55 protein-coding genes and 1 tRNA gene (1 of these 56 running past the window's edge) are annotated in these 57671 nt (G+C 29.4%); 8 read left to right on the forward strand and 48 right to left on the reverse strand.

Features of this window, described 5'->3' with window-relative positions:
- Nucleotides 1–226 precede the first annotated feature (226 nt).
- The 13 genes from QMG30_RS18590 to QMG30_RS18650 all read right to left on the reverse strand — a co-directional run bounded on the left by QMG30_RS18590 (nucleotide 227) and on the right by QMG30_RS18650 (nucleotide 15502).
- Nucleotides 227–1459 carry an ABC transporter substrate-binding protein gene (locus QMG30_RS18590; RefSeq protein WP_281818004.1) on the reverse strand — a complete coding sequence of 411 codons (1233 nt, stop codon included), beginning with the start codon at nucleotides 1457–1459 and terminating at the stop codon, nucleotides 227–229.
- Between the two features lie 280 nt (nucleotides 1460–1739).
- On the reverse strand, nucleotides 1740–2582 hold the full coding sequence (locus QMG30_RS18595; protein ID WP_281818005.1) for a carbohydrate ABC transporter permease: 843 nt from the start codon (nucleotides 2580–2582) through the stop codon (nucleotides 1740–1742).
- On the reverse strand, nucleotides 2582–3448 hold the full coding sequence (locus QMG30_RS18600) for a carbohydrate ABC transporter permease (protein ID WP_281818007.1): 867 nt from the start codon (nucleotides 3446–3448) through the stop codon (nucleotides 2582–2584). The genes QMG30_RS18595 and QMG30_RS18600 overlap by 1 nt, the downstream gene beginning before the upstream one ends.
- 27 nt (nucleotides 3449–3475) lie before the next feature.
- A complete protein-coding gene (locus QMG30_RS18605) occupies nucleotides 3476–4861 on the reverse strand; it encodes an ABC transporter substrate-binding protein (RefSeq protein WP_281818009.1) in 1386 nt (461 codons plus the stop codon).
- Between the two features lie 104 nt (nucleotides 4862–4965).
- Nucleotides 4966–5763 carry a sugar phosphate isomerase/epimerase family protein gene (locus tag QMG30_RS18610; RefSeq protein ID WP_281818011.1) on the reverse strand — a complete coding sequence of 266 codons (798 nt, stop codon included), beginning with the start codon at nucleotides 5761–5763 and terminating at the stop codon, nucleotides 4966–4968.
- A gap of 87 nt (nucleotides 5764–5850) precedes the next feature.
- Nucleotides 5851–6846, reverse strand: a complete 996-nt coding sequence (locus QMG30_RS18615; RefSeq protein WP_281818013.1) for a LacI family DNA-binding transcriptional regulator — start codon at nucleotides 6844–6846, stop codon at nucleotides 5851–5853.
- Nucleotides 6847–7039: 193 nt separating this feature from the next.
- Nucleotides 7040–7891, reverse strand: a complete 852-nt coding sequence (locus QMG30_RS18620; RefSeq protein WP_281818015.1) for a YitT family protein — start codon at nucleotides 7889–7891, stop codon at nucleotides 7040–7042.
- 376 nt (nucleotides 7892–8267) lie between these two features.
- Nucleotides 8268–8843, reverse strand: coding sequence for a hypothetical protein (locus QMG30_RS18625; protein ID WP_281818017.1), 576 nt, complete (start codon nucleotides 8841–8843; stop codon nucleotides 8268–8270).
- Nucleotides 8844–9036: 193 nt separating this feature from the next.
- A complete protein-coding gene (locus tag QMG30_RS18630) occupies nucleotides 9037–9843 on the reverse strand; it encodes a sugar phosphate isomerase/epimerase family protein (protein WP_281818019.1) in 807 nt (268 codons plus the stop codon).
- A 39-nt stretch (nucleotides 9844–9882) separates the two neighbouring features.
- Complete coding sequence (locus QMG30_RS18635; protein WP_281818021.1) at nucleotides 9883–12918, reverse strand: efflux RND transporter permease subunit; 3036 nt, start codon at nucleotides 12916–12918, stop codon at nucleotides 9883–9885.
- A 5-nt stretch (nucleotides 12919–12923) separates the two neighbouring features.
- Nucleotides 12924–13787, reverse strand: coding sequence for an efflux RND transporter periplasmic adaptor subunit (locus QMG30_RS18640; protein ID WP_281818023.1), 864 nt, complete (start codon nucleotides 13785–13787; stop codon nucleotides 12924–12926).
- Between the two features lie 233 nt (nucleotides 13788–14020).
- Nucleotides 14021–14650: a TetR/AcrR family transcriptional regulator gene (locus QMG30_RS18645; RefSeq protein WP_281818025.1), complete on the reverse strand. Its 630-nt coding sequence runs from the start codon at nucleotides 14648–14650 to the stop codon at nucleotides 14021–14023.
- A 117-nt stretch (nucleotides 14651–14767) separates the two neighbouring features.
- Nucleotides 14768–15502 (reverse strand): flavodoxin family protein, encoded by a 735-nt coding sequence (locus QMG30_RS18650; RefSeq protein WP_281818028.1) that lies wholly within the window; start codon nucleotides 15500–15502, stop codon nucleotides 14768–14770.
- A 273-nt stretch (nucleotides 15503–15775) separates the two neighbouring features.
- On the opposite strand from QMG30_RS18650, the gene QMG30_RS18655 reads away from it, so the two are divergent.
- Nucleotides 15776–15916, forward strand: a complete 141-nt coding sequence (locus QMG30_RS18655; RefSeq protein ID WP_281818029.1) for a hypothetical protein — start codon at nucleotides 15776–15778, stop codon at nucleotides 15914–15916.
- 147 nt (nucleotides 15917–16063) lie between these two features.
- On the opposite strand, the gene QMG30_RS18660 is transcribed toward QMG30_RS18655, so the two are convergent.
- From QMG30_RS18660 to sigI, 10 genes are all read right to left on the reverse strand, one after another.
- Complete coding sequence (locus tag QMG30_RS18660) at nucleotides 16064–16702, reverse strand: chloramphenicol acetyltransferase (RefSeq protein WP_281818031.1); 639 nt, start codon at nucleotides 16700–16702, stop codon at nucleotides 16064–16066.
- Between the two features lie 143 nt (nucleotides 16703–16845).
- Entirely contained in the window at nucleotides 16846–17325 is a 480-nt protein-coding gene (locus QMG30_RS18665) for an LURP-one-related/scramblase family protein (protein WP_281818033.1), read from the reverse strand.
- Between the two features lie 179 nt (nucleotides 17326–17504).
- The gene (locus tag QMG30_RS18670; RefSeq protein WP_281818035.1) at nucleotides 17505–17885 is read right to left on the reverse strand and encodes a CoA-binding protein; all 381 of its coding nucleotides are present in this window, start codon (nucleotides 17883–17885) and stop codon (nucleotides 17505–17507) included.
- A gap of 18 nt (nucleotides 17886–17903) precedes the next feature.
- Entirely contained in the window at nucleotides 17904–18698 is a 795-nt protein-coding gene (locus QMG30_RS18675; protein ID WP_281818036.1) for an ABC transporter permease subunit, read from the reverse strand.
- A 33-nt stretch (nucleotides 18699–18731) separates the two neighbouring features.
- A complete protein-coding gene (locus QMG30_RS18680; protein ID WP_281818038.1) occupies nucleotides 18732–19529 on the reverse strand; it encodes an ABC transporter permease subunit in 798 nt (265 codons plus the stop codon).
- A 4-nt stretch (nucleotides 19530–19533) separates the two neighbouring features.
- Nucleotides 19534–20418 (reverse strand): ABC transporter ATP-binding protein, encoded by an 885-nt coding sequence (locus QMG30_RS18685; RefSeq protein WP_281818040.1) that lies wholly within the window; start codon nucleotides 20416–20418, stop codon nucleotides 19534–19536.
- An 84-nt stretch (nucleotides 20419–20502) separates the two neighbouring features.
- Nucleotides 20503–21297, reverse strand: a complete 795-nt coding sequence (locus QMG30_RS18690; RefSeq protein ID WP_281818041.1) for an ABC transporter permease — start codon at nucleotides 21295–21297, stop codon at nucleotides 20503–20505.
- Between the two features lie 278 nt (nucleotides 21298–21575).
- The gene (locus QMG30_RS18695) at nucleotides 21576–23264 is read right to left on the reverse strand and encodes an S-layer homology domain-containing protein (protein WP_281818042.1); all 1689 of its coding nucleotides are present in this window, start codon (nucleotides 23262–23264) and stop codon (nucleotides 21576–21578) included.
- A gap of 194 nt (nucleotides 23265–23458) precedes the next feature.
- The gene (locus QMG30_RS18700; protein WP_281818045.1) at nucleotides 23459–24469 is read right to left on the reverse strand and encodes an anti-sigma factor domain-containing protein; all 1011 of its coding nucleotides are present in this window, start codon (nucleotides 24467–24469) and stop codon (nucleotides 23459–23461) included.
- Nucleotides 24470–24480: 11 nt separating this feature from the next.
- The gene (sigI, locus tag QMG30_RS18705; RefSeq protein ID WP_281818047.1) at nucleotides 24481–25167 is read right to left on the reverse strand and encodes an RNA polymerase sigma-I factor; all 687 of its coding nucleotides are present in this window, start codon (nucleotides 25165–25167) and stop codon (nucleotides 24481–24483) included.
- Nucleotides 25168–25390: 223 nt separating this feature from the next.
- Between sigI and QMG30_RS18710 the strand changes: the two genes are divergently transcribed.
- The gene (locus QMG30_RS18710; RefSeq protein WP_281818050.1) at nucleotides 25391–26137 is read left to right on the forward strand and encodes a DUF2087 domain-containing protein; all 747 of its coding nucleotides are present in this window, start codon (nucleotides 25391–25393) and stop codon (nucleotides 26135–26137) included.
- Nucleotides 26138–26149: 12 nt separating this feature from the next.
- Nucleotides 26150–26821: a Crp/Fnr family transcriptional regulator gene (locus QMG30_RS18715; protein WP_281818052.1), complete on the forward strand. Its 672-nt coding sequence runs from the start codon at nucleotides 26150–26152 to the stop codon at nucleotides 26819–26821.
- 13 nt (nucleotides 26822–26834) lie between these two features.
- Here QMG30_RS18715 and QMG30_RS18720 read toward each other — a convergent pair whose 3' ends face one another.
- The 6 genes from QMG30_RS18720 to QMG30_RS18745 all read right to left on the reverse strand — a co-directional run bounded on the left by QMG30_RS18720 (nucleotide 26835) and on the right by QMG30_RS18745 (nucleotide 34659).
- Complete coding sequence (locus QMG30_RS18720) at nucleotides 26835–29159, reverse strand: tetratricopeptide repeat protein (protein ID WP_281818053.1); 2325 nt, start codon at nucleotides 29157–29159, stop codon at nucleotides 26835–26837.
- A 27-nt stretch (nucleotides 29160–29186) separates the two neighbouring features.
- On the reverse strand, nucleotides 29187–29495 hold the full coding sequence (locus tag QMG30_RS18725) for a hypothetical protein (protein ID WP_281818055.1): 309 nt from the start codon (nucleotides 29493–29495) through the stop codon (nucleotides 29187–29189).
- Nucleotides 29488–30021: an RNA polymerase sigma factor gene (locus tag QMG30_RS18730; RefSeq protein ID WP_281818058.1), complete on the reverse strand. Its 534-nt coding sequence runs from the start codon at nucleotides 30019–30021 to the stop codon at nucleotides 29488–29490. The genes QMG30_RS18725 and QMG30_RS18730 overlap by 8 nt, the downstream gene beginning before the upstream one ends.
- 141 nt (nucleotides 30022–30162) lie before the next feature.
- On the reverse strand, nucleotides 30163–32505 hold the full coding sequence (locus QMG30_RS18735) for a transglutaminase-like domain-containing protein (protein ID WP_281818060.1): 2343 nt from the start codon (nucleotides 32503–32505) through the stop codon (nucleotides 30163–30165).
- Nucleotides 32506–32519: 14 nt separating this feature from the next.
- Nucleotides 32520–33716: a DUF58 domain-containing protein gene (locus QMG30_RS18740; RefSeq protein ID WP_281818062.1), complete on the reverse strand. Its 1197-nt coding sequence runs from the start codon at nucleotides 33714–33716 to the stop codon at nucleotides 32520–32522.
- A complete protein-coding gene (locus QMG30_RS18745; RefSeq protein ID WP_281818065.1) occupies nucleotides 33703–34659 on the reverse strand; it encodes an AAA family ATPase in 957 nt (318 codons plus the stop codon). The genes QMG30_RS18740 and QMG30_RS18745 overlap by 14 nt, the downstream gene beginning before the upstream one ends.
- 858 nt (nucleotides 34660–35517) lie before the next feature.
- Between QMG30_RS18745 and QMG30_RS18750 the strand changes: the two genes are divergently transcribed.
- Entirely contained in the window at nucleotides 35518–36459 is a 942-nt protein-coding gene (locus QMG30_RS18750; protein ID WP_281818068.1) for a hypothetical protein, read from the forward strand.
- Between the two features lie 168 nt (nucleotides 36460–36627).
- Here QMG30_RS18750 and QMG30_RS18755 read toward each other — a convergent pair whose 3' ends face one another.
- The 19 genes from QMG30_RS18755 to QMG30_RS18845 all read right to left on the reverse strand — a co-directional run bounded on the left by QMG30_RS18755 (nucleotide 36628) and on the right by QMG30_RS18845 (nucleotide 54761).
- Nucleotides 36628–38181, reverse strand: coding sequence for an extracellular solute-binding protein (locus QMG30_RS18755; protein ID WP_281818071.1), 1554 nt, complete (start codon nucleotides 38179–38181; stop codon nucleotides 36628–36630).
- A 286-nt stretch (nucleotides 38182–38467) separates the two neighbouring features.
- Complete coding sequence (locus QMG30_RS18760; RefSeq protein ID WP_281818073.1) at nucleotides 38468–39763, reverse strand: S41 family peptidase; 1296 nt, start codon at nucleotides 39761–39763, stop codon at nucleotides 38468–38470.
- An 18-nt stretch (nucleotides 39764–39781) separates the two neighbouring features.
- A complete protein-coding gene (locus tag QMG30_RS18765) occupies nucleotides 39782–40609 on the reverse strand; it encodes a hypothetical protein (protein WP_281818074.1) in 828 nt (275 codons plus the stop codon).
- Entirely contained in the window at nucleotides 40602–40955 is a 354-nt protein-coding gene (locus QMG30_RS18770; RefSeq protein WP_330680787.1) for a PadR family transcriptional regulator, read from the reverse strand. The genes QMG30_RS18765 and QMG30_RS18770 overlap by 8 nt, the downstream gene beginning before the upstream one ends.
- A 212-nt stretch (nucleotides 40956–41167) precedes the next feature.
- The gene (locus QMG30_RS18775; RefSeq protein ID WP_281818079.1) at nucleotides 41168–41908 is read right to left on the reverse strand and encodes a hypothetical protein; all 741 of its coding nucleotides are present in this window, start codon (nucleotides 41906–41908) and stop codon (nucleotides 41168–41170) included.
- Nucleotides 41909–42120: 212 nt separating this feature from the next.
- A complete protein-coding gene (locus QMG30_RS18780; protein WP_281818081.1) occupies nucleotides 42121–42645 on the reverse strand; it encodes a peptidylprolyl isomerase in 525 nt (174 codons plus the stop codon).
- An 83-nt stretch (nucleotides 42646–42728) separates the two neighbouring features.
- On the reverse strand, nucleotides 42729–43682 hold the full coding sequence (gene arcC, locus QMG30_RS18785) for a carbamate kinase (protein ID WP_281818083.1): 954 nt from the start codon (nucleotides 43680–43682) through the stop codon (nucleotides 42729–42731).
- 21 nt (nucleotides 43683–43703) lie between these two features.
- Nucleotides 43704–44039, reverse strand: coding sequence for a sulfurtransferase-like selenium metabolism protein YedF (gene yedF, locus QMG30_RS18790; protein WP_281818085.1), 336 nt, complete (start codon nucleotides 44037–44039; stop codon nucleotides 43704–43706).
- Nucleotides 44040–44358: 319 nt separating this feature from the next.
- Complete coding sequence (locus QMG30_RS18795) at nucleotides 44359–45378, reverse strand: electron transfer flavoprotein subunit alpha/FixB family protein (protein WP_281818088.1); 1020 nt, start codon at nucleotides 45376–45378, stop codon at nucleotides 44359–44361.
- A gap of 23 nt (nucleotides 45379–45401) precedes the next feature.
- On the reverse strand, nucleotides 45402–46187 hold the full coding sequence (locus QMG30_RS18800) for an electron transfer flavoprotein subunit beta/FixA family protein (RefSeq protein WP_281818091.1): 786 nt from the start codon (nucleotides 46185–46187) through the stop codon (nucleotides 45402–45404).
- Between the two features lie 12 nt (nucleotides 46188–46199).
- Nucleotides 46200–47339, reverse strand: coding sequence for an acyl-CoA dehydrogenase (locus tag QMG30_RS18805; protein ID WP_281818093.1), 1140 nt, complete (start codon nucleotides 47337–47339; stop codon nucleotides 46200–46202).
- A 48-nt stretch (nucleotides 47340–47387) separates the two neighbouring features.
- Nucleotides 47388–47804 (reverse strand): MaoC family dehydratase, encoded by a 417-nt coding sequence (locus QMG30_RS18810; protein WP_281818094.1) that lies wholly within the window; start codon nucleotides 47802–47804, stop codon nucleotides 47388–47390.
- A 400-nt stretch (nucleotides 47805–48204) separates the two neighbouring features.
- The gene (selB, locus tag QMG30_RS18815) at nucleotides 48205–50103 is read right to left on the reverse strand and encodes a selenocysteine-specific translation elongation factor (protein ID WP_281818095.1); all 1899 of its coding nucleotides are present in this window, start codon (nucleotides 50101–50103) and stop codon (nucleotides 48205–48207) included.
- Nucleotides 50104–50234: 131 nt separating this feature from the next.
- A complete protein-coding gene (locus QMG30_RS18820) occupies nucleotides 50235–50840 on the reverse strand; it encodes a DUF998 domain-containing protein (protein WP_281818097.1) in 606 nt (201 codons plus the stop codon).
- A 95-nt stretch (nucleotides 50841–50935) separates the two neighbouring features.
- Nucleotides 50936–52357: an L-seryl-tRNA(Sec) selenium transferase gene (gene selA / locus QMG30_RS18825; RefSeq protein WP_281818099.1), complete on the reverse strand. Its 1422-nt coding sequence runs from the start codon at nucleotides 52355–52357 to the stop codon at nucleotides 50936–50938.
- A gap of 131 nt (nucleotides 52358–52488) precedes the next feature.
- Complete coding sequence (gene selD / locus QMG30_RS18830) at nucleotides 52489–53550, reverse strand: selenide, water dikinase SelD (RefSeq protein WP_281818102.1); 1062 nt, start codon at nucleotides 53548–53550, stop codon at nucleotides 52489–52491.
- A gap of 70 nt (nucleotides 53551–53620) precedes the next feature.
- A tRNA-Sec gene (locus QMG30_RS18835) sits at nucleotides 53621–53717 on the reverse strand.
- Nucleotides 53718–53916: 199 nt separating this feature from the next.
- Nucleotides 53917–54387 (reverse strand): hypothetical protein, encoded by a 471-nt coding sequence (locus tag QMG30_RS18840; protein ID WP_281818104.1) that lies wholly within the window; start codon nucleotides 54385–54387, stop codon nucleotides 53917–53919.
- A 23-nt stretch (nucleotides 54388–54410) separates the two neighbouring features.
- Complete coding sequence (locus tag QMG30_RS18845; RefSeq protein ID WP_281818107.1) at nucleotides 54411–54761, reverse strand: hypothetical protein; 351 nt, start codon at nucleotides 54759–54761, stop codon at nucleotides 54411–54413.
- Between the two features lie 247 nt (nucleotides 54762–55008).
- Between QMG30_RS18845 and QMG30_RS18850 the strand changes: the two genes are divergently transcribed.
- The 4 genes from QMG30_RS18850 to QMG30_RS18865 all read left to right on the forward strand — a co-directional run.
- Nucleotides 55009–55632: a TetR/AcrR family transcriptional regulator gene (locus QMG30_RS18850; protein WP_281818110.1), complete on the forward strand. Its 624-nt coding sequence runs from the start codon at nucleotides 55009–55011 to the stop codon at nucleotides 55630–55632.
- Between the two features lie 7 nt (nucleotides 55633–55639).
- Nucleotides 55640–56287 (forward strand): L-2-amino-thiazoline-4-carboxylic acid hydrolase, encoded by a 648-nt coding sequence (locus QMG30_RS18855; protein ID WP_281818111.1) that lies wholly within the window; start codon nucleotides 55640–55642, stop codon nucleotides 56285–56287.
- Between the two features lie 175 nt (nucleotides 56288–56462).
- Nucleotides 56463–57209 (forward strand): L-2-amino-thiazoline-4-carboxylic acid hydrolase, encoded by a 747-nt coding sequence (locus QMG30_RS18860; RefSeq protein WP_281818112.1) that lies wholly within the window; start codon nucleotides 56463–56465, stop codon nucleotides 57207–57209.
- A 171-nt stretch (nucleotides 57210–57380) separates the two neighbouring features.
- Nucleotides 57381–57671, forward strand: the start of a protein-coding gene (locus QMG30_RS18865; protein ID WP_281818113.1) for a nitroreductase family protein. The gene runs 570 nt beyond the window's last position; 291 of the gene's 861 nt are visible here — the first part of the coding sequence; the start codon lies at nucleotides 57381–57383; its stop codon lies off the right edge, out of view.

Below are 57671 nucleotides of genomic sequence, written 5' to 3' on the forward strand. Positions count from 1 at the left end.
TTTTTGAGCACCTGTGAAGATGCTCTATTTGCCATGCAATTTTCAGTGTTCAAATTTGTTTAAATGTTTTTAAGTGTTCAAACAAAATAATTTATTTTAGTCTTGACTTTTAATAGTTAGTCTTTCTGTTTCTACTATATTAATATAACTATTTTGCAATAAGTCAACTGTAGAATAGTATTATAATCTAATTAATATTCTACTTATCAAAATAATTTAGAATATCTTATTGGTTATCTACTGCTTCATTAAATATATCTTCACACATCTTAATCAACTTACCGATATCATTCTTATATATATAATCCCAACCTATCCACATATATTCTTTATCAGTATCTATCCTATTATCCACTTCTGGATTAACACTTGGGAATCTACCATTATGAGATAGTATTTCCCCTACTTCTTTTGATGAGAAAAATTCAACAATAGGTTTTAACTTTTCTTTTTTATTTTTTTTAGACAATAGAAATATGGGACTTATTATAGCTCCGTCTGATGGCCATACAGGTTTCATAGGTCCGTCCTCCTTAATCATCTTAGTAAAGAAGTAAGGCATAATGGTAATAACTGGCTTGTCTTGCTTTCTATGAGACTTTACCATTTCAGATGGATGCATGCTTGTGGATAAAGATTTTCCTAATCTTCTTATACCTTCTTCACCATATTCTTTATGGATATTCAATAAAATAGCATTAAACAAATCGAAATCCCCAACTGGTAAGCTGACATTGTTTTCAAATTCCGGTTGTAATATATCTTCCCACGACTGAGGAACTTTTCTACCATTCAGTTCTTCCATATTTATCAGAAATATAGCTGGTACCACCCCTATGATAGAGTAATTATCTTTTGGGTCTTTCAGTGATATTTTATCATTGTCGAATTCTTTATTATAATGAGATAATGAACTTACATCTTCAAAAATACCTTTAGAAACCCACTTACCCATTAGTTTTTTGTCAAAAAACAAATCAAACCCTGCTGATATGAATATATCAGATATGATATCTGGATTATCCGATTTTAACAATGCTTTCTTTAGCCAGTCAACACCCATTGAGGCTGCTTTTAAATCATAGTTCATCTCATTACCATAATCACTAGCTGAATTTTCTATCCATTTGTTAAAAGCTTCCATAAGAGGTATTCTTACAGGACAAGGTAGAACCCCTTCTATTTTTATATCAGCATCTTCCTTTTGCATATAATTATTTTCTTCTGAATTACCAATCCTGTTATGTTCAATTACATCCATTAAATTTTTTGTAAAAACATCTATATTTATTTTTTTTAGCTTTAATGCGGTTTCAAGAGTAATAGTTTTACCAAATGTTTTTCTTTGGTTTTCATTTACCATATTTTCAAAACCTATAGAAACGAATAAATCTATAGTTTCTTTATATAATTCAGTTATATCATATAACGAATCTTTTACATTAAAATACTTTCCCATGACAACCATCCTTTTCTAGGTCTTTAGCTTTTTAGGTTACATATCTGTTCTTTAATAAAAAAACATATAATTAATTATTATAATTTTATTATTCTACTTAACAATAATTATACTCATTTTTTTATAATTGTCCGTATCATATGTTACGTATAAATGAAATCAAAATAACCACTGATGCTTAAGAATGGCAGTGCTGGTCTATAGCACTAAAAAAACAGTTCAAGAATATTTCTTGAACTGTCTTTTGTCATTATAATATAATATTAAATTGTTGATAAGCTTATTTAACAGCACCTTCTGTTATACCATTAATTACACGTTTTTGTGCAAATGCATAGAATATCATTATCGGTATTATACTTATTACCAATGCAGCTGTAGCCAAATCCCATCTTTTAGTATATTTCCCAAAGAAATAGTAAGTTTTTAATGGGATAGTATGCATTCCTGGTTGATTAATTATTAGAGAAGGTAATAAGAAATCATTCCATAACCACATAACATCTAATATAACTATAGTAAATACTATTGGTTTCATTAATGGTAAAACAATTCTCCAAAACACTCTGAACGGTCCACAGCCATCAATTATTGCTGCTTCCTCTAATGCTATTGGAACATTTTTAATAAATCCATGAAAAAACATTATTGCCATACTGGAACCAAATCCTATATACATTACAATTAATCCTGGTATGTTAAGCATATTAAGTTTCCCCATAAATTTTACTAAAGGTAACATAACACATTGAAATGGAACAAGTACTGCACCAGCAAAACCAAAAAATATTAATGTACTGGTTTTTGATTTATATCTAACTAAAACCCATGCAGCCATTGCAGATGTAATAACTATAAGAGAAGTTCCTACAATAGTAATAAGCAATGAATTAGTAAAACTTTTAATAAAATCCATTTCTCTAAAAGCATTCACATAATTTTCTAATGTAAAATATTTCCCAAATGGTAATGCAAATATTTCTTTAAAAATCCCTTTAGATGTTTTAAATGAATTACTTAACAACATGTAAAATGGTGATATATAAACAAGTGCTAATATAACTCCTAAAACACTTACTATAATTTTTTTCTTTTTCTTTTTGGTTATTTTTTTACTAGCCATTACATTTCCACCTCTTTCTTTTTAGTAAAGTAAAGTTGTGTAAATGTAATTATTCCAACAATAACGAGGAATATTATTGCTTTCGCCTGAGCTACACCTAACTCGTTATATGTATAAGCAGTATTATATAAATTAAGTGTAAGCATTTGTGTTGAGTTATGTGGTCCTCCATTAGTAAGTGCTAAGTTTTGATCAAATACTTTAAATGCTCCTGAAATATTCATAAATATTCCTATAGTAATAGCAGGTACTATTAAAGGTAATGTGATATATCTAAACTTCTTGAAACCAGTAGCCCCATCTATACTTCCTGCTTCCCATACATCTTGTGGTATAGATTGCAACCCTGCTACATAGATTAACATCATATAACCTATGCTCTGCCAAGAACATACGATTATCAGTCCCCAGAATCCTGTTTGTGGTGTAGATAACCATCCATCAAAAAATGCCCATCCTAAATTATCTGCTATACTTTCAAAACCTTTAGTAAATATAAATTGCCAAATGAATCCTAGTAATAGTCCCCCTACTAAGTTAGGTAGGAAAAATGTACTTTTTAGAAAATTACTAACTCGTAGTTTTTTAGTAACCAGTAACGCTAACAAAAATCCCGCTACATTAACAATAATAACCTCAACTACTACATATTTAACTGTGAAAATAAAAGCATCTCTAAAACCAGGGTCTTTTGTAAATATTTTTATGTAATTTGTAAAACCAACAAAATTGATTTTTTCACTAATGCCATTCCAGTCTGTGAAAGAATAATATATTCCTAAAAACATAGGGATAATAACTACTAATAAAAACGATATCCCGCTTGGAGCTAGGAAAAGCCAAAATATTTTTTTGGATTTTTTCATATTGCTACATCCCCCAATTCCAGTATATTAATTTTCTGCATTGTCTTTAGCTAATTCTTCCCATTGTTCTTTGCAATATTCAATTGCTTCATCCCAATCCTGAACACCAGCTAAATATTTTTGGATTGATGTTCCCATAATATCCATACACCATCCACTTGGATAACCCATAAATACCCATGGCATTGTTTTTTCTTCATTAGTATATCTTTGTACTGCACGACTCAAACAATCTTTTGCTTCCAATCCTTCATAATTTGTAAATGGAGGAATGAAGAAAAATTCATTAACAATAATTTCTTTTCCTTTTTCTGATTGATATAACCAATTCAAGAAATCTTTTGCTGCTTTCTTTTGTTCATCACTAGCATCAACATTAACTGTCCAATACATTGGTACACCAATTGGAATACTATCTTCGATTACTCCTTCTAAAGGAATTGGTAATATGTCTAATTGTTGAGCAATTTCTTGATCTACATTATTAACTGAAGGATAAATCCAGTTACCTTGTTGAACCATAGCAACTCTTCCAATAGCTATTCCATTTTCAACTGATGTTGTATTATCTACTGCACAGAGTTTTTGTTTATTATCTGCATCTGATGAATAATTTGCTTGTAAATCTACAATTTTCTTAAGTTGATCACTATATTTGTAATCTATTTTCTTTGCATTAAATGCATTTAGCGCACTACCTAACTCAGGACTTAATGCAATATTAGTTGTATGTTGTCCTGTTAACCAAGTCTCTTTTGCAGGTAATTCAAATACTGCTTCAAGATCAGGGAATTGTTCTTTTAGTTCACCTGATTTGATTTTTCCATCTAATTCTTTAACAGCTGCTTCAAGAGTTGCGAAATCTTTTATTGCAGAAACATCAACATCTGCTGCTTCAAACATTGCTTTATTATATACAAATCCATAACCTTCTACTGAATATGGTAACCCATAAACTTTATCATCAATAGTAACTCCACCTAAAGTACCTACTGCTGCATGTTGTACCCAAGGCTGATCTGATAGGTCTTCTAATTTATATGACCAATCGTTAACATCTGATGGTCCACCTACATTGAAAATAGTAGGCTCTTTACCTGACTGCATTTTTGCTTTTAACTGTACACTATATCCTTCTCCAATTGATTGAACATTAATTTTTACATTTGGATTTTCTTCCATGTACTCTGCTACTGCTTCATCAAGAGCTTTAGCTATTTCTAGCTTAAATTGAAAAAGTTCTATAGTTACATCTGATTTTTTATTAGAGTCTTTTGGTTGTTCGTTACTAACATTTTCTTTGTCATCTTTTTTTGTATCATTTTGGGAACTAGAACAACCTACTATTGAAACTAACATTGCCATAACTAACGCTATTACTGTAAACATTTTGAAACCGTAATTTTTTTTCATTATTACTTCCTCCATAGTTGTTTATTTATAGTTTTTATTAGTCTATTAATGATTGAACTATTGTACAAGAGATATTTGTTTAATTGAAATGTTATATTTGAGTTTTATCTCAAAATATATGGTTTTATATAATTAATTGAAAAATCAATGCCCTTTTCTCCTAATTCACCTTCCCAATTTTCTGAATGTGGTTCAAGACATAGAGCATCTTCATATTTATTAGCATATAAAATTGCCATAAATCTACCCCAGTCTATTTCATCCATACCAATTGGAGGATCATCAAATCTTATATCATTAATCTTCATTGCGCCCTTTAAATGAACATGATAAAATCGATGCCCCCATTTTTTCATTTCAGCTAAATAATCCCCATCATCATACACTGCATGTGATGGATCATATTTAATTCCTAAATCTTTCAAATATCCATGTATAATAGTCCAAGCCATATCATTATGTACAAAATTATTCCATCTACAATTATAGGTAGATATTTTAACTTTTTTTGGTTTCCCATATTCAATTAATTTTTCAAAATACTCTATAGCTTTACTACAATTTTCATAGTAAGACAAACCTTCAATATAATTACAAGAGGTTACTACATTAGTACACCCAATACTACTAGCTACATCTATTAACTTATAATCAAGGTCAATCTCATTTTTAATCAAATTACCTTTTTCATCAATTTTATCTGTTGCCCATATACTTATAGCAGCTACATCTATTCCATATTTTTCAATATATTGCTTTACTTCTTTAATTGCTTGTAATTTCTTTAGGGATTTATCCATTCCAAATGTGGGATGCAAACAAAATTCTAATGTTTCAAGTTGTCTTTTTTTTGCATCTATAAAACTTTGTTCACAAGGTTCTGCAATAATTCCCAATTTCATTCCTATCACTTCCTTTTCAATTATTATTAACTCAGATTCCCACTTCAATAGAAAAGCAACTTTTAAAACTTACTGGAACAAGTTTACTTATTCAGTTATTGTAGACTCTCTGATAGTTAATTTATGATCTAAGATTATATACTCATTTTTACATTTTATATTGTTGATTTTCCTAAGTAATAATTCCATAGCAATTTTCCCCATCTCATATCTTGGCTGAGATATCGTTGTTATAGGAGGATTATAATAAGCAGCGAAATTAGTATCATCAAATCCTATAACGCTTATCTCTTCTCCAACTTGAATACCTTGTTTTGTAAGTTGTCTAATAACACCAACTGCTATTGCATCAGATCCACAAAAAATTGCTGTGGGTGGTTTTTCAAGATTCATTAATTTAATACATCCATTTATACCATCTTCATATTCATAATTAGTTTGTATTATATAATCGTTATTTATTTTGATATTATTATGTTGCAAAGCTTTCATATAGCCCTGCTGTCTTTTTATAGATGATACAAATCCATTTTCACTTCCAATTATTGCAATATCCTTATGCCCAATATCTATAAGATATTTAATTGCATCATAAGAAGCTTGATAATTATTAATGCTTACCCAAGAAACCTCACTATCTCTTATATATTCACTACACTGAATAACTGGATACTTATTAGCTATATCCATCATTTCTTCTCCACTCATTTCTGGAGCAGTAAATATAATGCCATCAATTAATTGATTATAGAACATATTCAAATAAGCCTTTTCTGTCTCTTTATTAGAGTGAGTACTGCAAACCATAACATAATAATTATCTTTGCTTGCTACATCTTCTACTCCTCTAACTATTTCAGAATAAAATTCGTTAGAAAGTGTTGGAACTAAAACCAATACTTTATAAGTTCTTTTTTTTCTTAAATTTCTCCCTAACAGATTAGGAGTATATTCTAGTTTATTTATCGCTTTTAATACTTTGTTTTTAGTATTAGTAGAAACATTGTCATTATTATTTATCACTCTTGATACCGTAGCTACTGAAACACCTGCTTCATGTGCTACATCTTGTATGGTATTCATTATTTCACCTCTTAACATAATGTAATCCATTACATTGATTTCAAAAAAAATTAAATAAAAATTATTGCGGAATTTAGAAGTTTTTACTCTGTATAATATATAGCATTTGCGATGTAATGGTTTTCATTCACTAACCATATAATAATATAATGATCTTTAAAAGTCAATAACTTTTTTATATTATATTATATTTTTATATCATTGTGCTTTTAAATCCCTCTCCAACTATTTCTCCTGCTTCAGCTGCAACAATGAATACACTTGGATCAATATACCTGATAAGCTCTTTTGCCTTGTATACTTCTCTTTTTTTGACTGCTACTAATAATACCGCTTTATTTTCTCCAGAATAAGCTCCTTTTCCATCAATAAGTGTTGCTCCTCTTTTTAATTGCTCAGTTATACCATTTGCTATTTCATCACTTTTATCAGACATTATGAATAATAATTTACATTTATCACATGCTTCTATTAATGCATCTACTATCTTAGAAGTAATAAACATTGTAATAAGTCCATACATAGCTGATTCTATATTCTTATATACAAATGCTGATAATGATATTACAACAAAATCAATTGCTAAAAGGATTTTACCAATTGATAAATAAGGATGTTTTTTTTGAATAAGCTTTCCCAGTATATCTCCACCACCAGTTGAAGATTCACTTATAAATACGATAGACAAACCAATACCTAGACAAACTCCTCCAAAAATAGAAGCTAATAAAGCATTTTCTCTATACACTGGTAACCAAACCACGCCTATATCCAGCATAAAAGATAATATCATTACTGATGTAAGTGTTCGTAAAACAAATTTTTTACCCAAAAAAATAAATGCTAACACTATTAAAGGAACATTAATTAATAAAGATGTTAATCCTATTGGTACATCTGTAAGATAATTAATTAAAGTAGCTATACCAGAAACGCCCCCAGGAGCTATCTGATTTTTTGAAGTAAAAACATATATTCCAGTAGCAAATAAAAACAACCCTATTATATTATTAAAAATATCCTTTAATATTAATTTCTTTTTCATTATATAATATCTCCTTTATGTATCAATGCTTTTTGAAATCGATTACATAAATGCTATAAAAAAAATATTATACTTAACTTCTATTACCTTAATATTTAATTTTTACTTGTTAATTCTTTATATTGAATTTAAACATAAAATCAAGAATTGGTCAAGGATATTTTTTGTAGAATTCATACTTTTGTATAAACAAAGAAAATAAGAAAAATAATTTTTGTAGATTAAATAAACTATTGAGGATTATAAGTAAAAAGATAAAAATTAGTGAAGGCTGCCTCATATTACATCTATTTTTCTAGGATATGATATATTTATATAGAATGTAATGACACAGCCCAGTATCTAAATTATTATCTTCATAAAATAATAATATACCTTATCCAACCATTGCTTGAATAAAATCCTTTTCATGATTGAATTCTGATAGCTTACCTTCGTAAACTTTATGTAACCTTAATTTATCCAAATGATAAAAGTCTACTGTTGATACCAATGTACTTCTTTTATTAAATAATTTCACACCACTTCTTTCATATATATGAGATACGAAGTGAGTACAAACATATCCATAAGGAACTCTTACTGGTATATTTAATAGTACCGTAAAGATTCCGAGTATATTATAATAGTATCTTCTTTTTCGTTTTTTGAAGTGTTCTATATTCTTGACTAATTCATCGTATTGTTCTTTCGTTATATCCATTCTACAAACCAAACATTTAGTATTTTTAAAACGAGCGTAAGTACCTTCATGGATATACTCCCTAACAAATCCTCCAATCAAAGGGTTTCTCGGGAATTTCCTACCAAAGCTGTACATTTCATTTAAGTCTTCATCTAATGCTAATGATACATGGTTATATGGTACTTTGGTATAGAATTTAATTAATCTATTTAATACAGAGCCAGTATCAGAAAGCATTATGTAAGTGTCAATTGTATCTTTCTTCATAGTCAACCCTCTTTTATAGTTAGTCTGTTAATAGTGATTATCTTCTAATAATGTTATCACATTTCTATGCAGATAACAATTAAAAACAAATTAGAAAAACCTTAAATTTTTACCAACAAAATTTAATATTATTAATTAATATTATTATTTATTTATCAAACAATTTTATTGGCCAAGATTAGATTTCAACCAACTATAAAATATATTCAAGTTTATTTTTTAATATAACAGCTTTTTTGTATGCTTCTTTCAAGAAATCATCCGATTCATATTTATCTTTTATTTTATCATTAAATACTTCTAGGGATATATTTCCTCTATATCTTATGGCACCTAATTTTACTAGTATCTCTGTCCAATCTATTTCCCCACAATATGGCAACCAATGTTTATCTGTGCATCCGTCATTATCAGATAAATGTAATGCTATCACTCTATCACCATAATCATCTAGTACTTCACAAATGGAAGTATTATATATGTTAGCATGTGAAGAATCGTAACATACTCCTAAATAATCTGATTTTATGTTATCTAGTATATACTTGAAATAATATATATGACTTGTGTTTTCCAAAGCGATTCTTATATTATGTTTTTTAGTTTCATTAACTATATCTTTTATCAAATTAAGCCCTGTAACATTAGGATTACATAGATTGTGCCCATGGGTTGGATGCATAACTATTATAGGAATATTATATTTGTCACAGTCACTTATGCATCTAGTGAATTCATTAAATATATATTTACGTTCTTCTATATTATCATCCCATATTTTATTACATTCATAATATGGAAAATGAATATTTTCAATATTGATATTCATACTTAATATACTAGTAAGTGCTTCTTTACCTTCCTCAGAGAATAATTCATCATCCCACCATAACATGATACTATCAAAACCTGCATCAATAATTTTTTTCACACGAAGAACAGGGGGCATTACATTTCCAAACCAATTAAATACTCCTAATTTAATTTCATTATTTTTCATTATTGTATGAATCTCCTTAATTATAATTAACCGAATCCTTTATTTCTTACTTTTTTCTACTATAGTATAGACAACAGGGATGATTACTAAAGTTAATATAGTAGATACCATCAAACCACCCATCAAAGCTATTGCCATTGGACTGAAGAAAGAGCTACCTGATAGAGCTAAAGGTACTAATCCAATAACTGTTGTTACGGTACTAAGCATGATAGGCCTGAATCTTTTATCTACCGAATCCATACATGCTACTAACACCTCTGCACCTTTGTCTCTAGCTCTGTTGATATACTCAATCAACAATATGGCATTATTTACTACAATACCAATTAAACTTATTATTCCTAATAATACTGTAAATGTGACTTTTATATCTAATAATACAAGTATAAGGATTGAACCTATCAATGAAAGTGGTACTGTCAACAATATAATTAACGGCTGTTTAAATGAATTAAATTGTAGTAATAGTATAATATAAATTACTGCTATTGAAAAGATTGCTGCAATATCAAGTCCATCTAGATAAGTATCCATGGTTTGCTTTTGTCCATAATATTTTATATTCAAATCAGAAGTATTAAGGTCATTATTGACCATATCTTCAACTGTATTGCCGATATCCACTACACTATACCCCGAAACAACATCACATTCCACAATAATGGCTTCTTCACCATCTAATCTATTGATTGCAGGTAGATTCTCTTGCAACTTGATATTAGCAACTTGTTTTAATAATACTTTATTACCTGTAACACTTGATTTAATAGCTAAATTATTGATATCTTTTATTTCTTTTGCATTAGTTTTCAGATATACTTCATAATTTTCATCTCCTAAGTTAGCTGTGGTAGGCGTGGAACCATATAATGATAGGTTCAATTGTTTTTGGATATCATATTTGGTCAATCCATATGATGTAGCTAAATTAGAATCTATATCAACTTTATATTCATATTCTTTACTAAGCATATTAGAACTTACATTAATCGTACCTTCTTTATTCAGCAATTCTTTTTCTATTTCACTTGCCACTGAAGTCATTCTTTTTGTATCTTCTCCTGCAATTATGACTTTAAAATCTGATCCACTTTCTGTTAACTCCAATCTACCAACAGTGGCAATACCATTTTGCAATACAGAATCTAATTTTTTTTGCAGATATAATGAGAATTCATTCTGATCTTTATATTTTTTGGTATTTTTCAAATCAACTCTAAATAGAATTTGACCTGTATCTTCTGTAGATGCAAGTGTATTAATAGTTATATAGAATTTTGGCATGGAGCCTCCTATTGCAGAAGTATAAGTAGTTATATCTTTTTCCTCTTCCAATAGATTCTCAACTTCTTTAACTAGCTCTTTTGTCTTACTTATATCCCCTTTTACTTCACCCTTTATATTAATGTACATGATATCTTTATCTGCATAAGGAAATAAATCTATTTCTAAAGAAAATATAGCAAGTATTGATAAAATCAAAACACCTAAGCTTACAGCGATGGTTGTTATTTTATGTTTTAGCCCAACTTTCAACAATCCTTTGAAAAATCTTCTAATGATATTTTTCCTTTTATTGTTTTTTGGTTTTTTAACCTTGAAAAACAGACTTGCAAGAGCTGGAGTCACAAGCATTGCAACAATAAAAGAAGCTGTAAGAGATATAAATACCACTTGTGGTAGACTCTGTACAAATTCTCCGGCTGCACCAGGAAGTACAGTAATAGCAGCGAATGCGGCTAATGTTGTTAGAGTTGATGTTAAAACAGGAACTAACTGTTCTCTTGCTCCAAGATATGCTGCTTCTCTTTTATCATCTATTATATTTAATTTAACTTGTATCGCATCACTTATAACTATTGAATTATCAACTAATATCCCCAAGGCCACAATTAGTCCTGATATTGACATCTGCTGTATATCTATTCCTAGTAGTTTCATAACTATAAAAGTTATACATATAGATAAAGGGATCGATGTGGCAACTATTAGCGCATTTCTCAACCCAACTCCAATAAGAACTACTATAAGAACAAATAACATTCCCTCAAGCAAGCTTAAAATAAAATTGTTGACTGCTTTATCAACTTCTTCGGGCTGAAATAAAACCTCATCTATCACTAATGATTTATCTAACTTTTCTTTATTATCATTTATAATATCTTTAACGTCTCTACCAATATGAATAATATTTTTATTTCCCTCAAAATAACCTGTAAGTAATATAGCTTCTTTTCCTTCATGTGTATACTGTCTTACATCTTCTTTTCTCTCTATATCAACTTTAGCTATGTCTTTTAATCTAACGATACCGCCTGTTGTTTGCGATATAGTAATGATCAAGTCTTCTATATCTTTGATAGACTGATATTTTCCAGGAGTACTCACAGTTATTTTTCCTTTATCTGTTTCCACATATCCTGAAGGGATATTCAGGTTTTGTGATATAAGAAGATTGTATATGTCTTCTATTGATAAACTATAAGTATTTAGCTTTCTAAAATCAACTTCAATAACCACCCTTTTATCTTTTAATCCATCTATCTCAACTTTTTTGACTCCATCTACTTTTATGAGTTCTTTTCTAATGTCCTCAGCATAGTTGGATAATTTATCATAGGTCAATTCATCTGAATCCGATGACAAGCTGATAATGAATCCAGCAGCATCTATAAGGTCTGTTTCGACAGCAGGTGCCTCAGCACCTATCGGTAATTTACTTTCCATACCATACATGGCATCCTTTAGATTATCCCACTGCTTTTTACTATCAACATCAGTAATAAGCTTAATTATTACGATTGATACGTTATTATTGGATATAGATTCAATACTATCTATACCCTCCAAAGTCATAGCTTCTTCTTCGATAAGTTTAGTTACTTGTTCTTCAACTTCTTTTGCTGATGCACCAGGAAAAGTTACTGTAACAACTGCTGCTGGTGATGTTGTATCAGGATTTTCTTGTTTAGGTAATAAATAATAATTGTATAATCCGTAAATGATTAATATGATTGCTAATAGTATAGTTGTTTTTCTTTCTTTTATGGCATATTTAATAATTTTACCCATTTATACTATTCCACCTCTTCTTCAGCAATCTTAACTTTTTGACCTTCTTTCAGATTAGAAGTTCCTGATATGATGACTTTATCTTTGTTTTTAAGCCCCTCAACCAACACTTTATTTTTACTATACCCTTTTATGGTTATATTTTGTTTGACAGCTCTATTATCATCTCCAACTAAATAAACAAATGGGTCACCTTCATTTAGCACATTGTTGATATCTAAATAAAAACCTTCTTCTTGACCAATTATTAAATCAATCTCTGTTACTGCTCCTACAATATAATCTTCTTTTTCGTATGTACCCACCAACTCTATCTGAGCAGGGAAGGTTTTACTTGATTCATCTGGATAAGGACTTATTTGACATACTCTTCCGGAAGTTTCAATTCCATCAATAAGTATATTTGCTTTTGTTCCAATCTTAACGTTTTTAATATCTTTTGATGTAATTCCAAAAGATGCTCTGTGATTATATGCGCTTATACTGATTAATGGATTACCTTCTTCTACTTCACCCCTTGAAGTTACAAATAACTCTTTTACATATCCGTCTACATCGGATTTTATAATCTGTGTATTATCTTCATTTTCTTTTATATTAATTAATTCTTTATCTTCATTCACTCTTTCACCTTTTGCTACGTTTATTCTAGTAATCGTTCCTGACACATCACTGAACAAAAATCGTTCGTCATTTACTATAACTGTCCCTAAGTAATCCAGTATGATATCATTTATCTCTTTCTTTATTTCTTGTACCTCTACTGTCCTGACTATTTCTTCGCTTTTAGCAATTTTATCTGGTATCAGACTGCAACCACTAAGGCTAATTATAATCACTAGACAACTTAATATTATCTTATATCTCATTTTCCTTCCCTCCATTCTTTTTATTATTAGTAATATTACCTAAGAATATTAACAATATCACTCTCTTTTGATGAACAAGCCCTACAAGATTAAATATAAATAAAAGCTATTCTGATTATTTGCAAAAGAGAATCACGGTTCATTTTATGATAAAAAAAATAATTTTATTATATAGTTTTACAATTTATGATGAATGATAAATTATGAATAATATTATTATAACTTGAAGACTCTTATAAGAAATATAGTTTCACGACTTTATTCATTAAATCTGCCATATTAAAAGATTCTTCCATATTAATCACTATATAACTCAATGTCTCATAGAAACCTTTAGCTAAACTACATGCATATAATTTATCTTCATCTTCTAGAGCGGTTTTATTCATATCTCTTTTCATCTTTCCATACAATACTTTTTGGATTATCTCTGTTAGATTAAGTCTGGAACTTGGAACTTCCTTACTGCTCTGAAAGAATATGATAGCACTATCTTTGTTATCACTTATATACTCACTTAATTCATAACATATTTTACTTACCATGGGGTATACACCTAGATAGTTAGGGTAATCTTCAAGCTTGTTGACGATATTATATACGTCCTCTTCCATATCTTCCAGATTAACCATATCATGAGTATTTTCCTTTATGATATTATTAACTGTATCAACAAATTCCTTGATGATTTCGTTATATAAGTCTTCTTTACTATTGAAATATCTATATAAATTACCTACAGCCACCTTTGCTTCCTTTGCTATATTTTTCATAGAAGTCTTGGCATAGCCATTATTTTTAAACATATCAATAGCAACATTAATGATTCTATTTTTAATGTCATCCTTTAAGACTTGTGGCATTAGTGAACACCCCTTCATTATTATATTACATTTATTATAACTTATAATGCTTAACAAAGCCAGTATTTTTTTTTAATTTTAATTGACTTTCAAGTTATTTTGTATTTCTAACTATTATTAGGCCTTATTAACTTTTTTATAAAGCATTTTATAAAATCTACTAGCTATGATTTTTTTGAATATATTTATTTTAGCATCAAAAAAATAGTTTTTATCAGACCATCCTTTTTCATCCCAATAATCAGTATCTATTTTCATTATTTTTAGAGCAAGTACTTTATATACTGAAAATAGTATAAGCTGGTTTAAGGTTGGTTTATAAAGTTCTTTTGGCATCATTAAATGCTTAACGAAATTTTGATATTCTTTTGGTTGGATTTCTTTTTTTATAGTAGTTACTTTTCTGCTTATACCATCAGTCGGAAAAGCACCCCATTGGATTGCTACGTTATCCATATATTTCAAAGTATTTTTTATACCAGAAGCTGCTGTAGAAACCACATTCATAATTGGGATTCCTGCAAGAACTGGTCTATGAACCCATCTACAAGTTCTATCGAAGAATGTTTTGAGTCTCCCGCTTACGTTGTTAAGGTAAATAGGTGTGCTTAATATTATTCCATCATATTCTTGCATTTTACTCATTAACATATCCATATCATCATCTAAAAAACATTGATTTTTTAGTATACATGATTCACATCCTAAACATTCTTTAATAGTGTAGTCATATAAATTAATGATATCTACATCAATATTGATATCTTCTAATTGTTTCTTTATATCAGTGAGTAATTTATAAGTATTTTTCTTTCTTTTACTACTGTTTATGGCTAATACTTTTTTATTCATATTTATCATCGCTTTCTTTCAACATTAATTCAATTATAGAATTATAGATAACACTTTTCAACTATTAATTTATACTTTTATAGTAAATTTATGACAATTACATATTTTTATAATTTTTAATCAATATTAATTTATCATTCAAAAGTATAGAATCATATATACTTTTGAGATATTTATATGAAATAAATAAATGGCTGGATTGCTGTAATGAATAAATACGTTACCAAATGCAAATAATAAAATTGTATATTAATTATTAAAAAGGGTGATTTAATGAATGATTTTAACAATTTAAATGAGGTACCTTTAGCTAATTTATCCAATAATGAACTTGACAAGCTTACTCATTTAGAGAAAGAATTAGATGAAAAATATTATCTAATAGCATTTGAGAAAAATGGAAAAGCACAATAGATATAGTTAATAAATTAAAGGGGGATTAATACATTATATACTGTTTCAAAAAATTTATATATGATGTATAACCACCCCTTTTTTTATGGAAATACTATTCAATTAACAAAATTACACAATCATGTGAAACTCAATAGATCATAGCGATTAACCAAAAAGTTCATCAGGATGATCCATCAATTCCTGAATCATTTCAAAATATTTCCCTACATGAATCCCATCTACCAGTGCATGATGTACTAATATAGAAAATGGTAGTTTCATGATATCATTTTCAACAAAATATTTACCCCATCCTAGTCGTGGTATACTATCAACATTTTTGATATTACTAGGATGAGTAATTCCTGTAAAAGAAACCCAAGGAAGACTTGTAAGATATAAAACATCATCCTCATTAGAATCTTCTTCAACAGATATGTTCTCTTGTGCTTTTTTAATCTTTATTTCTGCGTTCTTCCTGAAGGATTCAAAATCATTATAATAATCCACTTTACAAAAACCAAATAATTCATCATCTCCCATTACTGTAATAGCAGGTTTAACTATATCATGTTCAACTACTACTTCATCTCTTATTCTATGGCGAAATTCTTTAATATTATTAGCAGCCTTAGTAACGGCAAATATTGTAGATAGTGTAAAAGGTTTATTATTTTCTTTTATGTATTCATAAAATTTAGTTATGTCAAGATTAGCACAAACATTATAATGGGGACAATCCATTTTCTTGAAAAAATTATAATGTTTTTTTCTTTTCCACGTATCAATATCAATTATTTTCATTAAATCTTCTCCTTGTATTTTATTTCTAATTAAAGAAGCTACGCCTTATAAAAGTTTTTTAAAATAGGAAGTAGGCTTCTCCTACAAGAGGACAAATCCTTTATCCTAAACAAGGCGTAGGCTTTTTTAACAACTGGATAAGTTTATTTTCTATCGTCATGAATAATCTGATCAATAACAATTACCAATGCAATTATAAAACCATAATCTTCATTATCACTAATATCAACACCATAAGTATCAGAAAAACTGAAGAATTCTTTGGATACCGTTGCTACAACATTATTATTTTTCATAATGGAAAAATTATAATTGAAAGGCTTACCTTCTATCTCATAATATCCGTATTCACTTTCTATAATGAACTTGGAACCAAAAAAAGCTACCTTTTTTTTAACTAATGCAACTGGATTACCATTCTTGAATATGGTATACTCCGGTAGCATTCTCAACAGCTTCTGTTCTATGTAAAAAAGTTCTTCTCCCGACATATTGAACAGCTGTAATTTGTCTCCTAAGCTAAATACTTTTCCCCTGATGATAAAAAAATCATTCCCCATTTCATCTTTAATAGTAAAATCATCACCAAAACTAAATATTTTTTCCCTTACTTGAAATCTCATATAATCAATCACCCTTATTAAATTATTTTTACAAAAAAACGCTCAAATTTAATTAAAAGTGTTTAAGCGTTTTTTAATGATAAAATGTCTACAACTTTATATTATTAGACAATTTTCAATCTATTCTATTTTATCATTATTACATATCTTTTTCAACTTTGATTACGTATTAATACATATTACTTGTTTCCTAATGCAACAAGTACACATCCCCTAAAAGTTTCAATATTGTTTTCCTTAGCATAATCTATAATCTCATCGCTTACTGTACCAGGTTGTAACCATACATTCTTAATTCCTAACTCCTTACACTGTTTCATGATAGATATTCCTATTCTAGGATTTACTACGAAATCAACAACATCAACTTTTTCTGGTAGATCAGCCAATTCTTTATATGCTTTATCCCCATCAATCTCGTCACATTTGATGCTTATGGGGTATACTGTGTATCCGTTGTTTTTTAATCTCATATATATTTTGTAACCAAATTTGCTTGTATCATCTGTTGCACCTACAACAGCCCACTTTTTTTCTTTTAACATATCTACTCCATCCATGAAATCACTCCTAATCATTTATAAAATATCTTTACGTTGATAATTAGTATACGTAATTATTACACTTATTACTATAATTATTATTGATAAAACTATATACAAAGAATTTATCCCATTACCCATTATTACTTTATTAGGGTCAAAATATGCAAAAGGAGTAGCATATTTAACAAAATTAAGGTCATCCGAAATTTTAATGACAATATCTAAAAAGTACATCACCAAAATAATTGCCGTTGATATATTTGTTGCCTTTTTGGATGACTTGGTCAATGCAGAGATTGCTAAACCTATACTTAAGAATATACATTGGATAATAAACAGAACCAGACATAAATATATAATTCCTGTTGTTATGGATTCCCCATCATTATAGATATCTACTAAAATGATAGAAGATAAACATATTACTATATTAATGATTAGAATGCTAATAAAACCTGCAAGCACTTTATTAGTAATTATATAAGCTCTAGTCACTGGTTTAACCATTAAAAAGTCACCAGTCTTGTCTCTAGCTTCTTTTGAGATAATAGTAGCGCCTAACATTACAGCATGTATACCCGCAATCAATACATAATAGACGAATAAAATGGCATAATAGTCTTTCATCATAGCAAGGTTAATAGAAGCCATACCAAATATGTTCTTCATGAAGTCTGGTAGACTTTCCAATATTTCATTTGCCTCATTTCCCATTGCTGCAAAACCTTCATACTTAACTAAAGCCAATACGGTAAATAGTATTATGCATATACTCCATATAATAAGAGCTTTACTGTATGCACGTAGTTCACGTCTAACAATATTCATAGAATTTCCTCCTATCCATGTTTCCTTCATTAATTATACGGAAGGAATATCCTTTTTCTTATATATGACATATGATGCTATAATAAATATGATAGTTATCACTATTGAAGTTATTAAATGTGGTATAGAGTAAGCAGAGTGTTCTGTTATATAACCTCTTTCAAAAAAGCCAAAAGGTGATAAATAACTATATATCTCATCATCAATGGTTTGATTGAAAAGATATAATACGTAAAATCCAAATACAACACCTAATGTTACTGGCAATACGCTTTTCAATTTATTGACTATAGTCCCTATCAAAATACCTAAAGCAAATAAGAATAATTGGACGAATAGAAAACTAAGGGTCAATAAAGTAAAATCAGTAAAATTGTATTCTGCTTTTTTGAATGCCTCTACAGCGATTAAAGCAAACGCAAAAAATAATATATTCATAATCAATATGTGAGTTAAGGCAGCCAATATTTTTGGAGATAATATATCAACTCTTTTTAAAGGTTTCACAAGTAAAAAATCAGAAGTCTTGTCTCTTGATTCTTTTGATATAATATCCAATCCTAATCTCATAGCAAATATTGCTCCTATAAGAAGAATATATGAGAAAGCGAAACCATAATAACCCATTATAGTAGACATGTTCATGTCACTTAAACCAAAAGCTTTTGCAAAAGTCTCAGGAAATTGACTGATCAACTTCTCCATCTGCTCTGCTTCTTGCGAATAAGTAGGGAATAATGCCATAAAGAAAAACAACACAATTATTATTGAAATAGTCCATATAAAATTACTTTTTATATATTTTTTGAATTCAAATCTATATATGTTCATAACCTCAATCCTCCTTCTGATAATAATACATAAATATCTCTTCTAGAGTAGGTTCTTCAACAAGGAGGTTAGTCATTTCTATATTACCTAACTTGTTAATGATTATATTGATATCTCCTTTATATATAAATGTTGCTTTATTTTCAGATAGTTGAAGCTCTGTTATACCATCAATATTGAATGCTGATTTTGGTAGATTATTATGTGATTCAACACTAAACCTTTTATACTTATTCTGACGTAATGATTCTATACTTTCTATTCTAATGATCTTTCCATCTTTTATAATAGCGACTCTGTCACATAATCTTTGAACCTCATCCAATATATGAGATGAGAAGAATATTGTTGCTCCTCTTTTGTTTTCTTCTCTTATGAGATCAAAAAACTTCTGCTGCATTAAAGGATCAAGACCACCTGTTGGTTCATCAAGAATGATTAATTTAGGTTCATGAAGTAGTCCCTGAACGATACCAACTTTTTTCTTGTTTCCGAAAGATAGATCATTGATTTTTTTCTTAAGATCCAAATCCATTATCTCTGCTAATTCTTTAATTCGTTCAGAACAATCTTTTCTATAAAAACTTGCCGAATAATTGAGTAAATCAATTACTTTCATGTTATCATAATAAAAAACTTCTGAAGGTAAGTAACCTACATTCTTCCTAATTTCTGCACCATCTTTGATACAGTCTTTTCCGAATATCTTAGCACTTCCACTTGTTGGATAGATCAATGATAATAATGTCCTAATAGTAGTAGATTTACCCGCCCCATTAGGGCCAATGAATCCAAATATCTCACCTTGTTCGACTTTAAGTGAAACATCTATTATCCCTCTTGATTTACCATAGTATTTAGTAAGTTTTTGTGTTTCAATAACGTTCATATAACTACCTCCTGTATTTATAGATATATTATCAAGATCTCTTAACCTGTTCATAATGTCGCAAGATCATCTTTTCATCATTATTTATAGGATATCCTTCTTTTGATAATTAGTATACGTAATTAATAAACATATTAATATGATTATAATTGAAAAAGATATATATATATAATCTATTCCTTTACCCATTATTACTTTATTAGGATTAAAATATGCAAAAGGAGTGGCATATTTCAAGAAACCAAGTTTATCTGATAATTTAATAATTATATCCAAAAAGTACATTGTCAATATAATTGCTGTAGATATGTTGGTTGCTTTTTTAGCTGATCTTGTCAAAGTAGATGACGCCAACCCTATACTTAAGAATATGCATTGTATAAGCAATAGAGTCATTGACAAGTATATCATTCCTGTAATTACAGACTGGTCTTCACTAAAGTGATGTACAAAAACAATAGATGATAAACCTGTGATAATGTTTATTATAATGACACTGATAAAACCTGCAATCACTTTACTGGTTATTATATGCTTTCTTGTTACTGGTTTCACCATTAGAAAATCACCTGTTTTATCTCTTGCTTCTTTTGAAATAATCGTAGCCCCTAACATAACAGCATGTATCCCCGCTATCAACACAAAATAGGTAAATAATATACTATAATAATCTTCCACCCTACTAAGATTAATGGAAGCTAAGCCAAACATGCTTTTCAAAATATCAGGCAGACCTTCCAAGAATGCATTTGCTTCATTTCCTATAGCTGCAAATCCCTTATACTCATTAAAAGCTAATGTAGTGAATAGTATAATACTTATACTCCATATGATAATAGCTTTCATATTTGCACGTAATTCACGCTTAACAATATTCATAGAGATTCCTCCTATTCAGTGTCAATTGACTAGTCTGGTCAATTTAATTTTATCATATTTAATTCCATAAATCAACATTTATTTCCATAAGCTTAACCAAGAACCATAAACTTCATAATAGATACCTATATTATATTGCTCCTTTTAACCCCATTCTATCAAATTCATAGAGGCTATGCCTCATAAAAGATTTCAGTGAAAATAGAAAGTAGAACTTTCCTATTTAAATAAAAAAAGAGCCAAGATATTATCTTAAGCTCTAAATATTAGATATCAATTTAATCTAGAATATCTACAATTACTACTTTTACTTGTTTGTCTGTGATTATTTCAGTAATTCTTACTTCATCATCAATTTCTATATCATCAATATCCTCTGTTTCATCGTCTTCTCTTATTAATGTATTCTTATCGATTGTAAAAGTCATATGAGTATTATCAACATCAACAGTTATCAATTTCTCGTTCACTGTTTCAGCGAGGGAAATCACTTCACCTTCATATACTTTTACAATTGGTTCATCACTTTGTTTCTGTATTTCTATTTCTTCAACATATACACTATTACCTTTTGTAATCTGAACAACTTGGACTACACCACCAATTTTAAGGTCTTTACTCTTTAATTTCTTGTCTTCTCCCTCTTTTTTAATCATAGTTTCTTTATCTATAGGAAATGTCTTTTCAATATTATTATCTTTACGGATAGTAAATTGTTCCTTATGTCCTTTTTTTGTAAGTGCTGTTATGACTCCTTCATAGATATCAGTTTTTGTTTCTGGTTCAACAAGAATGATTTCTGTTACATAGGAATCATCGTCTTCTGTGATTTTTGTTAATTTTACAACATCTCCCTTATGGATATCTTTTAGTTTCAATGACTTTTTGTCACTATCTTTTTTGATACGTGTATCTTTATCTATTTCAAAAGTCATTTCTTTATCATCAACCATAATACTTATTGAAGTGTCTTTTTTGTCATCTACAACTTTTGATACTTCACCTTGGAAAGTTTCTAGAATTTTTTCCACTTTTTCTTCAAATATTTCTATGAATACTACCTTATGGTCAAAAAATTCAAGTTGTAGCTTATCTCCAGATTCTAGTTCGGATAGTTTTATTTCTTTACCCTCTATATTATAAATTATAACATCATCACCAAGTAGATATCTTTCATAACCATAGTCATCTCTTATGGTTATAATGTCATCAGCTACTTGAACAAACTCTCCCATTTCTACCTCTTCTTCATCACTGTCTATCTTATTATCTAGTCTTGAAAACAAAACTGCCATTTCAGCTCTAGTTAAATTACTGTTAGGATTAAATTTCTTCTTGTAACCTGACATCAATCCTAATTTGTCAATTAGATAAACATAACCCCTATTGCCCTCTGGTATAAAACTTGCATCATCAAAATCTATATATTCATCATTACTATCAAAAGCTTTTTCATCTAATCCCAATGCCCTAATAATATACTTAGCAACCATATATCTCTTGGCTGCTGCATTAGCATTGAAATCTTTTAATTCATCTTTAGTTATTATTCCCATTTCATTAGCATAAGCTACATAGGGAACTGACCATTCAGGAATATTAAGTCCCTCAATAAAATCAGGAATTTCCTCTAATTCTTGCAATTCATCTTCTACCCCCATAATTCTTAGGGTCATAACTATTACTTCAATATTTTTTGCAGGTTTATTAGGTAAAAATTTACCTTTTCCATCTCCTAATATGTACCTTTTTGAACTCATACGTTTGATGTCTTTATCAGCCCAGTGTTTTTCATCAACATCATCAAATACTTTAGAGTTCTTATGATTAGAATTATTCCAATGAACCTTGTTGTCCTTGCTGCTATTTCCTCTATTCTTATCATTCTTGGCTAGAACACCACTAGATAATAATAGAGAAATTGTGATGATTAATGAAACTATTTTTATTAATTTTTTCTTTCTCACTCCGATAACCTCCTATTTCTTAATATTTATCTGGGCAATATATCTATTCGTACACATTTTTACCATTTTTGGGGTATTATTTATTTTTATTAAAATTTATACAAAAAAATTCATATGAAAACGCTCCTATTTCATATACTTAAAAAGTATAACTTTCCTATCAGATGAGAAAGTTATCATTATACGTAAATTATTTATCTGTTATTATTTTTATCTCTATTACTATTTTTCAGTTGTCCTTTATGTTTTCCGTTATTTGTTTTTGAATTATTATTTTTAGTTTTTTTATTATTATCGTTATGTTTATTATTGTTAGGTCCATCATCATTTATATTATCTTTCCTTGTATTATTGTTTATATTTCTATTGCTACTGTTTGTGTTTTTATTATTATTATTTGCATTATTATTTTTATTGTTACTATTTGCATTGTTATTATTATTGTTTGCATTTTTATTGCTGTTTCCATTGGTTTTATTAACATTGCTTGCATTTCCTGTCTTGTTATTGCTTTGATTTATTTTATCAATGTCCCTTTCATCTTTTAATATATCAATAAGTTGAGCTATTGTTTTTTGTTCAAGTTCTTCTTGGGTATAATTATTGTTTTTCTCATTGATTATTATTTCAATCAAAGTGGATTTGCCAGATGAAACATTAGTTTCTTCTTGGTCATATTCATCTTTTGGTATCTCTATTGTATATATGTTCACATTGGTATCAGCAAAAGATTCCTTAACCATCTCTAATGTTTTCTGATCCAGATTATCAAATGCCAGTAGAATGTTGGTTTCCCCTTTTTTATCTATAAGATTTTCATTAATTATTTCATCTAATATGGTATCTACTTTTTTATACTTATAATCGGATAAACCACTAACAGTATCCATTCCCTTTTCATCAATACCGTTAATATCCAGTACTCTGTTGAATCTATTGTATATTACTTCTATACCTTCCCTACTGTTGATATTTATATATCCGTATGGTGTATAATATGCATAAGCACTAACGCCAAATCCACTAACAAGAAATACGATTATAAGGATTGCAGCTATTCTTCTAAAATTGAATCTAGTCAATTCCACATTTATCTTCATCCCTACCTGGACATCATATTTGGGTTTGTTTACTTCTTTGAAACTGCCTTCTTCCGTAAGAACAAATAATTTGTTATCCTTAATCTCCATAATTATTGCACGCATATATTCACCTCCTATAAATACTCTTTTAAATACTTATAATCTCCTATTTCTATAATAATAAGAGCTATAATATATATTCGACCTCGTTCTATCTTTTTTCGATGTACTTTCATTTTATCTTCTATGGTTTTTATTGGCAACCGTTTATTATTATGTATATAATTCATTAATTGAGTATCCCTTACAATTTCTGAAACGATTTTCTTATATAATCTTCTCGTCCTCTTATGTTTTGGAGAATGCTTGACTAGTTTGGCAAAGTCCAGTCCCCAAGTGAATAATTCCTCTTTGAATTCATTTATCTCTAGTCTTCTTAATTCGTTTTCGCTATTCACATTAAATAAATCTATACTTTTCTTATTCACTATTTCCATCTCATTATTGGTATCATCATTATATAAAACCATTTCTTTGACTTTATTATTTTTCCTTTGATAATCAATAAGTCTTCTACCGATAACTATTTTTGCCAAACTTAGGAAACTACCTTTTTCTATATCATATTTATCTATGGCTTCATTAAAGGCCAATAAGCCTATTGATAATTCTTCATCAATACCATATTCCACATATCTGCCTATTTTAGCTTGAATTGTTGATGCAATAAAAGGCATATATTGCTCAATTAGAGCATTCCTGATATATATGTTTTCTTTTGCAGTTAGAACAGTTTCATTTAGCGACTTGTCCTTTTCCAAATTTTTTCACCTCCTTCATAATAGTAAAGGATTATATATACTCAAACAAATGGTAATTTTATCCTATTACTTATTGATTGTATGTCATCCATACATTTTGCCAATAAATTATTATAAACTATTTACTGTTATGTTTGTTTATTTGTAGATGTTATTAAAAATAATTTGCATTTATTATCATATCATGTTATCATTGAATTAAATATTGAATGAGGTGTTGAAAATGACAGATAATAATTTATTTTGGAACGCAAGTATAGATGAACTGAAAAAGGGTTATATATATGATTACAACAAAGATACTTATGTATGTTTAATATGTGGCAAAACAATGGAAAATGGTGTAATCCATGAATATAACAACCAATTGTTGACTTGCAGAAAGAGAATGGAATACCATATAGACAAGGACCATGGTGGAATATTCAATTTTCTGATTAGCCTAAACAAAAAGTACACTGGATTAACCGATAACCAAAAAGAAATATTAGAATGTTTCTATAATGATATGAATGATAAAGAGACAGCAAAAAAGTTAAGCATATCTCAATCTACAATAAGAAATTATAGATTCAAATTACGTGAAAAGGAAAAACAGGCTAAAATATTTACAATACTGATGGATCTGACAGCCAGACATAGTGATTCAAACAAATTGGTAGAACCACACAAAACTGCCACAATGATTGATGACAGGTATCAGATTACGAAAGAAGAAAGCGAGAAAATCATAAAACGCTATTTTACTGAAGAAGGTGGATTAAAAGACCTTCCTTCCAAAGAGAAGAGGAAAATAATTGTACTAAGGCATATAGCTGATAATTTCAAACCTAATAACAGATATTCAGAAAAAGAGATCAATAGGATAATAAAAAGGATCTATGATGATTATGCTATAATCAGGAGATATCTAATAGAATATGGTTTCCTTGACAGAACAAAAGATTGCACCTATTATTGGGTGAAGTAGGAGAGGGATAATATGGCAATAGAAATACTACAGAACTGCTCATTATTTGCATCATTGGACAATAAAAATATAGAATCCATTTTATCATTGACTGATTATGGAATCACTACTTATACGAGAGATCAGATTATAAGTACCGAAGGAGAAGTCTGTGATAAAATAGGTATTGTTCTAGAGGGCAACATTGAAGTCAAGAAAATATATCCTCTTGGAAAATCCATAACTGTAGCCAAATTGCAGCCTAATGATATTTTCGGTGAAGTCATATTATTCTCCAATATGAAGGACTACCCTTCCACCATAGTATCTTGCGACTCATCAAAAGTGTTATATATAACCAAGAAAGACATAATCTATATCATGGAACACTATCCCATCATAATGAGCAATCTACTTAATGTATTGTCCACCAAGATATTGACACTTAATAAGAAACTGAGAAATCTGTCTTATGAAAATATGCGTCAGAAAATAGCCGATTTTCTGTTGTCTGAATATAAGAAACATAATTCTGTCTATCTGGAATTGAAAATCTCTAGAAAAGAAATGGCAGAATTATTAGGTGTCACAAGACCTTCTCTATCCAGGGAATTGGCTCTAATGAAAAGCCATAATATAATTGATTATCATAAGAGCACCATAAAAATAAACAATCTTCAATTACTTGAAGATTGCTTATTCTAATATCATTCTTTAACTAATCTTGAATTGGTTCATCATTAATGGAATCATCATTAATTGGTTCATCAATCATCTTTCCATCACTATTACTGTGGTTATATAATCTATAGTTGTCAACTATATCATATCCTAGATTATGAGCATAATCTTTAATTGCACTATCATTCATCTCTTTATAGATATTCATGAATTCATCCATTTTATCTGTATAACTACCGTCATCTAACAAAATGAATATCAATCTATATAATCTTGCTAAATCATCATCTTTCTTCTCAAGCATACCCTTAGCCTCATCAACATGACCTGCATTGATTAAATCATAGAATTCTACATAATCACTCTCGTCTATTTTATTAAATTCATTAATCAGTTCTGTGTAATCAGCATAATGATAATCGTTAGTAAACTTACCAGAAACTTCTACTAATCCTTTCTTATCGTTTTGCAGTAGGTATATACATATCAATCTTTCAACTATGGAATCATTTACATTGCTTCCAACAAGTTTTTTGTAGCTATCTACGGCTTTATCATAATCATTCATAAAATAATAACAATCACCTATCTTGTACAGAGAATTACTCTCTATAAAATATTTGACGGCTTCTGAATATTCATTAAGATTATAATAGCAATATCCTATAGCTTCTTTTATCTCAGGCTGTTGGATAGTTTCATTAATAACCAGCAGATGTTCTAGAGCTTTTTCATGATCAATATTAGAATCTTCGTCATTGCTATCCCATTCTTCCATGTACATCTTGGCTAATGTTTTTCTTATATGCAAGTCTTGTTGATTATCCACCAGTTCCTTTTCATATTCTGTTACTGCTTCATTGAATTTCTGTTCTTTTAACAATTCGTCTCCCTTAGTTAATTTATTTCCCTCAATATTTATATATTGTGCTGGTTTATTGGAAAACAAACCGTAATTATCAATGAAATGGACTCCATCCTCAATCTCCCCATAGATTACTAAATAATACTTTCCTGATTGATATAGAGGGTCTAATAACTTATCAACATGAACTATACCATTGGAACTACTAATTCCTAATCTAAAATAATTTTCCCTCTCTTCATTAGCATCAAAATATATATTATCACCTTTATATTTCTTTACTGAGTAATAATTGCTATTATAAATATCATATAACCCTTTATCTATATGAGCTAACCCAATATTATAATAATCGAAATCCAAATAATTATGGCTGACATGGAATTTATACTTATTATTACCTAATTCTTCAACATCAACTTTAATTGGTGAATACATATTTATATCTCTTTCATATGTATCATTACCATTCATTCTTATGTCTTTGAAACTTTTATACCTAGTAAAATCTATATTCTTCCCTTTTAATCGATTCCACGAAGCCGCAATTCCTATTTGATAATCACCATTAGGAATATTCTCTATTTTATAATATCCATTTTCATCAGTCACTCCAACTAAACTATTTCCATAAACAGATCTTAATTGACCGCTCATTCCATCCATTGATAATAGAAACACCATTATATTTTTGACAGGTTCACCATCATATAATACTTTTCCTTCCAAACAATTGTCAGTAACCGATTTGCTTATATTATCTATATAAGCTATATCCTCATATATGTTTTCTATTACTTTATATTTATTGTCTCTAGACTTAATAACATCTTCATCTTTTATTTTTATTGACTCCCTACTACCGCTTAGTAAGCTAAAATAATAATCTACGATATTCCAATAAAATTCATACTCTTCATCATATGAACTATCTATAATGTTAGAAGCCATATGAAAGTTACCTAATTCCACATTCATTATTGATAGATAAATATTTTTTAATACAGATGATTCACGACTATTCATTGTTGAATTATTAAGAATATCTATTGCACTATCATTATAACCTGCATACCAATTGACAAGAGAGATATATAAAGTGTAATTCTCAAAATACTCTTTATCCCTATGATACTCTGATAGCGTTTTATAGGTATTGTTTATATTATCTATACTATCCTCACTTAAGACTTTAGTACTACCATTAACAACTGAACCTCCATTTTGAAACGAAACTACCATTCTATTGAATATATGCTTTCCATCTGTATCAAACAAAATATTTTCCATTTTTTTGATTTGTCCCAAAACGCTTTCTTTGTCCCGGGGAAATTCATCAACTAGTTTACTGTAATAAGCATTACTGTTATTGCCTATGTTCAAATTTCCCATTACATAATATATCTTAGATAAGTTAAAATTAACCAGAAGATATACTATAGTTATAAATATAATGAATAAAATGACATGCTTCACTTTAAATGTAATATATTTCATAATTAAAACTCCCATCATCTATATTAATTATTCAAAGTTATCATTATTAATCAACTGCACATAATGTATTTGACTATTTTCTATATTGTCAGGTGTTAATCTAAATGCCTGATAAGATAATAATACAACTGCAAAAACTGTGACACTTACCCCTACTAATAATTTATTTACATTAATCCTGATTCTGTAATTAAGGAACCTATTTAACATATTTCTCTTTTTTTCATTTCTCAGTTTCTTAATTACTTTCTGTTGAGAAATCTTGTCAAATTCAATATTTATTAATTCTTCATCTAATTCATTTTGAAATAGATTTCTAATCTTATCGTCATTCATCTATAAACACCTCCTCCAAATATTTTTTCAAATTTTCCCTAGCATATTTCAATCTACTTTTTACTGCACTTTTCGTTAGATTCAATATCTCTGCTATATCGGCTACGGAGAATTTTTGGTAATAATAGAGAATGATTATTTCTCGATACTTGGGTTTTATTTTAGCTAAACTTTGTGTAATTAGGATTCTGTTAAGATTATCATCCATATTATAACTATGCTCTAATTCAATTTCTTGGCTGGTATTCCTTTCTTTCCTGAACCAGCTTCTTCTCTTGATTTGCTTACATTCATTGGTCAGAATAGAATATAAATAATTTTTCGTGCTGCTTTCATGACGAAATCCTTTAATGCTGTAATAGAAATTGATGAAGGTCTTTTGTACCGCATCTTCAGCCAAATGTTCATCCTTGAGCATCAAATGTGCATATCTTTTCAATTGAGTCCCATATTCAGTCATTAATTCTTCCAAATACTGTTCATTGTCATATTGAACACTTTTCATGTCCTCGCTGATATTTATCATTGTTTCTCCCCTGATTTTATATATTAGGTGTAACTATGTTATCATGATATATATAATCTCTATCGTCTTACATAATATAGATGCATTAAAAACAAAAATGGTTGCAAAAAAACCTTAGGAAATTTCCTAAAGTTTTTCTATCTATTTTATATTATATATAAACAATCTAATATTAACTGTTATCATATTGGTTCTTTCTTTTGCCATTGTTTTTATGAATTGATAATATCCCTCAAATATTTTTAATTGTGAATCCTCTAACTTTCCTTTAGCATAACAAGCTTTCTCATATATTTTGACTACTTGAAATAAATTATATTCACTGTTATCAAGCTCACCATTTATCGTTTTAGCATATTCTCTAATTGTTTGATTAGATGATTTTTTGTAACCTGCAACTTCCATCAACATTAAAGTCTTGGAAAATAAGGTAATTATTTTTTTTGATGTAGTGCCCAAATTATAGTATTGCTTACGTTTTCTAAGCCTTACTCCAATTACCGATACACTTAATACGATTTTTATCACTATGAGAAAAATAATTATAGCACTTACAGGGATTCTTTTTTTATCGGTATTGACATTCTCCAGATAAATTTCTTCCTCTATTTTGATATCTTCATCAGGTAATTCAATATAGTCTTCTTCTACTGTTGTATCAACTAAACTAAAACCACTGGTTGGTTCAAATGGCAACCATCCATATCCTTCTAAATAAACCTCTACCCACGCATGAGCATCCCAACCTGTTACAACTGTTTTACTATCTTTTTTTTCATTAGTAATGTGATTCTGATTTAACATATCTGGTTCTAATTCTTCCCTCTCCCCAACTACAAAACCTTTAACATATCTGGCAGGTATTCCAACACTACGTGCCATTATGACCATTGCTGTTGCACTGTATGTACAAAATCCTTCTTTTGTTTCAAATAAAAAATAATCTAGTATATCTTCATTATTGTCAGGTAAATTAGTAGTATATGAATATTCAATGTTATCCTTCAGATATTTCTCAATGGCTTTAGCCTTTTCATACTCACTATTGGAACTTTTTGTAATCTTCTCAGCCAATTCAACCGTTCTATCAGTTATAGTATCAGGAATAAACATATAGTCACGTCTGATATTCCTAGCTTTATCAATTAATCTTTTTTTGTAACTGGATGTCATAGATCCATAATATAGTCCTTCTTTACATTCATATAATAATTCTTGTAACAATTCCATATCATATTTAGGCTCTAAATAATTGATAGAATATGTAAAACCATCTGTTAGAGCAGCTCCATAGACTATACCTCTATCACTATATTCAAAAGAATCATTTGAATTATTACCGTTACTGTCATATATGGAAATAAAATTATTCGGCGTAAAAAGAATTGGAGTTGATATATTTTTATATGTAATCCCCACACTTTTATCATTAAACAAACTTTTCTTAACATCTTCGATATTATAATTTTTTGCTGATGAACTAAGTGCATATATATGTTCATCTTCATCATTAATGTCATTTTCGTAATTAACATAATAATCCCACTGTTTACCATCAAACATATTACACGTACTACCCCGCAAATATAATGTCTTATCAGTATATACATACAATAAAGGTTCAAGCGTGGTTTCGACTTTTGACTTCAATTCATCTGTAGAATCATAATTAAAAATAACCTCTTCATGGTCTTCTATTTCATCATCATAATTATCCTTACCAGAATTTCCTTCATATTTCTTTTCAGTTCTTTTTTTCTGCATATTTTCAAAATAATCTTCTAAAGCTTTTGACACATCATATATAAATATCAATGGTCGTGGCTTTGCTCTATACAGATTCCCTGCCAAAAAGATAATAATAACAGAAAATATTATAGAATTAACTGCCAGAAGATAAAAACCTTTTTTATCTTTATCCTTAATATTTTTATTATAAAAGTAATAAAAATAATTAGTTATAATTGCAATTATAAATATATAGAAACCAGTAACATTATAATACCCTCTGACAAACGAAGCTGTAAGAAATATTGTCAAACCAAACACTAATAAACAAGCAAAGAAATGTTTGCATTTTGAAAGGAATATTATTATTAAAGATACAATAAAAGCAATAAATATTATAGGTATAATTTGATCTTTTATTTCTAATAATGAACCATTTATTATTGCGTTACTATAGATATCCATATAATCATTAATCTTACAAATAACTTTTATCAAATTTTTACTTACAGCTAATATACTGTATGTAATAATCAACATGAATGTTATACTACAAATGCTTATCAAAAAGAACTTGCCATTATATGTTATTATGCTCAAGATTACATATGTACAAACTATTATAGCAAATAACTCAACATATCCGATTTCATACCACAACAAACCTGATATCGTTATAATTATACTATAAGCTATCAATATCTTAGTAAGCTCAAACAAACTGATATCTAATATATTCTTTATATATTTTCTCATAATTTTTCCCTCACTTAAAATGAAGTACCAACTAAAGTATCCAAATCCATATCATAAGGAATGCATATTAAATTATAGTCCCCGTATTTAAGTTTTTCTAACTGTTTAATGTTCTTTTCATTATCAACATAAACATATATGATAGTAACTTTAGTCTTTTGTATATGTAGCATCTGTAGACTATCAATGAATTCATCATTTATATTCGATATAACTATATATTGATTACTATTAATAAAATTTTCTGTATTTTCCTTATAGCAATAATCTACTAAAGATCTGCCGAAATCAAAGATACGAACAAATTCAAGAATAGCACATTCTTCGTAAAGCCTTTGAAAATCATTATAATCATTACCTTCAATGCATACATTTTTAACATCGTTAAATATAAAAGATATAGATTTATTACGTATAAGAAGATAATTTATTATCATAACAGTTATCTCAATCATCTTGTCTTCCATAACAATATTTAATTCATTATTGTAATGATGTCTATTAGTATCTAGTATTATATTTACATTACTACTTATTTCACCTGTATACTGATTAACCATAAGTTCATTATATTTGGATGATAACTTCCAATGAATTTTATTTAATGTATCTCCCTTTTCATATTCTCTTATATATGAAATATTGTTTTGCTCTTGCATAGATTTTTCATTAAGATTATCAACTTTATCCATATTAATATTGCTGATAGGTAAATACATTAAGTCTTTGATTTTCGGATAGACTATCATTTTAATGGTGTCAAGACTCTTAAAATGCTTAGAAAAGAGCCCAAAATAGTCATTAATTATTACTGATTCGACACCTAATCTATAATAACCTCTATAATTACACTGTAAAGGTATTACTATTTTTTTTTCAGTTTTTGGATATAAAATGATTGTCGGAGATTCAAATTGATGTTTAAAGAGTATTTTGTCTGATTCAAGTTTTAATTTAATAGGACAATAAACTAAGGAGTTAGTATTATATAAAGTTATAGTATAATCAACTTCATCACCTTTCACAATATTATTTTTACTTACTTCATGACTCACTTGAAATCCATGATAAGTTAATAATATTGATGCATAGGACAAAACTGGTATCAATAATAAAACATAAAAAATAGTCGTAAGCATGTATCCTTCTATATAATAAGTCAATATACCGATAATTAATATCAAAAGAAAATAGAATTTATTTTTTTTCATGATAATCACCAGTAGGTACATCTACTTGTTTCATGATATCCAATAAAATTTTGTCCGAAGTTATTTTATTGAACTTAGCTTCATTTCTAAGGATCAGTCTATGAGATATAACAGGAAGGAAAACTTCTTTTACATCATCAGGAATAACAAATTCTCTTCCTTCATACAAGGCCAAAGCTTTAGCGGAAATGAGTAAATATAAAGAACCTCTTGGACTTGCCCCTAATAATAAATCCTGCGACTGTCTTGTCATATTTACAAGTTTAATAATATAATTCATGATTCTATCACAGCAATATATATCTTTAACCTTATTCTGCAAATAGATGATATCATCACAAGAAGCAATTGGTTTTAATTGTTCAAAAGGATTTTCGTGCTCATATAATTCTAATATTTTCTGTTCTTCACTTTCTTTCGGATAGCCAATAGATATTTTCATTATAAATCTATCTATCTGAGCTTCTGGCAACGGATAAGTACCTAGATATTCTATTGGATTTTGAGTTGCAAGTACCATAAAAGGTCTTGGTAGATCATGCGTCTTCCCATCAACAGTAACCTGTTTTTCTTCCATAGCTTCCAACAAGCTTGATTGTGTCTTAGGTGGTGTTCTGTTAATTTCATCAGCTAGTAATATATTTCCCATAACTATACCTTTATGAAATTCAAATTCGTTATCTTTCTGATTATACATAGAGAAACCTGTAATATCTGACGGCATAACATCTGGTGTGAATTGAATTCTGTTGAAAGAACCGTTTATTGATTTAGCTAAAGCAGATACTAAAGTCGTTTTACCCACTCCAGGTACATCTTCAATCAACACATGTGAATCACATGCTAATGATATGACCATTAATTTAATTATATCTGTTTTTCCTACAATTACTTTCTCAATATTAGTAACAATATCATGTAATACTTGCCTTGATTTTTCCATAAAATCCTCCCTTAACCTAATAGATAAGCTATAAAAGATAAAACTATTTCAAGATAGAAAATAATTATGTTTATGTATTATGACATGTTTTTTAATCTTATAGAAAAATTATATCATATAATATGGTATTATTAAAAGCATAAAAAAATACTATGACTTATTCTATGAGAAAAATAAAAAGGAGACAGCTACCGATCGCTGCCTCCTTTAAGGAGAAGGTATTTAAAAAAATAAATTTTTGGGGGTTTATAGGTTTTTATGGGGTTTTCTTACTCTTATTATTATACACGGATTCCAGAATAATGCTACACAAACATCCAATTAATTTACAATTCTTTTTGTTTATATTATACTATATAAAATTCGTAATAAACTTCTTTGCTTGGAATAAGTACTAAATACTTGAATAAAAATACACTTTTCTTTGATTTTCAATGTTTTATGGCTATTTTTCCTACATTTTTCCACCTATATATAATATGATTCACTAAAAAAATATAAGTACTTCCATATTAATTGATACAATATCAAAAATATTTATTAATTTCAAACAATATTAGCAATTAGACATATTTTGATATTTTTTTCAATTATTAAGGTGTATAATATCTTTACAGATTGTTATAATTAAAACCAAATCAATTAGTAGACAAACACTCATTTACTTCACAATATACTATTCATATTCATCCGCCATTGAAATGAGCAGACACAAAGTTTATGAATAATTATAGACATATCGTAATACTAAACCCCTACTGGTTTTACATACTTTCAAAACGTTATGAGAAGATATTATAATAATCATCTTTAGTAATGAACTATCAAATTCAATCAAATAAAATAAGGAGTGTTTTTATGAAGAAATTTATTAATATTTTTATGATATTATTATTAGTTTTACTTCCTGTCTCATCAGTGAATGCAACTACTTTAGATGTAACCGACTCGAGTATCGTAGAACTATCACATTCATATCAGTCCCCACCTCTATACCTAATCGGCCCCTACCCAGAAAATTCTGATATAGGCTATCAAGAATACAATGATGGAAATGGAATTTATTATGTAAGAGTTAGAGAAACCAAATTAGTAAAAGGTCCTTCTGATAGTGATCCAGTTAAACATTATAAATCATTCGGCACAATATATAGAACAGATGGATTTACTGGAAGATTAGATAAATCAGTTTCTATATCTGATTCAGTTAGTACATCAACTTCTGATACATGGGGTGTTTCTATATCCTTAGGTTGTAAAGCGGATATATTTTCTAGCAGTGTAACATCTAATCATTCACAAACAGTTACCGAAACAGTAGGCCACACTGTAACAAAATCTTATAGCGAAGGCTATACCTATGGTTTCCCTTTAGCCACTGCTCCTGCTGAATGCACTAAAGCTGAGATGGGAATTGGCTTCCAATATCAAACTTATCGTTCACTTATCGATGTAAAAAAATTAGTTCCAGTTGAAAAATATGTAAAAATTGTAAGCAGTCAATATATAAATGAATGTAGTATCTGCCAGTACTATCAAGAACATGGAGGTGTAATGCCAAAACATCGACACAATGGTTTCGTTGGCGTTAGATATGAGCTAGCAGATGGATCAGTATATTGTATTGAAGAAGACATGGTAGATATACTGATAAAAACAGGTACAATAAAAAATGGAAAGTACAGAAAAACTGTAAACGAATGGAAGAGAGAAACTATAGAAGGTACAGTATTACTTCCTACAGATGTCATGGTAACAACTTATTATGACAAAAACGGTAATGTAATACCAGTTAATTAATAAGTTAACTATTACTGATTTATTTTTTATAGCAATCTGTTTTTTATTATGAAATACTATTTGTTAATATTAAGGGACTTGATTAATAATCAATATATTGGTTCATCATACTAATCTTAGCCATGATATTCCAATAAATATTATAAACCAGTCCCTTATATCATTTATCTAATCCAACTCTTCCCTTGCTAGTGTTGTTATTTCATCTCCACCAACTTCATACCATTTCTCAACAAATTCATCAAATTTATCTATATCATATTCACCGTTAATAATTTTATAGGAATATTCTCTATAGAGATTATTCATGTTCGCCCAATTTGTTTCTAATTCATTTGGAATATAAAAAATAATATCTTCCACATAATAACTGGAGGTTATATCCAAGGATTCCTGCCCTAATTCACTTAATAATGGAACTGGAGATTCCCATGAAGGAACATCAAAAAATCTCGCATACCAATCTTCGGCTTTTTCAGTTCTAGATATATCACCATTGATATCTACTTCATAATCTCTACCTTCAAATCCTAGCCTATCCAAAAATTGTCCTTCATCAGAAGCCATAAATTCTAGCACCTGAAATGCTATATCTTTATTTGGAGAATCAGCGGAAATCGCAAAGCCCATCTCTTCCCTTGAAACATCTATCGGCGCGAAGCCCATACCTTCTTCTCCTTTTGGAGGATTAAGTGGAATAAGGTCTGTTTCGACTCCAGCATTCCTAAGTTTGGTATTATATATCTCAATAACTTTTCCAGCTGAGCCTATAACCATACCAACTTTACCTGTATATAATTTATCTTCCATGGTATCCCATTTAGTTGAAACATATTCAGGGTCAAGTATATTTTCTTTCAACAACTTATGATAAAAGGCCAATTTCTCTTTCTCATAGGAACTCACTTTTGAATAGATATATTCTCCATTTTCATCTTTTATCCAAGTAGTAGACATAGAGAAAGCAGCATTGAATATGTCATCAAGTCTTGATGTATCTCCAGTAACTGTTATACCATAAGTATCTTGTTTACCATTGTGGTCAAAATCACTTTCAGCAAAAGCTTTCAATACATTGTAATAATCTTCAACCGTTTCTGGTATAGGTAAATTCAATTCATCTAGCCAATCTTTACGTACTACTGCCAACTTAGGCGTGTTATACCTTATTCTTAATAAATAAGGATATGAAGAGATACGACATTTGTTATAAGGTTCCAAAGCGTCTTGAAATACATTTGAATCTCTGATATATTCAGTTAGATCAAGTAACAATCCTTGTTCAGCCAATTGTATATCAGCTCCATCTCTGAGCCATATGATATCAGGTATAGTACCCCCATCAATCATTAAATTCAATTGTTCCAGATAATCACCTTTAGGAAGGTCAACTAATTCTAATTTTGCTTTTATTCCATTTTCTATTAGAGCCTCATTAATTTTATCTATATAAGCCAAATCATCTGGGTTGGATGGAATAAAATCTTTTTCAACTAAAGTTACTGTAACTATTTCATCTTCTATATCATTTTCATCTGGTTCTATTTCATTATTAGCATCTTGATTGTCATTTTTTTCACCATCATCAATTTCAATGCTAGATTCTTGAATTTCATTTTCCTCACCTTTTGCAGTTGGTTCACTATTACTACTACAGCCAGATAATATAATCATTAATATGAAGCATATGAAAAGATTCATTATCTTTTTTCTATTGGTCATAAATATCCTCCTCGACTATTGTTTGTTTACCAATCAATATTCATAATAGAAAATCATTTACTATTAATGCATACTTGGTAATAATATTAAGGATAATTATTCCCTATTTTATGTTTTTTATACTTATTTTTCCATATATTATAATGCCCTACAGTATGCTAGCTCTTATGCTACTAGATACTGGATTAATATTAATTTCATATGCTTAAAAAGCAGAGGGGTTCCCATAAGACAAAAAAGTCTATATTATGAAATACAGACTTTATCTATTATTACTATACTGAAATTATTTGGATAATATCTCTTCCATGACTGTATCAATACCATCAATAAAATCTCTAAATGTATTTTCTACAGTGATATCTGGATAAATGGAGTCGTCATCATTTTTGCTAGCGTTAAAATATTTTGTGGAGTATTTTATGGTTATTCCATTATTGGGTAATGTAAACGTTTTGACTTCACCATAATGATTAGGTCTACCACCTGTGGGAGTACCTATTATTGTTGCATTAGTTTCCGATTGCATTTCTTCAGTATTGAGTATTGCAGAAGAAAAAGTACTAGCTCCGATTACTACAAATAAATTATCCTTTTTATTAAGTTCATTATTTTTAGCTAAATAATTAATTAGTGGTTTAATAATTCTAGAATCTCCTCCACCATTATTCCTCATATCAAAAACAAACTTCTCTACATCATTCTCTTCAATAAATTCAGATAACTCTTGAACCAACGTCTTAATAGGTTTTTGATTATTATTCATACAACTATTATATTGAAAATATATTAATTTTTCATCCCCTAGATATTCATACCAATACGGTTCCTTAGTATTCTTAACATAACTGAGATTTGCAACTTTTGAATACTTATTGACTACTGCTAGCCATTTTTCAGCATTAGCATTATAAATGCTATTCATCTCTATTGAAATTTCTTTATCATCTATGTCTTGGAATACAAACTTTCCTTTATTTATATCACCTATATAACCATATTCTTTTAAATAGTCAGCGATAATTATGTGATTTAGAGTATTATTCAATAATTGGATCTTATTATCACTTGACACCATTTCCCCCATCTTATTGATAATATCATCAATCGGTTCATTACCTATTTTAATTAATTTAGTTCCCAATATATCTTTATATTCTTCAATGGTATTAATTACATAAATACCATCATCAAAAACTATAAACTTAAGTGGAAAAAATCTAAAATTTATATTTTCACATACAGCAGTATGTCCATCACCAATTTTAGCAACCAAACTCTTTATTCTCATTATTGTCCCAGTATCAGTTAACTTAGGTAGATCATTAATTAATGATTCTACTTCCTTGCTGAATTCTTCTTTTGATATAGTATGATACATATTCTTATGTTTTGATTCTAGATTTTCTTGAAGATATCTAATATCTTCTATCCACAAATCAACATCATCGCTTATTTCATCTTGTGATATTGTATCCAAGCTAGATTCTATATCCTGATTGATAGTGTTTTCGCATCCAATTAACAAAAAAATCACTACAACAACCAATAGAATAATGTACTTTATCTCCCCTATTTTCATTGAAACAATCCTCCTATATTAATTAAAATGCATATAATCATTATTTATTAGATATATGCACTTTTCAATTAAACCTCTAACAAAATCACTTAATTCTGGTACTTTGTTAAATATGTAGTCTTTGCTCAATTGAGTACCTTCTACTACTTTTCTAGCATATTCTCCATGTCCACTTTCATAGTAATACCCTACTTTGGCATTTATTTTATCTCCTATAGCTACTTTGGCTCTTGCATACCCTCCACAAGCAAATTCTTTAGCCATTGCCGCTCCTCCTATAGATACATAGCCAGAGTAAGCTGCTCCTCCCAAAGCGAATAGTCCTGCTACTGCTACTCCCCCTATAGCGAATACTCCTGCTAGTGCTAATGCTCCTAGACTTAACAAAACCGCAAAACTTATTGCCCCAAATGAAATGACACCTATTGAAACGCAACCAAAACTAATGACACCTATTGATATATTCCCAATTGCTATAATTCCTTTTGCGACACCAAACGGCTTATGATTAACATGAATTAGAGGTATCCCCATAATAGTTCTTTGTGATTTATATTCATAATATCTTCTATTATTATTGTTTATCTGTATTAAAGGCATTCCCATAAACTTCTTTTCAGATACGTATTGGTATTTGGTAAAAAGACTTACACCCATGTTCTCTGCAAATTCTTCAGCGACTTGTTCTGCATCACCTAATAACTTATATGGGTCGGTTTCTCCTAATTCCATTGCCTTATCTTCCAACATCATATGCAAATCGTTTCTAATACGTTTTTTATATTTAGTACTACAATCTATTCTTCTTAAAACTTTATTGACGTATTTTTTATTCTCTTTATTCATTATAATCACCCTCTATGTCAAGAATCTTATTAGTTATAAAAACAAAATTTTGCCATTCTTTTAGATAGTCATGAATTTGGCTAATTCCTTTATCCGTTATTTTATAGTATTTTCTAGTAATTTTTCTTTTTCCATCTTCAATTACCATATAGCTCTCTATATAATTACTATCTTCAAGCCTATATAATACTGGATATAGGGAACCTTCTTTCAGGTTATAGAATCCATTACTGGCTTTATCTAATTGCTGTATGATTTCATAACCGTACATTTCCTTTTTACTGATTAATCTTAAAATTATAATCTCCAATGTCCCTTTTTTTAGTTGTTTTTTAATTCGTTCCAAGTTCATTCATCCCTCTAAAACTAAGTATTTAGTATTACTAAGTATATGTTATTATAAATTAATTAGTATGTCAATACTTTTCTCATCAATTACCTCATATGTAATGTACCAAAAATAACAATTCTAGCTATAATTTTTTGTATACAAAAAATAGCATGCCAACTTTTATTGACATGCTTATAATCCGAAATAATTATTGTATAGGATATTACCTAATTAGGAACACCATTTATATTATTTGTATGCTCTTTCAAATAGTCCAATCCTGAAACATATAGATTTTCAGTTATCGTGAATTCTTCTTTTCCGACTTTATCTACAGCTATTACTCCTTTACCTTTTTCATATGTTATTTTTGTTTTGGTAAAATAATAATCTTCGTTATCTATATCTTCTATTATTTTTGTTTCCGTAATAATATTGTTATCTGTTACTTCAATTATTTCTGTTTTGGCTTTTGAACCATAGTACCATTCATGTTCCCACGAATTACCTATTTCCAATGGGGTCTTGAGCAAATAATATTTCTTGCCATCAAGATATTCTGGAGAACCTGTATGATTTAATATGATTCCATCAGCTGTAATCTGATAATCTTTTGTGAAAGTGAAATCTTTCCCGCTCTCTCCATCACTCAAGTCGTCTTCTTCACCTTCTACAATAATATGTTTCACATTATCCTCAATGTAACACTTAGTTATTTTTTCTGTTCTTCCATAATCCAATGTTCCACTGTATATCCATCCAAATCCTATTTCTTCAGGAAAGATTTTATCTATACTTATCTTTTCCTCTTCTTCAATATTAATGTTATCTTCTTTCACATTTTCACTAGATTTAACGTTATCTGATTCATTCAAATTATATTTTGATATATCTATTTTATTAGATGTACCACATCCTACGACCAATGCTACGAATATTGCTATAATTATAATTAATTTTCTTTTCATTACTAATGTTTCTCCTTACCTATAATTGTGTCAAATATAATTTACTGTTAATGAGTATATCATGAAAATGTTTAGAAATTATTACCATATCATTAATAATAATTAAATTTAGCTTAAATATCATTAAAATTCTCTGTTCATTTATTAATATGATAAGAATCAATAACTATAATAAGCACCTACTAAATAAGTAAGGTGCTTATTATAATTAACTATATTGTTTCAGGTTCGCTATAATCCATTCCAAATGTATCCACAGTAACTTTTTTCATTATTTGTGGTTCATATGGTTTATCAGAATAATCTCTTTCCACTTTTACAATTCTATCAGCTTCTTCAATACCACTAATAACTTTACCAAAAGCTGCATACTGTCCGTCAAGATGTGGAGCATCAGCTACCATTAAGAAAAATTGTGATCCTGCTGAATTAGGGTTAGCTGCACGAGCCATAGATATTACCCCTTTTGAATGCTTTAAATCATTAGTAAATTTATTAATATTAAATTCACCTTTTATTGAATATCCAGGTCCACCCATACCAGTTCCATCTGGACATCCTCCTTGAATCATGAATCCAGGAATCACTCTATGGAAAGTAAGTCCATCATAAAATCCTTTTTTAACTAAAGAAATAAAGTTATTTACAGTATTTGGAGCTATTTCAGGATATAATTCTATTTCAATCTTATTACCGTTTTCAATCTCCATTGTAACTATAGGGTTTTTATTCTCCATTATTTATTCACCTTTCATTATATATTTATTTTTCCATTTATATTTTAATCTATAATAGAGAATACTTCAATAAATTTCTATTATTACCTATTGCATATTATAGTTCCTTTGTTACCTATAACCGCTTCTTTTAATTCATTTGGACAGGTTATTATTGCTTTTGTTCCTCCATTTTCCAAGAAGTTTACACAAGCGTTAATTTTAGGTAGCATACTACCTGGTGCAAAATGTCCTTCATCTCTTAATTCTTTTATTCTATCCAAACTAATGTCATGAAGTTTTTCCTGATTTTCTTTTCCAAAATTAATACAAACATTAGGTACAGCTGTTGAAATTATAAATAAATCAGCATTCAATTCACTTGCTAATAGACAAGAAGCATTATCTTTATCTATAACAGCATTTATACCATTAAGGTTATCCTCTTCATCTCTTATAACAGGTATTCCGCCACCTCCTACAGCAATAACTGTAATTCCTTTATTGATTAGCAATTCAATTGAATCTTGTTCAATAATTTTTATTGGCATAGGTGATGGTACAACTCTTCTGTAACCTCTTCCCGAATCATTAATCATAATCCAATCTGGATGTTCTTTTTTGATTTTATCCATATCGTCATCATTATAAAAAGATCCTATTGGTTTGGATGGGTTGGAAAATGCACTATCATTCTTATCCACTTCCACTTGACTAACTACAGTTGTAGCCTTTTTCTTAATTCCTCTTTTGTTGAATTCATTTTGTAATGCTTGCTGTATCTGATAACCTATTGCTCCTTGTGTATCTGCATCGCAATTGACCAATGGAACTAGATGCATGTCATCAGCTTCATGCGCTATTTCAGAACGTCTAAGCATAAATCCCACTTGTGGTCCATTACCATGTGTAACTATTACCTCATAACCTTCTTCAATTACATCAACAATGTGTTTTACAGTTTCACAAACTGCTAAATATTGATCATCTACTGTTTGATGTTTCTTATCTTTGATTAAAGAATTACCCCCAATAGCTATCACAGCTAACTTACCCATAATACCTTCCTCCAATCAAGGTTAAATTGTTATAACACTTTTCGCCTCCATCATCATTGATGAAATCTCTTCCATATTACTTATTCTTCCAACAAGCATCTTATCTTTTAGTTCATAATAATTGATACAGGTTCCACATGCTAATAGTTCTACTCCGCATTCACTTAATCCAGTAAGTACATCAATAACTTTTGAACCTTTCGCTGCAAGTTTAACTCCAGAATTATATAATATTATAGCTTCTGGTTTTTCGTTTCTTGCCCAGATTTTCTTCAGAAAAGCACCCATTAATTTTTCTCCTAGCTCTCTATCTCCATGGCCAAACGTATCATTGTTTATTACTATAACTTTTTCCATATTTATCCTCCTAATAATTTTAGTCATAATATTATACCACAATTATCAATTGATAAATAATCGATTTGTAATATTTTTTGTTATATTCCATTCCCTTGGATTAAGATTAATATTAAGAAAAATTAATGAGTCTTATTTCCAGTTAATGAAATAAGACTCTTTTGGAATTACTAATAAGTATAATTGAATTATATCATATAGTTCATTTTTTATTCAATATTTATAACATTATTACCTCATAATATAAATGATATTTTATGTTTGTATTAATTTTAGTTATTCATTCATATATATCACTTAATTAAAACAATTCAATAATTTATTGTTGTAACGCATTGTATTTAACATCTTGGAGCCTACTTATGAGTTTTGGAACTATAGCATGGACATCCCCGACAATACCTACATCAGCTACCTCAAATATTGGTGCTTCAGAATCTTTATTAATCGCAATAATGAAATCCGACTCCTCCATACCTGCTAAATGCTGGATAGCACCTGAAATACCACACGCGAAGTAAAGTCCAGGTCTAACAGTTTTACCAGTTTGACCTACTTGATGATTTTTATCTATCCACCCTGCATCAACAACAGCTCTTGACGCAGACACCTGTCCTTTTAATTCTTTTGCAAGTTCTTTTAGTATATCAAAGTTTTCTGGTTTTCCTATTCCTCTTCCACCAGATACAAGAACATTAGCTTCTTCAATATTTATTTTTTCTTTTTCTTCTTTTACCACTTCAAGAACTTTGTAACTCATATCGGATTCACTAATTGGTATATCTATCTTTTCAACTTTACCTACTCGTCTAGTATCTTTTTCTAATTTCTGCATTACACCAGGTCTTACTGTTGACATCTGTGGTCTGTAATCAGGGCATACTATTGTTGCCAATATATTACCTCCGAATGCAGGTCTTGTCATAAGAAGATTATTGCTTTCTTCATCAATCTCTAATGATGTACAATCTGCTGTAAGTCCAGTATGTATTCTAGCTGAGATTCTTGGAGCTAAATCTCTTCCAATAGCAGTTGCTCCAAATAATACAATCTCTGGTTTTTTATCATATATTATTGAAGTCATTGCTTTCGCATAAGGTTCAGTCATATATACTTCAAAAATTCTATTCTCTGCATAAAAAACTTTATCTGCTCCATAATAGATTAATTCTTTTGTTGAATCTATCATGTTATATCCAATCAATACCGCTATCAGTTCCTCGTTAAGATTATCTGCTAATTCTCTACCTTTACCAAGAAGTTCTAAAGATACTTTGCTGATTTTGCATTCTCTTTGTTCTATAAAAACAAATACTCCTTTATATTCTTTACTATTCAAAGTTATGCCTCCTTCCCATATGCTTATATAATATACTTCTCTTGTAATTTTTCTATAATGATATCAACTGCTTCGTCACTATCTACGTCAAATACTTTTCCAGCAGTTTTTGCACCTTTTGTAAATGATTTCTTAACCTTAGTAGGGGAACCTTTTAGACCTATTGTCTCAGGATTATCTATAGCTAAATCATCAATAGTCCATACTTTTATCTCTTTTTCTCTATAAGCATCTATAATTCCTCTTACTGACATATATCTTGGTTTATTCATTTCACTAAGAGTAGTAATCAAACAGGGCATGCTTACTTCAATAATATGATATCCATCTTCAAAAGCTCTTTTCAATATTAATTTATCATCTTTTTTTGTTAGGTTTTCAACATAACTTACATGAGGTATTTTTAAATGTTCGGCTATCTGTGGTCCAACTTGAGCTGTATCTCCATCTATAGCCTGTCGTCCTGTAATTATCAAATCAAAATCTATTTTTTCTAGTGCTTTTGAAAGTGTTGTGGATGTTGCCCATGTATCTGCACCAGCAAAAGCTCTATCACTCAATAGTATTCCTTCATCTGCTCCCATAGCCATGGCTTCTGTTAATGCTTCTTTTGCTTGCATAGGTCCCATTGTTATAACAGTAACTAATCCTCCATATTTATCTTTCAATGTCAATGCTGCTTCCAATCCTCTTTTGTCATCAGGATTAATGATACTTGGTATACCATCTCTAATTAGAGTTCCTGTCTTTGGATCAATCTTTACTTCTGTTGTATCAGGAACTTGTTTCATACAAACTACTATATTCATCGCCTGACCTCCTTATCTTAGCAAGTTACCTGCTATTACCATTTTCTGAACTTCGGAAGTTCCCTCATATATTTCTGTAATCTTAGCATCTCTCATCATTCTCTCAACTGGATATTCTCTCGTATAACCATAACCACCGTGTAATTGTACTGCTTTAGTAGTAACCTCCATTGCAGTTTCTGCCGCAAATAATTTTGCCATTGCCGCATAATAGCTGTAAGATTCATTATTATCTTTTGCTCTTGCAGCTCTATATACCAACAACTTGGATGCATCTACTTTTGTTTGTAAATCAGCTAAAGTAAATTGGGTATTTTGAAATTTGGATATTGTCCTATTGAATTGTTTTCTTTCTTTTACATATTTTATTGTTTCATCCAGTGCACCTTGTGCTATACCAAGAGCTTGGGCTGCGATGCCGATTCTTCCTCCGTCAAGGGTTTTCATTGCAATACCAAATCCTTTGTTCAATCTTCCTAATAGATTTTGTTTTGGTATTTTGCAATCTCTAAAAATCAATTCACTGGTTGCTGAACCTTTTATACCCATTTTTGATTCTTTTTTACCTACATTAAATCCAGCATAATCTTTTTCTACAATAAATGCTGATATTCCTCTTGTTCCAAGGCTTTTATCGGTCATTGCCATAATAATGTAAATATCTGCATACCCTGAATTGGTTATAAATATTTTTGAACCATTCAATATATAATAATCGCCTTCTAATTTGGCTGTAGTTTGCTGTGCCGATGCATCTGTTCCTGCATTTGGTTCTGTTAGTCCAAAAGCACCTAACATTTTACCTTCTACTAATGGTCTGAGATATTTTTCTTTTTGTTCTTTTGTACCAAATTCATATATAGGCCAAGCACATAAAGAAGTATGAGCTGAGACTATTACCCCTGTTGTGGCACAAGCTTTTGATAATTCTTCAACAGCCATTGCATAAGCTAGATTATCCCCACCACTTCCACCATATTCTTTTGGAAATGGTATACCAAGCATACCGCATTTCGCTAGTTTTTCTACTGTTTCTACAGGAAATCTTTCTTCTTCATCAACTTCAGCTGCTATAGGTTTCACTTCATTTTCTGTAAATTCTCTGTACATTTTTTGTAACATCTTGTATTCATCAGAAATAGAAAAATCCATATTATGATTCCTCCTTTATTAGCTATATTTTATAAATTATAATACACATTACTTTGGTGGCATAACCGTTGCTATACCTTTTAATACGATTGTTCCTTCTTGATTGGTGCATATAGTATTTAACTTTATTATATTTTTCTCTTGTTTTTTTTCTATTACTTCAACCTCTGCTTTTACAGTGTCTCCAAATCTTACAGGTGCTGTGAATTTCAGTTCTTGGCCTAGATAGATTGTTCCTGGACCTGGTAATTGCATACCAAGCACTGCAGAGATGTAGCCTGCTGTAAGCATGCCATGTGCTATTCGTCCTTTGAACATGGATTTTTCTGCTTCCACTTGATTAATATGTGCCGGGTTCTGGTCACCTGTTATTCCTGCATAAAGATATACATCTGATTCGGAAATTGTTTTTTCGAATGATGCTTTGTCACCAACATTTAATTGTGATATTGTTAATCCTTTCATTCATTACCTCCTTTATTTAAATTATGCGAGTCTATTTTTTAAATATTTGTATTGTTAAGTATATGATAAATCGTAGAAGAGAAAAAAGCATCTAGTTAGGAAGTTTTTTATAGATTGTTAAGATTTTTTTGTAATTGCTTAATTTATTGAATTGAATTCAAAGAGATACTTTTCATTTTTATTGGATTGGTGAGATTGTCTTAATTATATTGAAATGAAGGGATAAGACATAATTAGTAATATGAGTGTGAAATGATTAGGATAGGACAAGTGGTATAGTATTCGTTTTACTTGCCTTACTCCTGAAGGATCGGTCTGCGTAAACAAATACTATACCACTTTTTTATGTTTTTTGGGATGATTAATTTATTTTATATTAGTTTAGTATATAGTAATTTTATTAAGTTATTAGAATTCGGTGGTTGTTTATTCTTTTTGTTAAGCCTTTTTGGTCTAGATATTCTAGGAGGATTATTGTTTGTTTTCGTCCTATTTGTAGCAGATCTCTCACTTGTTGGACTGTTATCTTATCGTATTGTAGGAAGAGGTTATTTATTAGGTTAATTAATTTGTCATAGTGTGTTTTATGTATATAGGTAGTTGTATTAAGTTGCACTATTTTACCTGTTCTAAGTAAGAAGCTGATTAGGTTAGGTAGTTGATTATTTAATGCTCGAAGCAATTGTGTATCTTGGTATTTGGTTATGTTCAGACCTTGTAGGTTGCTTTTCAGTATTAGTTTTTCTAATTCATTTATTTGGGGATTATTGGAGATGTTAGTTATTCTTGATTGATCATTTATTGATATTTGGTCATCTATTATATTTATAATATTGTTTTTTGCGTATAGTTTAACAAGGGTATCAAATTCTATTGAAGCCCATTTAGGAAACTCTTTTGTTCTTAAGGTTTCTTTGTTTATAGCAATACTATAAATATTATTTTTGTAATAATCCTTAATAGCTGAGATTATTCTATTCTTAAGTGATAAATATGTTTTTTGACTTATATAGTATTTATTGCTTAGCTTGATTACTAATTGTTGTTTTAGCAATTGTGTCAAGGATTGAAAAATTGCTTGTCTTTGAATATACAGTTCTTTGAATATATTGTCTATAGTGAATATCTTAAAATTGTTTTCTAACAAGTATAGAATAATCTTTTCTGTATTTCCTTCATCTAGTAGAGTAAAATATTCTAATGCTTCATTTTTATCTTTTGGTAGTCTTGTTGGTTTGTGAGATAATACTTTGCCTCCTCCTAGAGTAATGACAGGGGATAATGAACGTATTATGAATTTATCTTCAAAAACAGCTATTATAGGTTTTTCCAATCTTATTCTTGCATAGGATTTTTCATTTTTGCTAAGTATATTTCGTTGTAACATTTTTAGTTTTCCAATTACTTCTGTTGTTCCGATGTTAATTCTAACTTTTTGGTTATGTTTTATTTCATCATTTTCTGATAGATTATATATTGCTGTATCTATAGTTAAAGTAGGTAAAAGTTCATTTGGCTTTCCAATAACATCACCACGATTTATTGATGATTTATCTACTCTACTCAAGTTTATTGCACATCTTTGCCCAGCATATGCTTTTTCTCTGTCGGAGCCATGAACTTGGATTGTCCTTACTTTAGATATTGTTTTATCTGGTAGTATTTCCACTAGACTATCTTTATTTATTTTACCACCTGTTATGGTTCCCGTTACTACAGTTCCATGACCTTTAATGGTAAAAACTCTATCTATAGGCATTCTGAATAGTTCTTGATTCCTGTCTATAATGATTTTCTCAGAAAGATCTGATATCATGTTTTTCAGTTTGTCCATTCCTAAGTTTAGCTTTGAAGATACAGGGCATATTGGGGTATTCATGCTTAGAGTTTGTGCAATATATTCTTTTACATCTTCTATTACGTCTCTTAATTTTAATTCATCAACTAAGTCTATTTTTGTTATTACTATTATTACATTGGAGATGTCCAATACATTTAATATATTAACATGCTCAATAGTCTGTGGCATAATTCCTTCGTCTGCTGCGATTATAAGTAGTGCCATATCCATTCCAGTAGCACCTGCTACCATGGTTTTGACTAATTTTTCATGTCCTGGTACATCTACGATGGAAAATGTTTTTCCATCTATCATAAAAGGAGCAAATCCCAGTTCAATGGTCATACCTCGTCGCTTTTCTTCCTTTAATCTATCTGTATCATAGCCAGTTAAAGCTTTTACCAATTCTGTTTTGCCGTGGTCTACATGACCTGCTGTTCCAATAATTAAATGATCCATAATTTCACCTGTATAATATTATTTATTGATTACATTAAAACAATGTAATACCATTATAAACTTGTAGCTACCTGATTAATTAATAGTAGGAAAGTTAACCTGATTATTATTTGTCTAGAATATTAAATACTCTACATAATACTTATCAACCATATTATAAATGGCATATACAATAGTGTACACAATACCCTTTGCCATAAACCGTTTAATGCAAATATAGTACCCTGAAATTTAGGTTTTTCTCCCATAACAAAAAATATGAATATCACAAAACTTATTATAAAGAATACAAAACTACTGATACCTAAAGATGTTTGTCCTACTTTTAATTGTAGGATTCCAAAAATGAGTGGAGCGAATTGTAATGACATAAAACCTATTACAGAACCTATACCGTGAATTGTACTAGATAAAGTTACTTCTTCTTTTTTTTCATTTATAGGAAATATACCTGATATAACTTCATCACCAATACCATAAATAACTATTAGTATAAAAATAGTTACAGCCAAACCTCTATGACTTTCTTTATATGTATCAAAAATATAGTATCCCAATAAAGCAATAATACAACCTGACAATAAAAACCACATATTGTATATCTTGTGCAAAGGACTTTTTTTGCATCCTAGAACACTCATAACCATTGAAAGATGATTATATCCTTTGTAGGGAATAGCAATTAAAAAAGGTATTAATAAATCTAATAACATCACCAAAATAAAAATAATTTTCATTTGTTTTTCCTCTCATATTCATAGATATAGTACTACTTTCCAATATTGTTTTTATGTTATTGAGCCAGCACAGATTAAACATATGTTTCATTATACTAAATATAATCATTATCCACAATAGATTTTAATGCATCTGCAATGGATTTATAATCTTTTCTGTCTATGGTTCTCATATTCAACATCAATCTGTCGTTTTTAATTTTACATATTATAGGTATACTATAATTTCTTAATCTATTCTGCAATTCGTTGGGACTTATTTTATCAATAGTTATTGCTAATGATATTCCTTTAATAACTACACCAGGTAAAGAACCACCACCTGGAACATCTTCACCTTCTATGATATCTATATTGATATTATCATTAACTTCATTTTTTATTAATGTCTTCAAATTGTTAGCTTCTTCTGCTAATCCATCTGTCGTTTTAGTCAACATATCAATAATTGGGATATTCTTTTTGACATCTTCATTTTCAATATATATTTTTAATACTTCCTGTAACGCTATTAGAGACATTTTATCTATCCTCACCATTCTGGTTAAAGGGTTCACTTTTATTTTTTCTATAAGCTCTTTTTTCCCGACGATTATTCCTGCTTGGGGTCCTCCTAATAATTTATCTCCGCTGAAAGTTATTATATCAATACCCTTTTTTACTTGGTCCATAACTGTAGGTTCATAAGGCATATAATAATCTTGTAAGTCAAGTAGGACACCACTTCCTAGATCTTCCATAGTGATAATATCATTATCCTTAGCTAATGATACTAATTCTTCACCTGTTACTTCAGAAGTGAAACCTTGGATTTTATAATTGCTCTTATGGACTTTTAGTAAAATTCTTGTATCGTCAGATATTGCATTATTGTAATCAGAAATATAAGTTTTGTTAGTAGTCCCTATTTCTACCATTCTTGCACCACTTCGCTGAACTATTTCAGGTATCCGAAAGCTTCCTCCAATTTCTACTTGTTCTGATCTAGAAACTATAACCTCTTTATTATTGGCTAAAGTATTAATACATAGAAAAACTGCTGCTGCATTATTGTTAACTACAAAAGCACTTTCTGCACCAGTTAATCTTGTTATTAGTTTTTCTATATACTCATATCTTGAACCTCTTTCTCCTGTGAATAAATCATATTCTAGATTACAATAACCACTTGTTACATCTTTAATTTTATCCACTGCTCTTTTGGGTAAAGGCGATCTCCCCATATTGGTATGAAGTATTATTCCTGTTGCGTTAATGACTTTTTTTATTTCTTTCCTTTCATTATTTATAGAACGATTTTCAACTTCATCAATAACGAAATTATATATATCTTTCTCATTTATTTTATTTGGGTTATTATCATTTTCTTCTATCATTCTAATCCTTAATTCATTAGTGATATTAACTATTATATCTTTTACTGCATTTCTTCCTTTATCATTAACTAACTCTTTTATTTTAACGTCCTCGAGTATTTCATTGGTTGATGGTATTTTCCTCAACATATCATTTATCAACTTGTTACTCCTTCCTATGATTATCCATCACGGTTAAAAATCTATTATGTTCCATTATTATAGATGTTTATTTATAAAAATTTTTATTACATATTGGATTTATTTTTAAAAAAAAGAGGGTATAATCCCTCTTAATAGACATTGATATATTTTTCTGTTTCATCTTTTTTGTAAACTTTACCAATAATACTTGCACACAAACATTTTTCCTTATTCAGCTCATCAATAAGTTTCTGAACTTTATCTTCAGCAACCGATATCAATAACCCTCCAGATGTTTGTGGATCATATAAAGCTGTTTCTAAACTATCAGGTATACTGGCATCTATATTAATCCATTTTCCAAAATGCGATTGGTTGGATCTAGCTCCACCTGGTACAGCATTGTCTTCTATCAACTGTATTGTTTTATCAAACAATGGTACTTGATCTGCTTTTACCTTAACATTTACATTGCTACCACTTGCTAGTTCATATGTGTGCCCTAATATACCGAATCCAGTTATATCTGTACAGGCATGTACACCAACTCTTGACATTGCAATAGCTGCTGATTTGTTTAGAGTACTCATGCTTATAACAGCTTGTTCCAATTCATTTTCTGTTATTAAATCTTTTTTTAGAGCTGTAGTTAGTATACCTGTTCCAATTGGTTTAGTAAGTACTAAAACATCTCCTGCTTCTGCTCCTGCATTAGTTAACACATCATCAGGATGTACGTATCCAGTTACAGATAAGCCATATTTCACTTCTTTATCTGTTATGGTGTGTCCACCAACCAATACAGCTTCTGCCTCATCAATCTTATCTGCTCCGCCTCTTAATATCTCCGCTAGAACATCAGGTTCTAGACATGTTGCAAAACACGCCATATTCATAGCGGTAAGAGGTCTACCTCCCATAGCATATACATCACTCAAAGCATTTGTTGCCGCAATCTGCCCAAATGTATATGGGTCATCGACAATAGGAGTAAAAAAATCTACTGTTTGTATTAGAGCATAGTCATCTTTTATTTTATAAACACCAGCATCATCTGATGTGTCTAATCCTACTATTAAATTGGGATCTATTTTATTTTTTTTAGTTTTCAGATGGCACAAAACTTGCGCCAAGTCCTGTGGACTTAATTTGCTTGCTCATCCAGCTTTTGACGACATTTGTGTTAACCTTATTCTATCTTTATCTGCCATTTGATTGTCCACCTCCAGAATTTATATACAATCATTTTAATAAAAATCCATATCACATGTTTTTTATTATTGGCGGGAGTGAGTAGGAATCGAACCTACCTCGGCCGGTCTTACCACCCGAAAAAAGATTTGAAGTCTCCTGAATCCACCAGAATTCATTCATTCCCATAATTCTTTACTAATTATACTAGATTTATAAGATTTTGTATAGGTATATTTTTTCTAACGTTCGTTTATATTCTATTGATATCAAGTACTTCTTATATAGAAAAAATTCCGCTTTTTCTATATAAAAACGGAATTTCTACAACTAACTATATTAACTTAATTATCTAAGGTAGAGTTGTTTGATATTTATATATTAAATCATTTAATGCCTTCATTAACATTATATTCGCTATCATTTTCTAAAGCATCACATTGTACAGACCCTTGTTCTTCTTCTAGTATCTCTTCTTTTTCTTTTTTTGGTTCCTTAAAAAATAATTTTGATATATAAGGTGTTAATTTCACACCGATAACAACAAATATTGCTATAGTAAAAGTTTCTATCCCAGCTCTAACACTTACTCCTTTCATAACCAAAGCAGATATAAAATCTGTTAGTATACAAAATCCAAGAGCTCCCCATACTCCTGCTTTATCAAAAACGAATACCATCAACATCAATAACGGCACAGATATTACAATTCCCAATAAAACAGTAAATAACATAGAAACACCTGAATAATTGCTTATAACATGCATCATTCCCGCCATTCTTGGGCATACTACGAAAAATGCGAAACCCAAACTCGCTATTATATTTTCTTTTGTAAAGCCTAACTTACTTTCCACGTTAATCACCTTCTATGTATAATTTATAATCCTACTATAAAACCTGATATCATTGGTGCTACTTTTACACCTACTATAACAAATAAAGCAATAATAAATGTTTCTACAGCTGCTCGCTTACTGATTTCTTTCATAATCAAAGCAGCAGCAAAATCAGTTAAAACACAAACAATGATAGCTCCCCATACACCTATATATCCAAAGGCTACCACCATCAATAATAAAAGTGGTATAGATATCAAAGTTCCCACTAACACTGTCCTTAATATTGAAGCATTTGAGTGTTTATTAATAACATGCATCATTCCTGCCATTCTAGGGCAAACAATGAATAACCCAAAAGCAACACTTGATATAAACATCTCACTTGTCATTATTACACCTCCAATTAAACTTATCTTTTAATGTTCCTTACTTATCATTATTTTAATGTTAATGATAATCATTATCTTAATAATATTCTCTTATTCAAAAATTGTCAACATGAAACGTATATTTCATATTCAAAAATTCAGCGATTATTTAGTTATTACTTGACAAATTTATCAAAGAGTATTATTATAAACGCAAAATCAATAACAGTGTTATCAATTCTTAAATAGTAATTGTGAGGTGTATAAATTGGCTTTACGAAATCATACAATAGACAACAAAATATTAACTGCTGCCAAATTAGAGTTTATTAACAAAGGTTTTAAGAATGCATCTTTACGCAAAATAGCAGAACTAGCAGGTGTTACCACTGGAGCAATATATATTAGGTACAAAAATAAAGATGATCTTTTTTGCACGCTAGCTCAAGAAGCAACCCAAGTCATTGAAAGAAACATAATGTCGTTAAAGAAAGATTTTTATGATGCTGGTAGACGACATTCAATTGAAGATTTGATTGTAGTTTCATCATCAGAAATAAATGCTATTTTAGATATGATATATCAGCATTATGATGCTTGCTACCTTTTGTTCTGTTGTGCAAAAGGGAGCTCAATGGAAAATTTTATGGAAAAACTCGTTTCTTTAAAAGTGGATTCAACAATTCAGTTTTTTCGTGATATTATGGGAAAAGATGTTGCAATAGAGCGCGAATCGCTGATGCTTATCATAGAATCAGAATATAACACCTATACATTGATACTTAGAAACAGATACGATAAGCTAGAAGCCCAGAAATATATAGAAACTGTCATCCGTTACTTTGTGGGAGGTTGGAGAAGTATCTTCAATAACATAATAAAGGAGGATTAAACGAACAATGATGAAATACAAAGGATTTTATTGGAATTTTTTAGCTCCATGTATTAAAAAAAGTATAAAAAAACGATACGGATGTGAAATGGCAAAAAAAGCAATCTGCAATGGTAAAGTAGAATACAAAAAATTACTACAAATAGCAGATGATATTGGTGATAATAACCCCATGGCAATGAATGCATATTTTGCTTATACCTTTGTTGGAGCATGGCTAGGTACCAAAAAGAAGATTTCGCCAAATAGCATGGCTGATATTATGGTCGATGTGCTTTATATGTTAAAACCGTTTTTTCGTATTGTGAATATTAATTCCAAACGAGGAGAAAAGAAATGGTATCGTGAAATGAAAAAATATGAAGCTTGGTCTAATGGAAAACTGGAAAAGTATCCTACCACATGGATAGTGAACTTTGATGAATCAAGACATAATATAGGTAGCTTTTATTATTTTACCCGTTGTCCAATTTGCGAGTTCTGCAAAAAAGAAGGTATACCTGAAATTATGCCTGCTCTATGTGCAACTGATTCCGTTATGTTTAAACTTCAACATGGAGTACTTCATCGAAAATGTACATTAGCAAACGGAGATAATATGTGCGATTATTGGATTGTTGGTGACAAATACAAAATACATAATCAAAACAATTAAGTATATTATCTTTTTAAGAATTCTAAATTGGTCATAATAATAAAAAGTTAATATGAAGTAAGTAGCACAACCTATTATTGATAAAGATTATCAAATTCAATTGAAATCCATTGACATTTACATTAAGATTTGGTAAGTTATTATTATATAATAAAATATAAAGAAGGGTAGTGTTATGTCGGATAATAATTATTACATAATGCAGAAAAAAAAGCTCTCTAAATCGACAAAAAAATTCTTGAATCCAATTACTCCGGAATTACATGATATGTTTGGCAAAAAAGAAACAGATATAATTAAACTAAAGGTCAAAAGTGAATATGAGAAGTTAATACCTAGTTTCCCCTATATCGGAGGGAATAAAAACAAATTGACATCTAGTTTAGTAAAAGGAAGTATTTTTCTCGCATTATACAAAGTCCTGACTGAATACAATATTGAACTATATGATATCGGCAAATTAATTTACCTGACATCAACAAGACATTTTAATAGATTACCTTTCTGCCTAAGAAAATTAATGAGAAAAAGAATGTTTTTAAAATCAAGAGTACGAAAAATGAAAGAAAGAGCTCTATGCTCACAACAAAAAAAATATCCTTATGACTGGGTTTGGGAAGTTAAAGAAGGCGATGGAACAAACTATGATTTGGCTATAGATTATACAGAATGTGGTATAGTAAAATTTTTCCACGACCATGATGCTGACGAACTTACGCCTTATTTATGTAATCTAGATTTTGTGATATTTAAAGCTCTTGGAGTTGAACTTAATCGTACCAAAACATTAGGATGTGGATGTGATTGTTGCAATTTCAGGTTCATTAAAAATGGTACTCCTAGAGAACCATGGCCTCCGTTTTTTATTGAATCTGCTTCCAAACAAACCAATACCATAGAAAAACCTGTTGACTCGAATTAGAACATCATGAACTATAATTAATATAGAAGACTCTATTTAGTTAATCCCCCCTCTAAATAGAGTCTTATTATATTGTGTGGTTGAACCTTATAAGAAGTTGTATTAAAATTAGATTATAGCTCTGCTATAAATACAAGTACTTCTAAATGGTACTTCTAAGGAGGTATAACCTTGCCAAAACAACACTCTAACAAAACTATGGAACTTCTATATCAACGTGCTAGTTGTCGCTCATTTCTTGACAAGAATATCGAACCTGAAATACTTAACGAAATAATTAGCGCCGGATTACACGGTGCAACTGGAGGTAACTTACAACCCTATTGCATAATCAAAATAACCAGCGATGAAAAAAAGAAACGTCTAGTTGATGAATGTGAAATGCAAAAACTGGTCTATAAAGCACCTGTTGACTTACTTTTTTGTATCGACTGGCGTCGTTTAGGACGTTGGGCAGAAGCT

The sequence above is a fragment of the Vallitalea longa genome (assembly GCF_027923465.1).
Lineage (GTDB): Bacteria > Bacillota > Clostridia > Lachnospirales > Vallitaleaceae > Vallitalea > Vallitalea longa.

Bases quoted from the DNA above. Each gene is read 5' to 3' on its own strand.
- QMG30_RS18590 (WP_281818004.1), bottom strand. From the start codon at position 1,459: ATGGGAAAGTATTTTAATGTAAAAGATTCGTTATATGATATAACTGAA.
- QMG30_RS18595 (WP_281818005.1), bottom strand. From the start codon at position 2,582: ATGGCTAGTAAAAAAATAACCAAAAAGAAAAAGAAAAAAATTATAGTA.
- QMG30_RS18600 (WP_281818007.1), bottom strand. From the start codon at position 3,448: ATGAAAAAATCCAAAAAAATATTTTGGCTTTTCCTAGCTCCAAGCGGG.
- QMG30_RS18605 (WP_281818009.1), bottom strand. From the start codon at position 4,861: ATGAAAAAAAATTACGGTTTCAAAATGTTTACAGTAATAGCGTTAGTT.
- QMG30_RS18610 (WP_281818011.1), bottom strand. From the start codon at position 5,763: ATGAAATTGGGAATTATTGCAGAACCTTGTGAACAAAGTTTTATAGAT.
- QMG30_RS18615 (WP_281818013.1), bottom strand. From the start codon at position 6,846: ATGAATACCATACAAGATGTAGCACATGAAGCAGGTGTTTCAGTAGCT.
- QMG30_RS18620 (WP_281818015.1), bottom strand. From the start codon at position 7,891: ATGAAAAAGAAATTAATATTAAAGGATATTTTTAATAATATAATAGGG.
- QMG30_RS18625 (WP_281818017.1), bottom strand. From the start codon at position 8,843: ATGAAGAAAGATACAATTGACACTTACATAATGCTTTCTGATACTGGC.
- QMG30_RS18630 (WP_281818019.1), bottom strand. From the start codon at position 9,843: ATGAAAAATAATGAAATTAAATTAGGAGTATTTAATTGGTTTGGAAAT.
- QMG30_RS18635 (WP_281818021.1), bottom strand. From the start codon at position 12,918: ATGGGTAAAATTATTAAATATGCCATAAAAGAAAGAAAAACAACTATA.
- QMG30_RS18640 (WP_281818023.1), bottom strand. From the start codon at position 13,787: ATGAGATATAAGATAATATTAAGTTGTCTAGTGATTATAATTAGCCTT.
- QMG30_RS18645 (WP_281818025.1), bottom strand. From the start codon at position 14,650: ATGCCACAAGTCTTAAAGGATGACATTAAAAATAGAATCATTAATGTT.
- QMG30_RS18650 (WP_281818028.1), bottom strand. From the start codon at position 15,502: ATGAATAAAAAAGTATTAGCCATAAACAGTAGTAAAAGAAAGAAAAAT.
- QMG30_RS18655 (WP_281818029.1), top strand. From the start codon at position 15,776: ATGAATGATTTTAACAATTTAAATGAGGTACCTTTAGCTAATTTATCC.
- QMG30_RS18660 (WP_281818031.1), bottom strand. From the start codon at position 16,702: ATGAAAATAATTGATATTGATACGTGGAAAAGAAAAAAACATTATAAT.
- QMG30_RS18665 (WP_281818033.1), bottom strand. From the start codon at position 17,325: ATGAGATTTCAAGTAAGGGAAAAAATATTTAGTTTTGGTGATGATTTT.
- QMG30_RS18670 (WP_281818035.1), bottom strand. From the start codon at position 17,885: ATGGATGGAGTAGATATGTTAAAAGAAAAAAAGTGGGCTGTTGTAGGT.
- QMG30_RS18675 (WP_281818036.1), bottom strand. From the start codon at position 18,698: ATGAATATTGTTAGACGTGAACTACGTGCATACAGTAAAGCTCTTATT.
- QMG30_RS18680 (WP_281818038.1), bottom strand. From the start codon at position 19,529: ATGAACATATATAGATTTGAATTCAAAAAATATATAAAAAGTAATTTT.
- QMG30_RS18685 (WP_281818040.1), bottom strand. From the start codon at position 20,418: ATGAACGTTATTGAAACACAAAAACTTACTAAATACTATGGTAAATCA.
- QMG30_RS18690 (WP_281818041.1), bottom strand. From the start codon at position 21,297: ATGAATATTGTTAAGCGTGAATTACGTGCAAATATGAAAGCTATTATC.
- QMG30_RS18700 (WP_281818045.1), bottom strand. From the start codon at position 24,469: ATGCGTGCAATAATTATGGAGATTAAGGATAACAAATTATTTGTTCTT.
- QMG30_RS18710 (WP_281818050.1), top strand. From the start codon at position 25,391: ATGACAGATAATAATTTATTTTGGAACGCAAGTATAGATGAACTGAAA.
- QMG30_RS18715 (WP_281818052.1), top strand. From the start codon at position 26,150: ATGGCAATAGAAATACTACAGAACTGCTCATTATTTGCATCATTGGAC.
- QMG30_RS18720 (WP_281818053.1), bottom strand. From the start codon at position 29,159: ATGAAATATATTACATTTAAAGTGAAGCATGTCATTTTATTCATTATA.
- QMG30_RS18725 (WP_281818055.1), bottom strand. From the start codon at position 29,495: ATGAATGACGATAAGATTAGAAATCTATTTCAAAATGAATTAGATGAA.
- QMG30_RS18730 (WP_281818058.1), bottom strand. From the start codon at position 30,021: ATGATAAATATCAGCGAGGACATGAAAAGTGTTCAATATGACAATGAA.
- QMG30_RS18735 (WP_281818060.1), bottom strand. From the start codon at position 32,505: ATGAGAAAATATATAAAGAATATATTAGATATCAGTTTGTTTGAGCTT.
- QMG30_RS18740 (WP_281818062.1), bottom strand. From the start codon at position 33,716: ATGAAAAAAAATAAATTCTATTTTCTTTTGATATTAATTATCGGTATA.
- QMG30_RS18745 (WP_281818065.1), bottom strand. From the start codon at position 34,659: ATGGAAAAATCAAGGCAAGTATTACATGATATTGTTACTAATATTGAG.
- QMG30_RS18750 (WP_281818068.1), top strand. From the start codon at position 35,518: ATGAAGAAATTTATTAATATTTTTATGATATTATTATTAGTTTTACTT.
- QMG30_RS18755 (WP_281818071.1), bottom strand. From the start codon at position 38,181: ATGACCAATAGAAAAAAGATAATGAATCTTTTCATATGCTTCATATTA.
- QMG30_RS18760 (WP_281818073.1), bottom strand. From the start codon at position 39,763: ATGAAAATAGGGGAGATAAAGTACATTATTCTATTGGTTGTTGTAGTG.
- QMG30_RS18765 (WP_281818074.1), bottom strand. From the start codon at position 40,609: ATGAATAAAGAGAATAAAAAATACGTCAATAAAGTTTTAAGAAGAATA.
- QMG30_RS18775 (WP_281818079.1), bottom strand. From the start codon at position 41,908: ATGAAAAGAAAATTAATTATAATTATAGCAATATTCGTAGCATTGGTC.
- QMG30_RS18780 (WP_281818081.1), bottom strand. From the start codon at position 42,645: ATGGAGAATAAAAACCCTATAGTTACAATGGAGATTGAAAACGGTAAT.
- arcC (WP_281818083.1), bottom strand. From the start codon at position 43,682: ATGGGTAAGTTAGCTGTGATAGCTATTGGGGGTAATTCTTTAATCAAA.
- yedF (WP_281818085.1), bottom strand. From the start codon at position 44,039: ATGGAAAAAGTTATAGTAATAAACAATGATACGTTTGGCCATGGAGAT.
- QMG30_RS18800 (WP_281818091.1), bottom strand. From the start codon at position 46,187: ATGAATATAGTAGTTTGTATGAAACAAGTTCCTGATACAACAGAAGTA.
- QMG30_RS18805 (WP_281818093.1), bottom strand. From the start codon at position 47,339: ATGGATTTTTCTATTTCTGATGAATACAAGATGTTACAAAAAATGTAC.
- QMG30_RS18810 (WP_281818094.1), bottom strand. From the start codon at position 47,804: ATGAAAGGATTAACAATATCACAATTAAATGTTGGTGACAAAGCATCA.
- selB (WP_281818095.1), bottom strand. From the start codon at position 50,103: ATGGATCATTTAATTATTGGAACAGCAGGTCATGTAGACCACGGCAAA.
- QMG30_RS18820 (WP_281818097.1), bottom strand. From the start codon at position 50,840: ATGAAAATTATTTTTATTTTGGTGATGTTATTAGATTTATTAATACCT.
- QMG30_RS18845 (WP_281818107.1), bottom strand. From the start codon at position 54,761: ATGACAAGTGAGATGTTTATATCAAGTGTTGCTTTTGGGTTATTCATT.
- QMG30_RS18855 (WP_281818111.1), top strand. From the start codon at position 55,640: ATGATGAAATACAAAGGATTTTATTGGAATTTTTTAGCTCCATGTATT.
- QMG30_RS18860 (WP_281818112.1), top strand. From the start codon at position 56,463: ATGTCGGATAATAATTATTACATAATGCAGAAAAAAAAGCTCTCTAAA.